This window comes from Spirochaetota bacterium (assembly GCA_025061835.1).
In the GTDB taxonomy this organism is placed as follows: Bacteria; Spirochaetota; Brevinematia; order DTOW01; family DTOW01; genus SKYB106.
In genome coordinates this window covers 68,178-111,386 of record JANXAC010000005.1, presented here as the reverse complement: position 1 = coordinate 111,386, position 43,209 = coordinate 68,178, and the positions used below count along the sequence as shown (strand labels likewise).

Annotated in this window: 43 protein-coding genes (1 of these 43 cut by a window edge); 17 read left to right on the top strand and 26 right to left on the bottom strand. The window is 35.8% G+C overall.

Annotated features, from left to right (window positions below):
- Positions 1-1,953: phospholipase D-like domain-containing protein (locus NZ579_03485; protein MCS7299012.1), on the top strand; the 1,953-nt coding region annotated here is incomplete at its 5' end.
- A gap of 70 nt (positions 1,954-2,023) precedes the next feature.
- On the opposite strand, the gene NZ579_03480 is transcribed toward NZ579_03485, so the two are convergent.
- The 12 genes from NZ579_03480 to rpsQ all read right to left on the bottom strand — a co-directional run bounded on the left by NZ579_03480 (position 2,024) and on the right by rpsQ (position 7,070).
- Positions 2,024-2,434 carry a hypothetical protein gene (locus NZ579_03480; protein MCS7299011.1) on the bottom strand — a complete coding sequence of 137 codons (411 nt, stop codon included), beginning with the start codon at positions 2,432-2,434 and terminating at the stop codon, positions 2,024-2,026.
- Positions 2,435-2,445: 11 nt separating this feature from the next.
- Positions 2,446-2,811, bottom strand: a complete 366-nt coding sequence (locus NZ579_03475; GenBank protein ID MCS7299010.1) for a hypothetical protein — start codon at positions 2,809-2,811, stop codon at positions 2,446-2,448.
- 95 nt (positions 2,812-2,906) lie between these two features.
- Positions 2,907-3,338: a 50S ribosomal protein L15 gene (gene rplO, locus NZ579_03470; GenBank protein ID MCS7299009.1), complete on the bottom strand. Its 432-nt coding sequence runs from the start codon at positions 3,336-3,338 to the stop codon at positions 2,907-2,909.
- Positions 3,339-3,427: 89 nt separating this feature from the next.
- The gene (rpsE, locus tag NZ579_03465; GenBank protein MCS7299008.1) at positions 3,428-3,937 is read right to left on the bottom strand and encodes a 30S ribosomal protein S5; all 510 of its coding nucleotides are present in this window, start codon (positions 3,935-3,937) and stop codon (positions 3,428-3,430) included.
- Between the two features lie 10 nt (positions 3,938-3,947).
- Positions 3,948-4,313, bottom strand: a complete 366-nt coding sequence (gene rplR / locus NZ579_03460; GenBank protein MCS7299007.1) for a 50S ribosomal protein L18 — start codon at positions 4,311-4,313, stop codon at positions 3,948-3,950.
- A gap of 12 nt (positions 4,314-4,325) precedes the next feature.
- On the bottom strand, positions 4,326-4,862 hold the full coding sequence (rplF, locus tag NZ579_03455) for a 50S ribosomal protein L6 (protein MCS7299006.1): 537 nt from the start codon (positions 4,860-4,862) through the stop codon (positions 4,326-4,328).
- A gap of 9 nt (positions 4,863-4,871) precedes the next feature.
- Entirely contained in the window at positions 4,872-5,267 is a 396-nt protein-coding gene (rpsH, locus tag NZ579_03450; GenBank protein MCS7299005.1) for a 30S ribosomal protein S8, read from the bottom strand.
- Between the two features lie 9 nt (positions 5,268-5,276).
- Entirely contained in the window at positions 5,277-5,462 is a 186-nt protein-coding gene (locus tag NZ579_03445; GenBank protein MCS7299004.1) for a type Z 30S ribosomal protein S14, read from the bottom strand.
- A gap of 8 nt (positions 5,463-5,470) precedes the next feature.
- Positions 5,471-6,010 (bottom strand): 50S ribosomal protein L5, encoded by a 540-nt coding sequence (gene rplE / locus NZ579_03440; protein ID MCS7299003.1) that lies wholly within the window; start codon positions 6,008-6,010, stop codon positions 5,471-5,473.
- Positions 6,011-6,086: 76 nt separating this feature from the next.
- Positions 6,087-6,416, bottom strand: coding sequence for a 50S ribosomal protein L24 (gene rplX / locus NZ579_03435; protein MCS7299002.1), 330 nt, complete (start codon positions 6,414-6,416; stop codon positions 6,087-6,089).
- Between the two features lie 8 nt (positions 6,417-6,424).
- Complete coding sequence (rplN, locus tag NZ579_03430; protein ID MCS7299001.1) at positions 6,425-6,790, bottom strand: 50S ribosomal protein L14; 366 nt, start codon at positions 6,788-6,790, stop codon at positions 6,425-6,427.
- 10 nt (positions 6,791-6,800) lie between these two features.
- Positions 6,801-7,070 carry a 30S ribosomal protein S17 gene (rpsQ, locus tag NZ579_03425; protein MCS7299000.1) on the bottom strand — a complete coding sequence of 90 codons (270 nt, stop codon included), beginning with the start codon at positions 7,068-7,070 and terminating at the stop codon, positions 6,801-6,803.
- A gap of 317 nt (positions 7,071-7,387) precedes the next feature.
- Between rpsQ and NZ579_03420 the strand changes: the two genes are divergently transcribed.
- Genes NZ579_03420 through NZ579_03410 form a run of 3 tightly spaced genes read left to right on the top strand, consistent with a single transcriptional unit; the run spans position 7,388 to position 10,303 of the window.
- Positions 7,388-9,112, top strand: a complete 1,725-nt coding sequence (locus NZ579_03420) for a S1 RNA-binding domain-containing protein (protein MCS7298999.1) — start codon at positions 7,388-7,390, stop codon at positions 9,110-9,112.
- A 12-nt stretch (positions 9,113-9,124) separates the two neighbouring features.
- On the top strand, positions 9,125-9,790 hold the full coding sequence (locus NZ579_03415; protein MCS7298998.1) for a tetratricopeptide repeat protein: 666 nt from the start codon (positions 9,125-9,127) through the stop codon (positions 9,788-9,790).
- A 6-nt stretch (positions 9,791-9,796) separates the two neighbouring features.
- The gene (locus tag NZ579_03410; protein MCS7298997.1) at positions 9,797-10,303 is read left to right on the top strand and encodes a TIGR00725 family protein; all 507 of its coding nucleotides are present in this window, start codon (positions 9,797-9,799) and stop codon (positions 10,301-10,303) included.
- 127 nt (positions 10,304-10,430) lie between these two features.
- Here NZ579_03410 and NZ579_03405 read toward each other — a convergent pair whose 3' ends face one another.
- The gene (locus tag NZ579_03405; GenBank protein MCS7298996.1) at positions 10,431-13,022 is read right to left on the bottom strand and encodes a PEP-utilizing enzyme; all 2,592 of its coding nucleotides are present in this window, start codon (positions 13,020-13,022) and stop codon (positions 10,431-10,433) included.
- Positions 13,023-13,130: 108 nt separating this feature from the next.
- Positions 13,131-15,986, bottom strand: coding sequence for a hypothetical protein (locus tag NZ579_03400; protein MCS7298995.1), 2,856 nt, complete (start codon positions 15,984-15,986; stop codon positions 13,131-13,133).
- Between the two features lie 244 nt (positions 15,987-16,230).
- Here NZ579_03400 and NZ579_03395 point away from each other — a divergent pair, with 244 nt between their 5' ends.
- Entirely contained in the window at positions 16,231-16,608 is a 378-nt protein-coding gene (locus NZ579_03395) for a type II secretion system protein GspG (GenBank protein MCS7298994.1), read from the top strand.
- A 522-nt stretch (positions 16,609-17,130) separates the two neighbouring features.
- Here NZ579_03395 and murD read toward each other — a convergent pair.
- Together murD and NZ579_03385 are read right to left on the bottom strand one after the other, a co-directional pair.
- Positions 17,131-18,489 carry a UDP-N-acetylmuramoyl-L-alanine--D-glutamate ligase gene (gene murD, locus NZ579_03390; protein ID MCS7298993.1) on the bottom strand — a complete coding sequence of 453 codons (1,359 nt, stop codon included), beginning with the start codon at positions 18,487-18,489 and terminating at the stop codon, positions 17,131-17,133.
- Positions 18,490-18,492: 3 nt separating this feature from the next.
- The gene (locus NZ579_03385; protein MCS7298992.1) at positions 18,493-19,449 is read right to left on the bottom strand and encodes an ABC transporter permease; all 957 of its coding nucleotides are present in this window, start codon (positions 19,447-19,449) and stop codon (positions 18,493-18,495) included.
- A 142-nt stretch (positions 19,450-19,591) separates the two neighbouring features.
- Between NZ579_03385 and rpmE the strand changes: the two genes are divergently transcribed.
- The 7 genes from rpmE to mrdA all read left to right on the top strand — a co-directional run bounded on the left by rpmE (position 19,592) and on the right by mrdA (position 26,962).
- Positions 19,592-19,792, top strand: a complete 201-nt coding sequence (rpmE, locus tag NZ579_03380; GenBank protein ID MCS7298991.1) for a 50S ribosomal protein L31 — start codon at positions 19,592-19,594, stop codon at positions 19,790-19,792.
- A 2-nt stretch (positions 19,793-19,794) separates the two neighbouring features.
- Complete coding sequence (gene murA, locus NZ579_03375) at positions 19,795-21,069, top strand: UDP-N-acetylglucosamine 1-carboxyvinyltransferase (GenBank protein ID MCS7298990.1); 1,275 nt, start codon at positions 19,795-19,797, stop codon at positions 21,067-21,069.
- Positions 21,066-22,334, top strand: coding sequence for a hypothetical protein (locus NZ579_03370; protein MCS7298989.1), 1,269 nt, complete (start codon positions 21,066-21,068; stop codon positions 22,332-22,334). Before murA ends, NZ579_03370 begins: the two co-directional genes overlap by 4 nt.
- Before the next feature lie 222 nt (positions 22,335-22,556).
- Positions 22,557-23,186: a winged helix-turn-helix transcriptional regulator gene (locus NZ579_03365; GenBank protein MCS7298988.1), complete on the top strand. Its 630-nt coding sequence runs from the start codon at positions 22,557-22,559 to the stop codon at positions 23,184-23,186.
- Positions 23,187-23,235: 49 nt separating this feature from the next.
- Positions 23,236-24,165 (top strand): hypothetical protein, encoded by a 930-nt coding sequence (locus tag NZ579_03360; GenBank protein ID MCS7298987.1) that lies wholly within the window; start codon positions 23,236-23,238, stop codon positions 24,163-24,165.
- Entirely contained in the window at positions 24,162-25,145 is a 984-nt protein-coding gene (gene purM / locus NZ579_03355) for a phosphoribosylformylglycinamidine cyclo-ligase (protein ID MCS7298986.1), read from the top strand. Before NZ579_03360 ends, purM begins: the two co-directional genes overlap by 4 nt.
- The gene (mrdA, locus tag NZ579_03350; GenBank protein MCS7298985.1) at positions 25,142-26,962 is read left to right on the top strand and encodes a penicillin-binding protein 2; all 1,821 of its coding nucleotides are present in this window, start codon (positions 25,142-25,144) and stop codon (positions 26,960-26,962) included. Before purM ends, mrdA begins: the two co-directional genes overlap by 4 nt.
- A 235-nt stretch (positions 26,963-27,197) precedes the next feature.
- Here mrdA and NZ579_03345 read toward each other — a convergent pair whose 3' ends face one another.
- From NZ579_03345 to NZ579_03310, 8 genes are all read right to left on the bottom strand, one after another.
- On the bottom strand, positions 27,198-27,638 hold the full coding sequence (locus NZ579_03345) for a glycogen-binding domain-containing protein (GenBank protein ID MCS7298984.1): 441 nt from the start codon (positions 27,636-27,638) through the stop codon (positions 27,198-27,200).
- Between the two features lie 26 nt (positions 27,639-27,664).
- Positions 27,665-29,503 carry a hypothetical protein gene (locus tag NZ579_03340; protein ID MCS7298983.1) on the bottom strand — a complete coding sequence of 613 codons (1,839 nt, stop codon included), beginning with the start codon at positions 29,501-29,503 and terminating at the stop codon, positions 27,665-27,667.
- A gap of 11 nt (positions 29,504-29,514) precedes the next feature.
- On the bottom strand, positions 29,515-31,320 hold the full coding sequence (locus NZ579_03335) for a hypothetical protein (GenBank protein MCS7298982.1): 1,806 nt from the start codon (positions 31,318-31,320) through the stop codon (positions 29,515-29,517).
- Between the two features lie 19 nt (positions 31,321-31,339).
- Complete coding sequence (locus NZ579_03330) at positions 31,340-33,061, bottom strand: hypothetical protein (GenBank protein MCS7298981.1); 1,722 nt, start codon at positions 33,059-33,061, stop codon at positions 31,340-31,342.
- 17 nt (positions 33,062-33,078) lie between these two features.
- Complete coding sequence (locus tag NZ579_03325; GenBank protein ID MCS7298980.1) at positions 33,079-33,981, bottom strand: hypothetical protein; 903 nt, start codon at positions 33,979-33,981, stop codon at positions 33,079-33,081.
- 12 nt (positions 33,982-33,993) lie between these two features.
- A complete protein-coding gene (locus NZ579_03320; protein MCS7298979.1) occupies positions 33,994-35,472 on the bottom strand; it encodes a hypothetical protein in 1,479 nt (492 codons plus the stop codon).
- A gap of 83 nt (positions 35,473-35,555) precedes the next feature.
- Positions 35,556-37,124 (bottom strand): L-aspartate oxidase, encoded by a 1,569-nt coding sequence (nadB, locus tag NZ579_03315; protein MCS7298978.1) that lies wholly within the window; start codon positions 37,122-37,124, stop codon positions 35,556-35,558.
- Between the two features lie 13 nt (positions 37,125-37,137).
- Positions 37,138-38,904 carry a hypothetical protein gene (locus NZ579_03310; protein ID MCS7298977.1) on the bottom strand — a complete coding sequence of 589 codons (1,767 nt, stop codon included), beginning with the start codon at positions 38,902-38,904 and terminating at the stop codon, positions 37,138-37,140.
- Positions 38,905-38,958: 54 nt separating this feature from the next.
- Between NZ579_03310 and NZ579_03305 the strand changes: the two genes are divergently transcribed.
- Positions 38,959-39,459 carry a hypothetical protein gene (locus tag NZ579_03305; protein ID MCS7298976.1) on the top strand — a complete coding sequence of 167 codons (501 nt, stop codon included), beginning with the start codon at positions 38,959-38,961 and terminating at the stop codon, positions 39,457-39,459.
- Here NZ579_03305 and yidD read toward each other — a convergent pair.
- Positions 39,456-39,665: a membrane protein insertion efficiency factor YidD gene (yidD, locus tag NZ579_03300; GenBank protein ID MCS7298975.1), complete on the bottom strand. Its 210-nt coding sequence runs from the start codon at positions 39,663-39,665 to the stop codon at positions 39,456-39,458. The genes NZ579_03305 and yidD overlap by 4 nt on opposite strands.
- Positions 39,666-39,837: 172 nt before the next feature.
- Positions 39,838-41,004 carry an MFS transporter gene (locus tag NZ579_03295; protein ID MCS7298974.1) on the bottom strand — a complete coding sequence of 389 codons (1,167 nt, stop codon included), beginning with the start codon at positions 41,002-41,004 and terminating at the stop codon, positions 39,838-39,840.
- Between the two features lie 262 nt (positions 41,005-41,266).
- Between NZ579_03295 and mtnP the strand changes: the two genes are divergently transcribed.
- The 4 genes in view from mtnP to NZ579_03275 are tightly spaced (at most 12 nt apart) and all read left to right on the top strand, a layout consistent with a single transcriptional unit that may run on beyond the window.
- Positions 41,267-42,139 carry an S-methyl-5'-thioadenosine phosphorylase gene (gene mtnP, locus NZ579_03290; GenBank protein ID MCS7298973.1) on the top strand — a complete coding sequence of 291 codons (873 nt, stop codon included), beginning with the start codon at positions 41,267-41,269 and terminating at the stop codon, positions 42,137-42,139.
- A gap of 12 nt (positions 42,140-42,151) precedes the next feature.
- Entirely contained in the window at positions 42,152-42,784 is a 633-nt protein-coding gene (locus tag NZ579_03285) for an adenylate kinase (protein MCS7298972.1), read from the top strand.
- A 6-nt stretch (positions 42,785-42,790) separates the two neighbouring features.
- The gene (infA, locus tag NZ579_03280; GenBank protein ID MCS7298971.1) at positions 42,791-43,009 is read left to right on the top strand and encodes a translation initiation factor IF-1; all 219 of its coding nucleotides are present in this window, start codon (positions 42,791-42,793) and stop codon (positions 43,007-43,009) included.
- Between the two features lie 2 nt (positions 43,010-43,011).
- Positions 43,012-43,209 carry the 5' end (the start) of a tRNA (adenine-N1)-methyltransferase gene (locus tag NZ579_03275; GenBank protein MCS7298970.1) on the top strand. 573 nt of this gene lie beyond the right edge of the window, so only the first 198 of its 771 coding nucleotides appear in the window; it begins with the start codon at positions 43,012-43,014; the stop codon falls past the right edge of the window.

The window sequence follows — 43,209 nt, the reverse complement described above, 5'->3', positions numbered from 1 at the left end:
GCCTACTCTTTTGATGACCCAGACATAACATCCGCTTTGATCAACGCAAACAACAGAGGAGTTAAAATAAGAATTATAGTTGATAGCGACTACTGGAATACTAAACTTGACTTACTTGATAGCCTAGAAAATATCAATGTATTCAATGACCTTAGGTCAAAAGGTTTCAAGCAAAATCCAAGACAACACCATAGTAAGTTTTTAGTAATTGACTACGACACTCTATCATCTCCTGTCAACAATACTGTAATCACAGGTTCTTTCAATTTCACACAATCAGCAAGCCTATTCCAGTATAACAACATAGTTGTTGTGAAAAACAACATAGACATAGCAAATATCTACATTCAAGAGTTCAACGAAGAATGGGGAAGCAGCGGTTTCAACTTCAACCCTTCAGAAAGCAGGATGGGAAAACAGAAGAAAGACCCACCACCATACCTACACTCCACAGAAAATCTAGAAGTCTATTTCTCATACTCCGATAGAAACAAGATAAAGGATAGAATGATACAACTCATAAGCGAAGCATCAAATGTCTTCTTCTGTATCTATTCATTCTCTACCAACTCGGAGTTATTCAACATAATATACGAACTTAGCGACACAAGAGATGTATATGGTGTGTTTGATTGGGGACACGCCTTCGGTCAATATTCAGCATTCAGATACTTCCAAAGCAAAAAACCTGATAACTTCGTTCTAGACCAAGAGTATAAAATCCTACATAACAAATACATGATACTAAATTACTACGAAGATGACCCTAGCAAAGCGATTGTTATAACAGGTTCCTACAACTTCTCAAAAAACGCAGAAGAAAACAATGAAGAGAATATAATTGTTATTAAAAATAACCCTACCATAGCAAGAAGGTATATCAAGGATTTTCTCTATCACTTTAGTAGGAGTGGTAAAAGTGTTGATACATTGTCTTCAACTACTTTCTTCAAGACAAACATAGTCTCTCAAGCCTTTGAAACAAACAGACTAGAAGGTAGAAACCTTCAAAGAGTTGTTTCTCTGATTGCTTCCAATCAGGATATATACACTTCTATAACAATAATCTCAAATCTAACAAATGCTATTTACTTTACAGTGCCAGATACTCCCGGTGTTTTCAATATAACCTCAGTTTTCAATGATACAACAAGAGAACTAACACCAGTAAGCATCACAATCTATTCGTCAAACCAACCTTTACTAGTGATAAACGACAACAGAAGATACATAAGGTTGGATGAGATTGTTGATGTTAAACTTTATACTCCCCTAGAACAAGAACTAACTTACATAACTCTATCAACTGGAAACGAAACCAGATACATAACACTTTACAAGGAAGGTGATGTTTTCAGAGCAAGGTTTTACCTTGATAACCTGTTGAGAGACCTTTCAAATAACTCTTTACTAGTCTTTTCTTACAGTAATTTTTACATAACGAACTTTGTAATACTACCTCCGTTTTCATACAGAATACATAAACCTGAAAAGTTTTTTAAAAATTCTTTTCACACTGTAAGGTTTGAAGTAAAATCTGGTTATGGTAGAAAAGTAAGATTATCTGTTGTTGGGAATATTCCAACTACTGTATCACCTGATGGCACTGTCTCCTTCTACACAGGTAATGAGGACAAAATAGAACTTCTATTTACGATAGAAGACGAAGTTGGTAACTCGTTTTCAGAAGTTCTAGAAATCACTACACAGAGAAGAGATGAAATTGTAGTATATCCAACCTTCGCAAACAAAGGTGATAAGATATTCATAGAAGGAGACTATGACAATGTTGAAATACTTGACAAAGACTACAACAGAATACCCTTCACTCTAGGTCAAGAAGAAAACGGAAGAAAGTATTTGATACCACAAACCTACAAAAACTCATCCATACTATTCATAGTATTCAGAAAAGGTGACAAGAATATTGTCAGGAAGGTTGTTGTAAAGTAAAAATGTAGATTGTAATTTACAAACTTAATTTTTGAAAGATATTCAACTACTTCTACAAGCACTATAAACACTAAATCAGTAGAAGAGTTATCACTAATCCTAGTGCTAGGAAAACTAAAACCAGTACAATCGTAAGAGTAATAGAAGTAACTCTCTGGGCTCTTCTTATATCATCAAGTTGTTCTGACAAATTTTCAAGTGTATTTATCAAAGAATTTTGGTTTAACATCATACTCTTTTCTACATCTCCGATCTTTGTTTCCAACCTAATGAGTTCATTCTTTAAGTAATTAACATCCATTTTAGTCTGTTCTAGGTTTTGCTCAATCTTATTAACTGTATTCATTGCGTTTTTAGTGTTATCCTTGATTTCAGAATTACTGTCCTCCAATTCATCTAAAATTTCCTCGTAGGTATCTTTTATACTCAAGAGGGTTGAGTTTATCTCTATTATTGATGATATTAGACTCTTCGTTGTCAAAGCCTTATCTTTTAGTTCGTACCAACAAACTTTTGATTTCTATAATAATCATCCTTGCTTGACTGTAATATCATTTCTTTAGCCTTCTCAAGACCTAGGTCTTTAAGGTTATTAATAATATCACTCTTGATAGCATTCTCAACTTTTCTAGAAAACAGAGTATATACGCCCCTATTGAGTATCTTATCCATTACTGCAACTGGAAGACTGTTGTTGTGTCTCAACAAATCTCTAGTTCCACCGTCAATAATTAGACTGTAGGTTATAAACTCAAGGTCATCAACCGAGTGCTTCTCAACTACCTTATCAAATAGTTCTGAAGAAACTACAACACTATCAAAATTCTCTGTATCTTGCCCAAGATACCTATGATACACATCTGTATTTTTGATGATATTTTAACACACTCGCAAAAATCAGAGGTTCAAAAACAACAAATCCCAACAAGAATTTAGAAATGTTCTAGAAAACTCTAAACTAGGTTTATTACACAACCGTTTTTCTCCAACTTTTCCTTTGCTGAAGCAGACACTTTATTGACCTTAACGATGAGTTTCTTTACTTTCAGTTCTCCATTCCCTAGAATTTTGACAGGTTTCTTACCCTTTACAAGTCCTTTCATTTTCAATGTCTCAACATTCACTTCATCTCCATCGGAGAAAACATTCAGTCTTTCAACATTTACAATATCATACTCTACTTTAAACTTTGAGTTAAATCCTCTTTTTGGTATTCTTCTGTATAGTGGCGTTTGACCTCCTTCAAAGTATGGTGCAACTTTACCCCTACCCCTGACAGTCTGTCCTTTACCACCTCTGCCAGAGGTCTTACCTATACCTGAACCTATACCAATACCCTTTCTTACCGGCTTCTTAACATATTTCGGTCTTTTAAGTCTAATCATAATGCCTACCTCCAATACTGTTTAAAACAGTGCTAGAACTTAAATCCTACCTTAAAAGGTGTCATCCGACAGACTGATTTGGATAACACCTACGCCCCTTTCACACTTTCAAAAATATCTCTAACAGAGATACCTCTTCTAGCGGCAACTTCTTCGTATGTCTCAAGTGAGTTTAGAGCCATAACCGCTATCTTTGAAACCAACACTGGATTAGTTGAGCCGATTATCTTTGTAACAACATCGTGGTATCCTGCTAGTTCAAGAATACTTCTTAAGTTTGTCTCTGCAATAACACCAGTTCCAGGAGCAGCAGGTTTCATAACCAATTTACAGGATTTGTATGAAATTTCAACCTCGTGCGGTATGGTTCTATTCTTTCCTTGAAACTTGACTTTAAACATATTTTTCTTGGCTTTGTTTATTGCTTTTCTAACAGCATCTATAAGTTCGTTAGCAGTTGAATAACCGATACCGACCATAGAGTCTCCATCACCAACTGCAACGAGTGCGTTAAAGTGTAATCTCTTACCACCTTCTACAACTTTAGCAACCCTTCTTACCATCAACACCTTTTCTCTAAAATTCTTATCTTCTGCCATAAATACCCTCCTAGAACTGAATTCCTCCTTCTCTCATAGCGTCCGCAAATGCTTTAACAACGCCGTGATACTTGTAAAAGTTCCTATCAAATACAATTTTATTGATACCAATACCCAAGAGCTTCTTTGCCATAAGACCACCGAGAACTTTTGCGTCTTCAATCGTATCACCAAGTTTCTTATCTAGTTCCTTTGATATGGAAGAAACACTCACAAGTGTCCTACCATTAACATCATCTATGGCTTGAGCGTAGATATACTTATTTGACCTAAATATGGAGACCCTAGGAATATTAGGAAGACCAAATATATTCTTTCTAACTCTCTTCTTTCTCCTATCTCTTCTTTCATTCTTCAAAGCAACTTTGTTTATCATCCTACACCTCCATTACTTAGTCTTCTTACCTTCTTTGAGAACTATAACTTCATTTTCATACCTTATACCCTTACCTTTGTAAGGTTCAGGTTTTCTAATTGCTCTAATATTAGCCGAAACTTGACCTACGAGTGCTTTGTCGTATCCACTGACAGTGATCTTTACTTGTTCCTCAACATTAAACTTTATACCCTGCGGCGGCACAAACTCAACAGGATGAGAATACCCTACATTCAAGACTAGTTTATTGCCTTCAAGCCTAGCCCTGTATCCAACACCAACGAGTTGTAAAACCTTTGAATAACCTTTTGAAACACCTACAACCATGTTATTTATAAGCGCCCTGGTAGTCCCCCACATAGCTCTAGCAAACTTAGTATCCGCTTTTGGAGAGACAATAATCTTATTTCCGTCTATTCTCACATCAACAACAGGATTTATATCCAACTTAAGTTCTCCAAGTTTTCCTTTGACTATTAGAGTATTGTTATTAATTGAAACACTGACGTCACTAGGTATCTCAACTGGTTTTTTACCAACCCTTGACATAAACTCCTCCTACCAAACCGAACAAACTAACATTCCACCAACTTTTAGTTTCTTTGCTTCAGTAGTAGTCATCACACCTTTAGGCGTAGAAATGATCACTATTCCCAGATTGTTCTTAAACGGACTAATATCTCTGTATCCAATATAAATTCTTCTTGACAAATGACTCAAAACCTTTATCTCTCTTATCACAGGCTTACCCTCATAATACTTTAAATTCACCTTGAGGAAGTACTTGTTATCCTCGCTTTCTTCATAGGATTCTATGTAGCCATTCTGAACTAATATATCAAGAATTCTTGCTAAGAATTTAGATTTTTTGACGAGAACATAACTATGTTTTTGATTACTAGCATTTCTTATCCTATTCAAAGCATCACCGATAGTATCTGCTATAAGACCCATAATACCTCCTTACCAAGACGCTTTTCTAATACCGGGCAAGAGTCCTCTATGAGCAAGCTCTCTAAAACACATTCTACAAACACCATAGTCTCTTATATAACCTCTTACTCTACCACATATTTTACACCTGTTGTACTTTCTCACTTTAAACTTTGGTTCCTTTTGTTGCTTAACAACTAGAGATTTCTTTGCCATAACACCTCCTAATCTTTCTCCTTAAACGGAAATCCTAGATACTTCAAGAGTTTGTATGCTTCTACATCGGTTCTTGCCGTTGTTACTATCGTAACATCAAGACCGTGTATCTGTTTTATCATATCATACTTTATTGAAGGAAAGACGACCTGCTCCTTTATAGAGAATGAAAAATTACCCCTACCATCAAATCCTTTAGTGCTAACTCCATTGAAGTCCTTTGTTCTTGGCAATGCAATGTGTATAAGAACATCAAGGAAGTTATACATTAGTATCTTTCTCAAAGTAACTTTAGCACCGATTGCTTGACCTTTTCTTATTTTGAAGTTTGATATTGACTTTTTAGCATAGGTTTTAACCGCTCTCTGTCCTGTCATCAGAGTAATTTCATCTACAACGACATCAAGTGAATCTGGGTCAGTAATCGCTTCACCCCATCCAACATTTACAACTATCTTCTCAAGTTTAGGAACTGCCATTACTGATTTGTATCCAAACTCGTCCATAAGTTTCTTGACAACTTCAGTTTCGTACAGTTTTTTTGACATCGGAGTAAATGTTCTTATGTCCACTCCCTGACCTGTCTCAATAACTGACTTTTTCTTCGCCATACTCTACCTCCACCTAGATTTTATCTATATAGTCACCAGTTTTTTTGAAAACTCTAACTTTTTTGCCATTGACAATCTTAACACCTATCCTATCACCTTTACCAATCTTTTTATTGTATATCATTATGTTTGAAAGGTGTATCTTACCTTCAGTTGTAATTATCCCACCTTTCGGATTATCTTTGGTTTTTCTTAAGGTCTTCTTCACCATATTAACCCCTTTGACATAAGCTCTATCTCCATCTATTTCTAATATCTCACCGATTTTACCTTTGTCTCTACCAGCTATCACGATAACAACATCTCCTTTCTTTAGTCTTGTTTTAACTTTTTCCTTTGCCATACTACCCCCTACACAACTTCTGGAGCAAGTGAGAGAATTTTAGTAAAATTCTTATACCTTAACTCTCTCGCAACAGGACCGAAGACTCTCGTTCCCCTAGGCATACCAAAATTGTCTATTATCACTGCAGCGTTATCATCAAACCTAACATAAGAACCTTCAGGTCTTCTTATCTCTTTTTTGACCCTTACAACAACTGCTTTCACAACTTCACCTTTCTTGACTATTCCATTAGGTAACGCTTTCTTAACACTAGCGATGATAACATCTCCGACGGTGGCATACTTCTTCCTACCCGGAAGAACCTTAATACACATAATTTCCTTAGCACCAGTATTATCTGCGACATTAAGATAAGTTGTAAGTTGAACCATAGGCTACCTCCTAAACATTAGCCTCTTCTGTTCTTTGAGACTTTTCAACTATCTCAACAAGTCTCCATCTCTTAAGTTTGCTTAATGGTCTTGTAAATTTTATCTTCACTAAGTCCCCAACCCTACTCTCATTATTTTCATCGTGAACATAGTATTTTGTTTTTTTCTTAACAAACTTTTTATACTTTGGATGCATACGATAGTATTCATAAACCACGACCCTTGTCTTGTCCATCTTATCACTAACAACCTTACCTACCCTGTATATCACTCTACCCATACAAACCTCTGAAATGTAAGAAGAATTTTAACAGAAGCAGAAATCAGTTTCAAATTCAGATGAGCAAGACTTGTCAAAATTTAAAACTGATAAAACGAACCTGCTGTTAGCACTTCCAGTCTAGTAATCTCATAACTAGTAATCTCATAAACTGTATTATCTGTAATTCCACTACCTACTACTTCATAATAGATTCATAATAGAGTCGTAAAAATCCTTAATAGGATCTCAGACTTCATTCCAAAAAAGTTAAATTTATCTTGAAATATGCTGATATTTATTTTTACAATCTCTTATCGTTTCAAGGTGAAAGAGATATGGCAGAGTCATTTGAGTTTTTCAAGGATGCAAAGATAGTGGAAGGAGAGGTTGTCCTAGTCGGAGAAAGGGATGTATTCATTGATTGCGGTTTCAAGTCCGAAGTCGCAGTTCCTATAAACGAATTTGAACATCCTCCTAAGGTAGGTGAAAGAGTAAAAATTGCAATCACTAACACTTCAAATGGAACTATTGGTTCAAGGTTCGTTGCTGCTAGGAAAGAGCGTATAGAGGATCTAAAATCAAAGTATTCTTCTGGTGAGTTTGTAATTGGTAAAGTTGTCAAAGTCCTTTACGAGAATCAGTCAATAAAAGATAGCAAAATAAAGACTCTTAAGGGCTTCCTAGTAGACCTTGGAACAAACCTTAAAGGATTTCTACCAGCATCCCATGTAGAGCTTACAAGGATCAGTGTTGACCCTCAAACTTATGTAGGTAAGGAATTTGAGTTTAAGATAATAAACAAAAGAGAAGGACAGTTCATAGTATCAAGGAAAGTACTACTCCAGGAACAACTCAAAAAGAAGATGGAAGAATTTTTCTCAACCATCAATGTAGGTGATGAGGTTGAAGGTGTTGTTAAGAAGATTGCAGAAAAGTATATAGTTCTTGACATTGACGGTGTACCAGGATTGATGTCAATAAATGACTTGTCTTGGAAAAAAATATCTGACATACAGAGCATAGTTAATATAGGAGACAAGATGACAGTCAAGGTTTTAGAGGTACAGAGAGACAAAGGCAGGATCAGAGTCGGAAGGAAACAGATAGAGAGAGATCCTTTTGAAGACTTCCTCGCCGAACATAAGGAAGGAGATATAGTTCAAGGAAGAATTGTATTACTAAGAGATAGATATGGTATCGTTGAAATTTCTGATGGTGTCAGGGGTTTAATAAGAGATACCGAAGTTTCTTGGAGTAGAAGAGTGAAGTCGCTAAAAGAAGAGTTTAAAGTTGGTGATAATATCAAAGCCAAAATACTATCTTTCGACAAAGATAGAAGGCTTGTAAAACTAGGTGTCAAGCAACTCGTTCCTGACCCTTGGGAAAACATTGAAGAGAAATACAAGAAAGGCCAAGTAGTAAGAGGTAGAGTTAATACAATAACTGACAACTCCGTATTCATAGGAATAACCGATGTGATTGAAGGTATTTTAAGAAAAGAAGAGGTATCTTGGAAACAAGAGGACATAAATCTAAGAAAGATATATTCTAAAGGACAAATGGTAGAAGCTTTAATAACGAAGATAGACAAAAATAATAGACTACTTCATCTCAGTGTAAAGAGATTAGAGGGCAATCCCTGGGAACGATTCGCTCAAACAAACTACAAAGGGTCAGTTGTCAGCGGCACTGTAAAGGAAGTTAGAGATGATAGACTAATTGTTGAACTAGGTGGTGAAGTTGTTGGCTATATACTTGCTTCTCAAGTCTCTCTTGAGAGAGGGGTTGATCACAAAGAAAAGTTCAAGGTAGGAGATACCGTAAATGCTATGGTGATGAGAGTAGTTCCGTCAGAGAAAATAGTAGAACTCAGTATAAAAGCACTGGAGAAAAAACAGATAGAAGAAGCAAAGAAAGAGTTTGTTATATCGGAGCCGGCAGAGGTAAAGAAAGGAACTCTAGCAGACCTTCTGAAAATGAAAGGTCTATCAATATCTTCAACAAAGGTTCAAAATTCAAGTAAGACAAAATCCTTAAAAACCCAAAAAAAGTCAAGATAAGGAGAGTAGTAAATGAATGATATAATTAAACTCCTATACTCAGTTTATGACTTCTTGAAACAAAATTGGTTAACACTAACTATAGTCGCCGGTGTATTAGTAGTCGTCATTGTTGGCATTCTAATTTACATCTCCATAATAACATCAGAGGAAGAAGAACTAAAGGTGAAATTTGATGTCGCCTACTTCAATTATATAAATTCTCAAAGAGACAACCAAACATTAGAACAGAACTTTCAGAATTTTTTAACCACATTACAGGAAATATCAGACACTGGTAAAAACTACAAGATTGTCGCAATAGCAAACATAATTCTTGGAGATATTTACTATAACTCTGAAAGTAGAGCGTATGATAGAGCACTATCATACTACTCAAAGGCAACAAATTCAAGTTCAGAGTTTTTGAGGATAGTAGCAATCTACAATGTAGCACAGACACTTGAAGAGATGAGTATGTTTGACGATGCGTTAAAGCACTATGAAAGTATCTACAAAAACTATCCAAAATCCTTTCTAGCACCTATCTCCATAATAAAATCAGCAGAGATAAACTACAATCTCGGAAACCTAGAAAAGGCAAGAGAATTATACTCAAACTTTACAAACAACTATTCCGATTCAGAATCAATGATGATAGCAAACTTAATAGAGTTAGTCATTCAACAAACGAACTAAAAGTTTATGAACAGAAAGAAGCAAGTTTTGGTTATAGGGGATAGTGGTGATTTTAGCGATAGAAACAGAGTTGCTTACGAGATAGGAAAGTTTATCGCTAGAAACGGCTGGGTTCTGATAACTGGGGGGCGTGATGGAGTTATGGATTGGGCTAGCAGAGGTGCATTTGAGGAAGGAGGTATTGTAATTGCTATAACTCCTTATGATACGCTTGAAAATGCAACAAGTTTCGCTACGGTAGTTATACCTACAGGAATAGGTTTCGCAAGAAATTATATAAATGTTCTATCTGCAGATATTGTTGTTGTCGTAGGTGGTGGTGCTGGAACACTATCTGAAATAGCTTACGCATGGCAATTCAATAAGACCATAATTGCGTGTAGTTTCGTTGAAGGCTGGAGTAAAGAAGTAGCAGGAAAAAGTATTGACTACAGACAAAGAGAACCTGTGATAGACGCAAAGTCACTTGAAGATGTATATAAATACTTACTCCTTTACCTATCTCAAAGGTAAATACCATAGGTAGTAACTTATCCTAAACTTCAGAAACTTACAGTATTTGAAAATAACCCTATTCCAAGATCTCTTAAGTCCTTTATCCTTCAAAGCAAGATAATGAATATAAAAACAGGAACTATTTCTATTGTTTCAGTGCGTTTATTTTGGCTATTGCTAGTTTAGCTAATGGTATACTGTAAGGAGATACTGATACGTAATCTAATCCTACATTCTTGAGAAACTCAATATTTACTGGGTCTGCCCCATGCTCTCCACAGAGACCTATCTTTATATCAGGTCTAACCATTCTAGCTCTATGGACAGATATAGTTATCAGCTCTGCTACTTCCTCTCCAAGAACCTTGAACGGGTTATCATCAAGTATATCCATCTCAGTATAGTCAGGCAGGAACGAAGATATATCATCTCTTGAGAGTCCATAGGTTGTTTGCGTTAAATCGTTCGTTCCATAGCTTACAAATTCTGCGAACATAGCAATCTTATCTGAATGTAATGCAGCAGAAGGTATCTCTATCATTGATCCATACTTTACCTTAATGTTCAAACCACTATCTTTAATAATATCCTCAACAATCTCCTTTATACCCCTTACTCTTCTACCTTCCATATACTTACCATATATCGTAAAACTCAGCTCCCTATAGTTCATAACAACAGGTATCATTATCTCAGGTATAGGGTCAAATCCATTCTTTTTAACTTCTATCGCTGCCTCAGCTATAGCAGATGCCTGCATTTCATATATCTCTGGATAAGTTATAGCAACTCTAACACCCCTGTGCCCTAGCATCGGATTTACTTCTCTCTTAAGATTACATATCTCAGCTAACTTTTCCTTTGATATTTTGTATTTCTTAGACTTCAAAAAATCATAAAATTCATCCAGTTCCTTGTCATTATGCGGCAGGAATTCGTGTAATGGTGCATCAAGTAGTCTTATAGTTACTGGCTCTCCACTCATCGCTACAAACAGATCCATAAAGTCTTTCTTCTGAAACTCCTTTAGTTGGTCTAGTATTTCCTTTCTTTTCTCATAGCTATCCGAAATTATAAGTTCTTGGAATATAGGTAATCTCTCTTTAGCGAAGAACATGTGTTCTGTCCTACAAAGACCAATACCTTTTGCACCTAATTTTCTTGAAAGCATCGCTTCTCTCGGTTGGTCTGCATTTGCCCTAACAACAAAGTCTGGAGTTATGTATTTATCAACTATCTTAAGGAAGTCAAGCAACCCGTTTTTGTCAAAGTCTGGTTCTATAGTTTTTACCTCACCAAAGTATATCTTTGGTGCGTCGTAGAATGGAACTTCTAATGTTATATAATCTCCTTCATTAACTCTTATACCATCAACCTCAAAGTAGTTTGGACCTAAATTTATTTTAGGATTTACAAGACTTACCTTCCCTAGCGATCTCGCAACCACAGGTGCATGAGATGCGTATCCACCTTCGGTAGTAAGAACACCTTGACCAACTTCTATAGCCTTAACATCCTCAGCGTATGTCGCTGGCATAACAAGTATCAGTCTAGTATCTAATCCCATCTTCAGTGCTCTATTGTATTCATCCATAAGTCTCTCCGTTGAGAAGAATACTCTACCCGTCGCAACACCAGGAGAACCCGCTATACCACCAGATACATACTTGACTTTATTGTTCTTTATCCATTCAATATCTATTGTTTTATGTAGTAATTCTACCAGATGCCCTGGATTTATCCTATCAATTATGAACTTCTCGTCAATTATACCTTTTTTGAGTAAATCCATATAAAGTTTTATGTCTGCCTGTGAAGACCTATTTTGAACAGTATCCTGCTCTATAACCCATAACTTTCCAGTCTCTTTCACAACCATTACATACCTTATCTCCTTATATCTCTCTTCTAGTGCTCTAGCAAAACTTTGAAGTTCTTCAAGATAATCTTTTTCAACCTCTGTAATATCAATTCCCTTATCATCCTCTCTTATGAAGTATTCACGGAGGAACGCTTTACCCTGTATCCTTGGCTCACCATTCACAATGTTTCTAGTATAGAAGTACCCCGTAAATGATGTCTCAGAGTAGTTGCCTAGAACCATATCCTGTAGTAGAACACCCATATCAACATCAGTGTTGATTTTAGCGATAGCAGACATCTGCTGCAACACATAAGCAATCCTCTCCTCTAGATCGCTAGGAATATTCTTCTCAATTCCTTTCTTGTCATCCTCATACCTTTGTTTCAGTTCATCTAAAGATAGCGACTTAAGGTCATCGGGCTCCGGTAGTGATGTAAATACGTCAGGCCTATACTCCGCACCAAACCTAGCCATTTCCTCAAGAAAAGAACAGTATGCTATATAGGCAAATTTCTCATCTATCTTCTCTTTGAGTAGATCAAAGGTATCATCATTTATTCCTATGAACCTTACTCCCGGAAACTTAACAAGTTTAAGGTCTGGACTAACAACAAGTTTCAGAAACAGAGGAGCGCTAGGATCTCCTAACTTCCGCCCAGTTATTTTAGAAATATCCTTAACATTTTCAAGTATGAAGTTGATTGATTTTGTGTCAAGCGACTTAACTCTATCGCTATCTATCAATAACCCCGGAGGTATAGGAAGTTTTAAATCTACAAGTTCAAGTATTCTCTCACCTCTAACCCCTATTTTTGATATATCCGTAGGTCTTGTTCTAAAACCTTCTTGACTAAAGAAATATATTCCATTCATAATCCAACCTCACTCTTAAGTAGTTTTAAAAAAAACTGATATAGATTTCAATAAAATTAAGTAAAATCATCCCAAAACTCAAACTAAATTCTAAGAGTAATCAGTTTCTTACATACCTAACTGAAGATTAACATAAATATTCATACTAACTTTTCCATCAAGCAGATTATAAACTGTTTCAACACCAACTTTGTTGTCAATAATACCTATAAAGTTTGGACTAAAGAACAATCCACCGAAAACTTCACTAGCGATACTTCTGTTCATAACATAATCAAGACTATCAAACAACACCCCACCCCTAGCACCAAATTCACTCCAAACAGATGTGAAAAAAATAGGCCACACACCTTCATTTATCTCAAAAAACTTGAGATAAAACCTAACCTCTGATGAAAGAAAATTATTCGCACTGTCAACATATCTTGCATAGGTAGAAAGGTCTATAGTAGAAATACTACCTTCCTCTACCGGAAAAATCTCTTCAAAGAAATAGCCATCATAATAAAAAACACCATCAAGGCTAGATATTAAAGCATTCCTCAAGTTAATACCAAATCTCACCACATTATTAGCCCATAACCTAAAGGCATAAAATAGAGAGTTATTCAAAACCAGTATATCTTCTTGTGAATCAAAGTCTTTACTGGCTATCTTGGAGTTCATGTTGAACACAAATCCTTCCTCAAACGGCGCAACTGAACCAACACTCGCATAAGCACCATCAATCGTAAAACCAACAGTGAAATATGGCGATACAAACCCCTGCTGTGAGTCAACAAACCTATATTCAGGAAATAAAACCTCAAAATCCATCCTGCCATTGTAGGATGGTAAAGAAAATGATATAAACGGATATAAGGTAATGTAGTTATCACCAAAACTACCAGTTATCCTAAACCTAAAATAGTCAAATGTAAAAATATCATAGTTGTAGTTCCTTGAATTAAGCCTTTGAGTTAGGTTAAAGTTAGTATCTATGTTATCTCTAAACACCCTAAAATCAAGTATAATGTAAGGTATTCCTGACTCTTTGAACGAGAGGTCATAGTCAATCGTCCTTGCGTTAAAATTCCAAGTAAATTCCACATAGAAACTTCTAAACTCCAAAGGCTCATCATAAAAATTGAAATACACCCCTAGCTTCCTAACAGAAAAATCAGGATTAAATGCTAGCGAAGGAAAGAATGTCATCAAAGCAGATAGTAAAGTTATTTTGTTTAGATAACTATACCCTTCAGGAGATACATTCGTAGTAAATGTCTTCACATCCTTCACTTCTATATTGTATTTTATCAACTCTCTTGGTTCAGGATTGAAGTTCTCAACTATCGTTTTCGTTTCAAATACATCAAAACCCACCTCTGACAACGAGATCCCTAAAATTTTATCATTATACCTCACAGGATATGTGAAACTAAATAGAGATGATACAACTCTTGTAATTGACTTATCATTCAGGTTGTAATAAAAAACATCTACCTTCTGACCATGAGAAGCCGAGAACAATACACCTTGACCTTCAATACTCAAACCATAAATCAGGTCAAAATTCGTTATAACCGCTATTGTATCAAGATTACTGTTAAGAAGTCTTATTTTATCCCTACCATCTTCCCTCTCAGCTAAAGCAATCAGACTACCATTCGCCTCTATAATCCTGTAGAAAACTTTATCACTTACAATCAAGTTTCTTGACTTGTAAGAAGAATTAATTTCCACTACCCTACTCTCCGTATCATAATCAACCAGAGCGATTATCCTATCTCTACTTACAATACTAACATCATAAACCCCTTCAATCGCTGTATTAACTTCTTCTACTAGACTAATTGTGTCATTATTGTCTAAAATTCTACCAACCTTTAGAATTGTCTTTGTGTAATACTTTGAAGAGACGACTTCAATAAAAGCAATAGTATCATCCTTGACATCAAATTTCTTTATACTTCTCCCATAAATCAAAAATCCTCTTCTACCAGTCTTCAAGTTCAAATACTTTAGCGAGTTTAACTCACCCTTACACCTTCTCTGAGAGTATATCAAGAAGTCTTTATATACCTTAATATCATCCTTGTATCCACCTTCAGTTGTCAATCTTGAAAAATTGTTTGTAAAGCCTCTCAAGGAGAGGTTTGTCTTTAGATAACTCTCAAATTCACTCCACTCTTTACCTAGGTCTGATTGAAAAGTATTGTAGAATGAAAGATGGTAAAAAAGAGGTAAATAGTATGAATTTTCTTTATAAAACTTCTGTGTTTTGTCATAACCATACTTCCTAGCAAGGTAATCAAAAAACATTCCACCATATAGATACCAGCCATCATATGGAAACTCATTTACTAGATTCGCTTTACTAAAATACCTAAACTTCCCGTAGTACACCTCACTTAAAATTTTATCTCTAAATACCGGATCATTAACTCTACCATACCCCCAAGTGCTTTCGTTGAAGGTAGTTACAGACTCTATGAAGACACCAGGTAGATAGATGTTTGGAACTATATAGTAGCCAAATATAAACCTTAACACCTTCCAGAATATTCCGTTAGCTTCTTCAATAGCGAGTGCGTGTGTAAGTTCGTGAGCAAAAATACCTTTAATATCATCATCAAAAGCAAATTCATCTAGAATACCTATCCTTGATGTGTATATAACTATAAACGGCCAAGGTATAGGAGAATAAAAACCATTCGGAAGATCACTTTGATTCACAACTACAACAGGAAATTTATACGAAAACTCAACATTAATCTTTCTACTCAAGACTTCATAAACCTCATCCGCTATCGTATAGAGCCTCATAGCAGTTTTTTGAGATGTCTCAGAATAGTATATCTCAAAATATTTTGTCTCAACCTTTTTCCAACTCCTTGTAGGGTCAAATGCTGAAAAGTTAATCTGTGAAAATCCATTAACAGAAACAACAACAATAAGAGCAACCAAGTATAAAAGCCTACTCATAACAATCCCACACAATTGGTTATAATAAAATAAAATTATCCTCAAAAACCAACTAAAGTGATAATAATTCAAAATAACTCATCTACACACTTCTAACTACATCTATAAAGTTCTTTAGCTATACCTAGTAAGAATGAATTTAACTTTCAAAACTTGTTTATTCTTTTGAATACACCTAAAGAGCCAAACGAAGATGAAATTAATTTCCAAAACAACCACTGTATATTAAATAATAATTTTTGGTATGCTTATCACTTTAGGAAGCGAAAGAGCGTTTTCTCTGATAGAGATTTTGATCGTTCTTGCGATAATTGGAATACTGCTAACGATTGCGATACCAAACCTTTTTAGAGCCGAAGAAGCAACACGAAAGCGAGCAACAGAAATTGAGATGAAAGGTATAATAGCATCAATGTATAGTTATAGACTATCAACCTATTCTCTACCAAGAAGTCTGAAAACTCTCGTTGATGAAGGATACATAAAGTCAAACGCAATGTATGACGAATGGAACACAGAGTATTCTTTTCAAGTTTCTGGCAACAAGGTAGTTATAAAGAGTGCAGGGCCTGATAAGAAGTTTGGAACGAGAGATGACATAGTAGTCGAAGAAGTGTTTTAGAACTTACATAAGTCTGAATTTTCTCATCACTTCAGCGAGTTTCGGATTGTCCGCTGAATCTTGAAGAGTATTAATAACATCAACAATTTTGCCCCAACTTTCAACTCCCTAAACTGTCTCTCTCCTAACCCTCTCAATCATTGTCCTCCTATCCCACAACGCAAAACCCATAACCACTAAAAACCCATAACCACTATAACCATACCACCAAATACACTAGACAAAATTACCAAAGTGTTCCTTATCCACATAAAATTCCTTGTTTATGCAGTTCGCAAGTCCTTGAACTTTCCTGTTACTCCGTTCCACGTACACCCTGAGCGTAGTCCTAATACTAATAAAGCCTCCCTTATCTTCCCGTAAATTCATCACCAGAAGAAGTAAATAAAACACAATGCCAAAAACAACTTGCTCAACCTACTCACATCTTACTGTCCCTAAAAACTACAGTCAAAATTTATATTAGTTTCAAAAATTCGGAAGAGATTATTAATTTTTGAACACTATCAACTCTAACAGAACCTAGGTGATACTATTCACTATACCCTTAAACTTATCACCCCTATCCTCGTAGTTTTTAAACATATCAAAACTTGCATAAGCAGGAGAAAACAAAACAACATCACCTCTTTTTGCTACTTCCCTTGCTTTATAAACAGCCTCTTCAAGAGTTTGAGACTTGTAGATGTTTTGGTATCCAGACTTCTTTAACTTTTCTTCAATTACATCCTTCGTGCTACCTATTGCAATAACAAACTTAACTTTCTCCTTTATCACATCAACAGCATCCCCAAAGTCCATTCCCTTGTCAAGACCACCAACTATGAGTATTATAGGATTATCCAAACTTCTAACGGCACTGACCATGGAGTTTATCGTAGTTGATTTTGAGTCATTTATGTACCTCACGTCATCAATCTCTCTCACAAACTCCATCCTGTGAGGAAGAGGAGAAAAGGAGTATATAACTTCCTCCATAACCTCAACTGGTACTCCTAACTCAACTCCTATAGCAACTGAAACCATTATATTCTCAACATTATGCCTACCAATAAGTTTAATACGACTAGTATCAATTAACCTCTTACCGTCTATACAAATATAGCTTCCTTCTAGATAAACTTCTCTCTCACTCCTACCCTCCCTACCTACATAAGCAGAAAATAGAACCTTCATAGTCTTAAGTGTATTATACTGACCATATTTTGTAAGAGACTTGTTTACTATGCTAACATCACTAGAAGTTGAATTTTTGAAGAGTGAAAATTTTGAGTTTATGTAATCCTCAAAAGAAGCATATCTATCCAGATGGTCTTTTGCTATATTCGTTATTGCACCAACCTGCGGTCTAAAATGCTTTGTTGTGTCAATCTGAAAACTACTTATCTCCAGAACGAGAGTTTGAATATTCTCGTCATATAGTGAGAAAATTGGTATTCCTACATTACCACCTATGAAAGTGTTCTTATGATAAGCACTCAAAACTCTGTATGTTATGTTAGTTGTTGTAGTCTTACCGTCTGTGCCTGTGATTGCTACATATCTGATGTTTGGTTTAAGTCTGTAAAAAAGTTCTATGTCTCCTATCACTTCAATACCCATCTTGTTAGCCTTCTGTATTATTGGATTTGTTAGTGGAACACCAGGACTTGAGATGATAATTTCAATATCATCAAGTTTAACATCCTCACTACCAAGTAAGTTATGAACTTCTCCTTTTGCGCTTACCCTCAACTCTTGTATCAATCTTTCCTTCTCTTCATCTCTTACTTTGTCAGAAATATAGACATTACAGCCATTTTCGGATAGGAATTTAGCAGTATTGAAACCCGTCCTATGAGTAAAACCAAGAATAAGAAAATTCTTCATTCCCAAAACCATACTCTACTCCATATACACTCTCGGATCCATAGCATCTCTCAATGCCTCACCAAGAAGATTGAGAGACGTAACGGTTATGAATATAGCGATACCCGGAAAAACGGCAAGCCACCATGCATAGTCAATGTATTGATTACCTTGAAGCAATATGTTTCCCCAACTCGGTGTAGGTGGCTGAACACCAAGCCCAAGAAAACTCAAAGAAGACTCAACCAAAACAGCACCAGCAATTCCAAAAACCAAAGACACAAGCGCAGGATTTATGGCGTTTGGTAGAATGTGTCTAAAAAGAATATAAACATCGCTAACACCTGTTATTTTTGATATTCTGACAAAATCCATATTCACAACTCTTAAAGTCTCCCCCCTGACAAGCCTAGCAACTCCTGTCCATCCTGTGATACCTATCACAAACATTATGTTATATATGTTCGGTGGTAGGAAAGCAAGGATAGTGAGTATAAGGAATAACGTTGGAAAGGTCATGAAAACTTCTATCACTCTCATTATTATCATATCAACTATACCCCTATAATATCCCGCAAGTAGTCCAAGAGTAGTCCCAATAATAAAGGCAGTCCCAACCGCAACAACCCCAACAGATATTGAAACTGTAGTTCCATAAACTATCCTAGACAATACATCTCTTCCAAGGTCATCCGTTCCAAGAGGATGCTCTAAAGATGGCGGTTGAAGTTTTTTACTCAAGTTTATAGTGTAAGGATTATGAGGAATAGGAGGCATAATCTTTATAGTAGCCTTTGAAAAGTCAATTTCATCAGTCCTACCAATGAAAATAGGAAAAAACACCTTCCCATCAATTACACAGAATATTGGCTTATCATTTGCCATCAGAGGAGAAAAAACCGCTATGAGAATTAAAACTACAACAATACTCAATCCTACAACACCCAGCCTATTTGAGAAAAAGCGATTTTTGACAAACTGAAAATACGTCATTCTACTTACTCAAACACTAGATAAAATTTTTAACTTCCAGACCTTTACTATCAAGAAAACTCGGAAGACGTTCAGAAATTATATATCTTGAAAGAGAGTTTTAAGAGATAATATAATAAATCCTAGTTTTTGGAGATAAAAAATGAAGAAAAACATTCATCCTGCTCTAAAAGTCTCAAAAGTCAAGTGTGGATGTGGTAATACCATTGAAATATTATCTGTTTTTGAAGAAGAACACATTGAAGTATGTTCAAATTGTCATCCCTTTTACACTGGTAAGAAAAAAATAGTAGATACGGGCGGTAGGGTAGACAGGTTCAAGAAGAAGTATAAAGTTAGATAAATATGTATAAATTAGTAGTTGAGGGAGGACACAGACTGTTCGGTGAGGTTGATATAAGCGGTTCCAAGAACGCCGTTCTACCTATAATGTCGGCTTCAATATTGGTAGAAGATGATATTGTTATTCACAATGTTCCCGACCTTGTTGATGTAAGGGTAATGAAGGATCTTCTGGAGAAGCTTGGTAAAGAAGTTAGTTTCTCAAACGGAAGGATGGTTATAAAAACTAAAACCGAGGAGCCCTACGAAGCACCGTATGAGATTGTTAAGAAAATAAGAGCATCTATAGCGGTTTTAGGACCACTTCTTGCCAAAAGGAAAAGAGCCAGAGTTTCATTTCCAGGAGGTTGTGCAATAGGTCCTAGACCTGTAGATTTACATATTAAGGGGATGAGAATACTAGGTGCTGGCGTTAAAGTTGAGCATGGTTATATTGTAGCGGAGACTGAAGGACTTACAGGTGGCTTTGTAAATATGATGGGGATTAACGGGACAAGCGTTGTTGCAACTGAGAATGTCATTATGGCAGCGACTCTAGCAAGAGGCACGACTGTTATTGATAATGCAGCAATGGAACCTGAAGTAGTTGATCTATGTAACTTTCTCATAAAGTGTGGCGCAAAAATCAAAGGACACGGAACGAATACGATAGTAGTTGAAGGTGTTGATAAGTTAAAAGGTTGTGAGTATGAAGTAATTCCCGATAGGATTGAGGCTGGAACATACATACTAGCAACTATGATGACAAATGGAGAAGTGGTTTTGAATAATACCAATCACAATCACTTAACAGAACCTATAAATACTTTCAAACAGATGGGAGCAAAGATTGAGGTTCTATCAGAAAGTAGTATATTAGTAAAAGGTTCTGAAAGTTACGAACCTGTGAATGTTATTACTTTACCCTACCCAATGTTTCCAACAGACCTACAAGCACCACTTATGGCGGTTTTGACAAAAGCAAAAGGTATTAGTGTGATAACGGAGAGAGTTTTTCAAAATAGATTTGCTCACGCTGCGGAGATGAATAGAATGGGAGCAGACATCACTATAGAAAATGCTTCTGCAATAATAAGAGGTGTTCCTAAACTTTACTCTGCAACCGTTATGGCTTCAGACTTAAGAGGAGGAGCAGGACTGATAGTAGCACTTCTAGGGGCTGAAGGAACAGGAGAATTGCTTAGACTATACCATGTTGATAGAGGATACGAAAAAATAGAAGATAAACTTACCAAACTAGGTGCTAAAGTTTGGAGGGAAAAAACAGATCTTATATGATTTGGAGAACATTGAACTTCTTAAATACTCTCAAGTTGCTGCTTCAGAAAGGAAAGATCTATCTAGTTTTCCTTTCAATCTCAATATTTATTTTCTCTTCTTTCGTTGTAATCGTCTTAGGGGTTAGAAACGCTATAAACAAAACTGTTGAAGAAAGTATAGGTTCAAAATTACCACCAGATACTATAAAAGTAACACCAAAGATAATACCTAAAACCATATTCGCAGGCAATGTAAAGGGAGCACAGATACTCCAAAAAGATTACATAAGAATATCAAGGATCAAAGGAGTCAAGAAGGTATACAGGATAATGGAAGTACCATTCCCAAGTAGTGTTATACTTAGAATTTTTGGTATAGTTGGTAGGTCGGATATGGTAACCTACGGCGTAGATGCTGAACTAGTAAAAAGAGACATATTCAAAGGGTTATCCTTCAAATACACGGAAGGTGAGAAGCGAATACCATTCGTCGTTCCTAAGGGAGTAATAGAAGGCTATAACCTTGCTTTTGCAAGAGGTCAAGGAACTCCTACAGTAAGTGAGAATATGTTGAAGGGACTTACTTTCACATTCTATGCAGGTAGGTCAAGCTTCAAAACATTACAGAAATACATTGAAAATGAGGGTATTATTGTAGGTATAAGCGATAATATACCACCATTAAGTATATGTATGCCGATCAGTGCTGCAACATACCTCACGAAACAGATAGTTCCTAACCATATACCATCATACTCTATGCTGTATGTAGAAGTTAAGTCTCATGAGTTTGTCAACGATGTAATATCTCAAATAAGGAGAATGGGTTTTGTCGTTGAAACCTCAACAGACAAAACTGTCTTTGTTGAAAGTATAAAGTCTTTCATATCATACATAATACTTGGTCTCATAATACTTGTTGGTATATTTGCTGTTGTTTCAGTATTTATATCAATTATGCTGTTCGTTGCAACAAAGGTAGATTTTCTATCTCTCCTAAGGTTATTAGGTGCAAATAAGTTATATATATCCATCGCAATATTAACACTTATAACAACGATAGTTTTCGTGTTTTCAGTTGTGTCAAGCCTTATCTCACAAAGTGTTTTCATAAACTACGCTTCAATGTTGATAGACCAATACGATATACTCAAGTCCTTCATAAGAAAGGAGTTCTTCTACATAACTACTAATGATATAATGATACCTGTTCTTATAAGTGTAGTTCTGTCCGTGATTTCATCAGTCTTCATTTCATTCAGGTTCCTAGTCAAAAGTGTATGATGAAAAACCACTAACTCCTATCATCCCATAAATCATATAACTGATTTTCTAAAAAAGTTTTTGATAAAGTGATTTATAGTTTTTCTGTTTGTCATATTTTCCTCCTTCTGCCCACAAAGCAAAAGCAGGTTATTTCACATCAATTTTTACCAAGTTCTCCTACAAACTTTAGATCACGCTAGATGTAAAATCAATATAAGGTTGTTTAAAATTAAATAATGTATGTGGGACGACCTATCACCAAAACAATCAAGAACTCTTGAGTTCATAATTGAATACATAAAGAAGCATTCCTATCCACCCACATACCATGAAATTGCTAAAAATCAAAGGATTAGCATAAAAAGTGTATCTCAAAGACTAAATCAACTCAAACGAAAAGGCTACATTGAGATAAGGAAGAATATTCCTAGAGGTATAGTCTTAACAGATAAGACTGGAGTGAGTTTATGTAAAACTGTATCTTTGAAAATATACAGAAAAGTTGATAAATTTAAGAAAAACTTTAAACTAGGAGATCTTGAAAGAACAATATCTCTATCTACCAATATTTTTCCAAGAGATGACATATCTGAAGAAAAAACATTCTTACTCAAGATACATAATGGAACAAATGTAGAGAACTATCTAGGTTTTGATATGTCAAATAATGACATTATAGTAATTCAAAAAGAAACCAGTATCAACGAAAATGATAAAGTAGTCTCTATTTACGACAACAAGATAGTGATTGGTAGAGTAACAAAGATAGAAGATTTCTTTGTCATACAAGCAAAACGAGGTGTGATACCAATTGGTGGCAGTAATGCTGTTATTGTCGGTAAGATACTGAGTATCATAAAATTTGTCTAGATATTTCCTCAATTGATAGGTCTTAGAAAAATCGTTCAGAATCTTCTGTATGTTAGTAGAGATTATTAGACAAAACGGGGAATATACTGCGATTTTGGAACGCGACCACTGGATAACAAGAATCATACTACACATATCAGAGAATGAAGAGTTTAAGTCTTTCGTGATGGAAGACTGTATATCATCCAACAAAAACTTCTTTGATATAAACGGTGTTGAGTATAAGAAGATTAATAACATTCTAGTTCTAGACGGTAAGGAGATAAGAGTATTGTCAAACGACAACATACTATCTGGTAAAGTGTATTTATCTTCAGAAAGTTATCAATCTTTGTCTTCAAGGCGAAACATAGCACCTTCATCTTTGGCATATGATTATTGTATTGACATCAGGAGAGATAATGTAAGGATAAATTACAGAAATAAGAGATACAGTTTGAAGATACTAGCGTTTTTGATACTGAGAAAGATAGGAATCCTACCTTCAGAAACTCAAGTAGAGTCTCTTTATTCTACTCTTCAGGATGTAATACACAGCGAATTCAAGTATCTAGCACTGGAGATTGTGAAGTTCAGCAGGTATGTATTCCCTCACAAAGTTGAGTTATCTTTTGAGTTAAAATTAGATGACAGCAGGAACTACTACTTACTAACACACACAAGAAGAGGTTGGAGGATAAAAAGCATAAACACGTATAAAGGCGCAGTCAATATTATTCACAAACTTACTCTAAACTCTTACTACTGGCTATTGGAACAAACTGAACGCTATTCTTGGATAAGGAGTATAAAAGTCTTTCTATCTAAAGTATTCAACATAAAGCCAATCAAAGTAGTCTTAATACTCTTTCTAGCCCTACTATCAATCTACCTAATCCTTAACTACAGTATCTTTATGACAATCTTTATATTGATGATCATGATAGTATTAGTTAGAAGAATACTACTCTACATAAACTTTAAGGGAAGTTTGATATGAGTAACTACAGAAATGCAGGTGTTGACATAGACAAAGCAAATTCTTTGATTGATCAACTTAAGAGCGAGATATCAAGAACTTACAACAAGAATGTTATATCTGGTGTAGGTGGTTTTGGAGCACTACTCAACATAGACTTAAGCGAATACCAGAGTCCTGTAATATCAATATCAACAGACGGGATCGGAACCAAAATACTACTTGCCAAAGAATACGATAAAATTGACAATTTAGGTATAGACCTTGTTGCGATGAATGTTGATGATGTTATATGCACTGGTGCAAAACCTATTGGTTTTGTGGATTACTTTGCCTGCGGGAGACTAGATGAAAATATCTATACGAGAATCATAAGAAGTATAATAAAGGGATGTGAGATTGCAAATGTGCCTCTTGTCGGTGGTGAGACTGCAGAGATGCCTGGAATGTATATGGACAGTGACTTTGATCTGAATGGAACTGCGATAGGTGTTGCGGAAAAAAGTATGATACTACCAAGAAATGTAAAAGAAGGAGATAAACTAATAGCACTTGAGTCTAGCGGATTTCACAGTAATGGATATTCGCTGATACGAAAGATACTCAAAGAGAACAATATCGATCCTACTAAAAACTACGGATTTGAAAAACCACTCATAGACCTACTTCTTGAACCTACTAGGATATACTGTAATATATTGTATCCTCTTATAAGTAGGGGGTTGATAAAATCTCTATCGCATATAACTGGTGGAGGCATCTTTGATAATACCTTAAGAGTAACTCAAGGCAGGAGAATTAAAATACACGAAGATAAAGTCTCTACTCCAGAGTTTATGAAGTTTATGATAAAAGAAGGTAAGATTAGTGTAGAAGAAGCATTTAGAGTTTTTAATATGGGAATAGGAATGATAATAATTACCGATAAAGATGATGAGGTTATTGATGAACTTTCAAAGACTATTGAATACAAAGTCTATGTTGTTGGAGAAGTTCTATGATAGACTTTAGGATGGTAGAAAACAACATAGGTGTAAGTAGATTTAGACTTATATTCCTCTCAAGTTTCATTACTCTTATACTTGCTATAGTAATAATAAGAATCATTGACATGCAGATACTCAGCAGAGACAAGTTTGTTAAATTAGCATTTATAAACATGGCACAGCAGATACCAATATCCTCCCAAAGAGGAACAATATATGACAGGAACATGAATGTTTTAGCATCAAGTGAAGAAACAATAGGTGTATTCGTAATCCAAAAATATTTACCTCAAAGTGAAGATGGAAGGATAGTAGTATTCTCAAAACTTTCAGGTATAATAGACAAGAATATTAAATTCATACTAGCCAACATAGAACGCAGAAAGTGGGATTTGTATGGTCCTATATTCATAAGCGAGATAACCAAAGAACAAGCAATAAAAATTCTTGAAAAGCAGGAAGAACTACCTGGTGTGGTAGTTGATACACTCTACCAAAGAAACTACAACTACCCTTACGAGTCTGCACATATACTAGGATATCTTGGACCTATAGATCAGCAAGAGATAAAGACTCTATCAATAGAAGACAGAGAGATATATCACTCTGGTAGTTATATTGGAAAAGATGGTGTTGAAAAGGTGTATGACAAAATACTAAGAGGCCGAGATGGCAAGCTATTAAGATACATAGATGCAAAGAACAATATAGTTGGAATGGAAATAACTGAACTGCCGGTTGAAGGGAATTCCATTATGCTTTCAATTGATATTGAAATACAAAAACTTGGCTATGAACTACTTAAGAACTACCGAGGAAGTCTTGTTATGATGAAGCCAAGCACTGGTGAGATAATAGCACTAGTATCTACACCCTCGTATGACCCAAATAGATTATCTCTTGGTGATTTTTCCTATTTTCTATCCCTTTCAACTGATGAAAAAAATACTCCTCTTTTCAACAGGGCTATACAGGGAACATATCAACCAGGTTCGGTTTTCAAACTAGTCACCACAGCTTCAGCAATAATGAGTAAAAAATGGGATCCGAATAGAAGTGAAATGTGTCAAGGAGCATTGAGAATAGGCAAAAGAGTTTTCCAAGACTGGGCAATCCACGGTTATGTTAGGGACATAGTAAAAGCAATAGAAGTATCATGTGATGTATATTTCTACAAAATTGGATTAGCAATTGAACCTGAAGATCTTATAGAAACAGCACGTATGTTTGGAACGGGAGAGATGACATTCATTGACCTACCAAACGAAAAAAAAGGGTTCAGAACATCTATGGAATTCCACAAAAGAAGGTATAACAGAGATATAATGGGAGGCGATATGGCTAATCTATCAATAGGCCAAGGAGATTGGCTATTCACCCCCTTACAACTTGCCGTTATGACTAGTTTTATATTCAATGAAGGAATAGCTTTCAAACCTTTCATCGTCAAGGAAGAACTATCTCCTAATGGCAAAGAAGTTGTGAAAGAGACAAAACCAGAGATAATCAGAAAAGAAACTAGAATACCAAAAGATGTGTTTGATACCATAAAGAAAGGCATGAAGCAAGTGTTTGAAGAAGGAACTGCTAGGGGACTGAAATACATAACTAAGTATCCAATAGCAGGAAAGACTGGAACTGCTGAAAATCCTCACGGCAAGCCACATTCAGTTTTTGTATGTTATGGTCCAACTGATGCGGTTAATCCTGAAGATGTTGTTGTAGTAGCAGTTGTAGTAGAGAATGTTGGTTCAGGTTCGGCTTATGCAGGTCCGATCGCTGCAAAATTAGTTGACACATATTTTGACAAATATGGTTATACTAAACAGTAACAATGGATAAAAACTAATCTGAAACACTTTATACAAAGTTCCTAGTCTAGAAAAGACGTCAAAATTTCTTCAATCCTCATTAACAATGGAATCTTTTACCTACTTCTATCTAGAAATTCAAACTATAATCAGTTTTGAAGCAACACCTCTTTTTGAATACCAAAATAATTCTATCGGAAAATTTTAGGTTGTGATCAAGAAGGGAGAGATACTCCCCCTCTTAAGGAATAACATGCTACTCACTCAGTATAGCGACAGAGTTGTAGCCGCCAAAACCATCATTTTCTTTCAATGGGTTTGCCTGGTCCTCTGACCAAACAACTCCACCATCTATAACATACTTATACTGCCATCTACCCGGTCTTATTTTCCATTCAACAGTCCAATATCCAGTTTTCTCATCCTTTTTCATCTCAATTGGAACATTGTCAGTGCCAGGAGTTCCTTGAGAAGGTGGGGCAGTCCAACTGTTAAACTGACCCGCAAGATGAACGGTAGTTGCAGCAGGTCTATCAAAAGTGAACTTCACTATAAGTTTTCCAGTCTCAGGATCCTTGCCAACAACTTCATAAGGTATATACCTATCCTTCAATACATCCCAAAGTAAGCAAGAGCTTAGCAAAGATAATGAGATTAACATCGCAATAGAGATTGAAATTAACCTTACAACCTTCATACACTGCCTCCACTAATTTTATACTACTAAAAACTAATCTTTAAGTCAACATAAATTCTAGGTAAGTTTTGTAGAATATAATCTGCGTAGAAACCCTCAAACTTGCCATCAGGTCCTTTATAGAGATAATTCTTGATAGCGTCAGAGACCAGTCCAAAATCTAGATCATAAGTGCTACCAAATAAAGGATAACCATAACCCAATCTTATGCTCATGTTGTCTGTTCTGTAATACAAATATCCCGCAGGTGATATATATGTTACAGATATGTCTTTGGTATCATCAATAATATTAAGTAGTAATCTACTACTTCTCAGATTATCACTCCAAGAAAAGTATCTCCCACCTACATTAATACCAAATCCTTCAAAACCTATGATCCCAAATGATATATCAATATCTCCTCTTACTTCTATTATATTAGCATTATATTGTCTTTTTACACTAGTAAATTCCTCAGGTTTAAACGAGATAGTTTGATATGATCCAACTACAGAAAGCCCCAAAAACTCAAACAAATCTACAAAGCCTAATCCTGCTTTCGCATTTATACCTCCAAGAAGTGAAACTCTACCCTGTCCAGCTAGGTCAACACCCTGATACTCTATAAACCTATATACATCGTTTAAAGACTTTTCTTGTACATAAGAACCTTCTAGCAATAACCTAGTGATACCTCCTATGATTAACTCATACTCACTAAGAACCTTACCATTTACAGCAAGTCTAGTAGAATTGTAGAAAGCATTCACATTCGTGTTTGTGTAAACATTTAGAGTAATGTATTCTCCAGAAACTTGAGATTTTATACCTTCTACAAAATCTGAAAACAATCCACCGGAGAACCTTATACCATTTGCATTTATGTTTTCTCTGTAAACATTTATTGTATTATTACTTACTTGTATAGTTCCTTGACCTATGATACCCCCTTTAACATAAAGTGACGCAAAATCACTAGAAACTATAAGATACGCATTAAAGGTTTCTGAAGTTCTAAAACCTTTATTTGGAATAATACCTATCCTATAGGTATTAATCAAGTCATAGTAATCAACCAGGTTGTAGTTATTACCGAAAGAGTAAAATATTCCATCTAGACCTAAGGAGAATGAAGCAATATCCTCAATCTCAAAAACATCTACCTTAACATTAGCACCACCAGATAAGTTCAAAGCACCTTCACTACCATCTATGAAGTATGAACCTAAGAAAATTTGCCACAAGTATCCTTTAGCTCTCTGTTCAGCATAAAAACCTCCAAGGTCTCTACCAACTAGAGAAAGATTAGTTGTATCATCCCCCATACCAGGCATGGAAGCAATGGTCCCATCCATAAACTCAACAGGTCTTAGTAGATACGGTATCCCTCCAGGTCTAGCTGTAGAAGAAGAGTCAACATAGAACCCTTCGTTGTCAACCTTACTATTTATAACATTACTAACGCCAAAGATGCTAGAAGAAATAACCCACGAGTTAAAGTATCCTATAGAGTTTTCAGGATCATCAAATTTTACCACCCTACTTCTATAAAACGGTATTATTCTGACTTTACTAGCTTTGTGGATGTAGTTTATCATCAAACTATCAAAGGCAGTATGCTTAAATTTAGTAGTCGGTTGAACTATTACATTTGCTATTCCGAATATGTCTGACGTTAGTTCTAGTTTCGTCTCAAAATTTACAATGAATTCAACATTGTCAAGTCCTAAATAGGGAGATGTTGGTGTATTGTTATACACATAGTTTGATTGCATATACTTGAAATCACCTATCGTAATCAAATCTCCCTTAAACTTAACAGCACCAAAGGTTATTGAAACGAAAACCATCAATACAAAAAGACTAATAAAAGCCACTCTCATAAAGCACCTCCTTAATACTTAATATACATATCAAACCTTATAGTAGGCTCAACCGCAAGTTTGTATTCACCAGTGTTAATCCTTTTCCCATCGGAGTATATCGTTGATGCCAGATTATCAGGCATAACCAAACCACTACTAAAATCCTTAGCACCATTATATATAACCACGACTGCTTCCAAATTTCTACCTAAATCTAAATCATTCACACTCGTCATACCATACCACCCATAAGAGATTGTAATATACGAATCAACTTTAGGTATCTGATACCATATGCCTATGTATGGTGTTAGGAAAACATTCTCTCCTACATTACCTACATTCACATCTCCAACTTGGACAAAACTCCTACCACCAACTTTAAGCCACAGATTATCACCTATCTCCTTTCTAGTTTTGCTGTCAAATAGTGAAGAAAGCCTATATCCAGTATATAACCTCAAATCACTGTAAAGTATGTTCGTTGAGATAGAGATTACTGAGTCCCATATAGAACTATTGTTAATGTAACCTAATAAATCAATAGATACGTCTCCTCCGAGATATCCAACGTTACCTATACCAACAACAGTAGTAACTGATTTTGAGGGCTTTTCAATCTTGTTATCCCTCAAACTCAACTTTAGCAATGTCTTAATTTCATCTTCATCAGTAATAAGGGGAATATTGTAGTACGTATAAGACTTAAAATCAATACCTAACACTGTTATATTTGAAGTTTTTTCAGGCAAAACTGCCAAACTACTTACCTCTACTTTCATACCCTCAATGCCCTTAAACATCAAACCACCAACAGCATATATACTACCTATTTCCGTTCTATTCGTTCCAATATATATCAAGTCTCTGAGAACTCCTCCTTCAAGACCTAGATATGCAAGATCCACTATATCAAAAGAAATATATCCTCCTATAAAAGCGTAGGAAGTAGGAAACAAAGCTATGTATGGCAAAGAAACAGTATAGTTATTACTACTAATAACTGGAAATAGGTAAAACCACCTATAGTCGCTTGTCTTCATTAAGTAACCTAGGTTATTCGTAGTCATCTCTCTATATAGAGCTCCAATATATATATCTCCAATACCTACATTACCAGCACCACCTATTTTAAGACCTCCGAAATTACCAGTAGTAAAAAGATTGAAAAACGATGAATTTTGAAAATCCCCAATACTACCATATATATTCTTTGCAAAATATCCCTCTACATCAATGATACCATCAAAATAGCTTACATACATTCCATAGTAATCTTTTCCACTATACACTAGGTTGGTAGTATCTTCTCTGGCAGTTGAGAATATCTCAACTGAACCGTCAATAAACTCTATGGGGTATAGGAAGTATGGGACAAACCAGTGTGCTCTTGAGAATGTTGAAGAGAAAAGTTGGAGAGATGGAAGATAACTAAAGAACATCTCGGAATGTGAATTTCTAAACTTAATCGCTCTATTCTTGAAGAATCCCTTGACAGTGAATATTTCATCAGAATATCCGACTACTCCACTATTTATATCAAGTATTGTAGAACCATCCAAGAAGGAATTCATATAGAAATCAACAGAACCAAACAGATTCTCTTCTTTAACTCCAAGCCCGAAGATGAAGGATAACCTACTATCTCTCAAATACCATCTGTTATCGCCATACTGCTGTCCGAACCTATAAGGACCATAATGCTCTCTTAAGTACTTATCATCAACATTCTGAACCAGGGAAGTTGAAAAGTAAGCATCAATAAAAGGTTTAACACCAGCAAACGAAATACTAGCAAACACAACCAAAATTACAATAAATAAGATTCTTTTCATACTAACACCTCCTCAAATTTTAGAAATACATCTCTGCTTCAACATTAACCCTATTCTCTGTTTCTGCACCTCTTACAAAGTCAACATCACCAACGAGTCCCGTATCCATATGTCCTCCATTACCGTAAGACAATAGAACTCTTGTGTTAGGTGCAGGATATACCTGTAGTTGTCCGAAGAAAGATGTCCAGGATAATGCTCCGCTTCTTGAAACTCTCTCTTGATAACCTCTCATTACACCAAGTCTTGAATAAAACTTAACCCAAGACAGTAGATTTACCGTAGATTCAAGTCCAAATCCTAAGAAAAACTTATTGGGATCCTGTAAGTTAAACAACTTTAGCATAGGCCTTATTTTCGCAAATTCATTCTCAAAGTCAAGAGACAAAACTAAATGTCTAAACCAGTTTGTAGAACCTACCTGTAATAAGTAATCTCTACCGAAGTATTGCTGCAGTTCTCCTATAAACTTAACACCTCCCTTAAAAGATGCGTAGAGTTCTGTTATCCACTCAAGGTAGTGTGAAGCGTTCTTACTAACCATTTTCTCTTGGAACAAGAATTGCCATATGTTATAGTCATCGTGTTGCTTACCTTCTGAATCAGTCCATATAGGCCAATCATAGTTATGTGAATACTTCATAAACGATTTTATATTTACAAACTTAACAGGAAATGCATAGGATAGTTGAACGAATTGCTCAAAATAGTCATTCTGTCTACCGCTTGCAGGGTCGGCATTTCCACCAAGATACTGCCTGAAGTTAGGTTGAAGTCCAACACTTGAGAAGGTAAATTCTATACCACCAATCAATCTTGGGTTGTCGTATCCCATCTTAATTACATACTTATAAACTATTGCATTACTATCACCAAGGACAAACCTATTTAACATCCAATCACTTTCGTTCCAACCTGACGGTGCTGGTAGATTTATACTCTCAGGAGCAAAAGACCTTCCAACCTCACCAGATAGGTTGAAGGAAAATCCAGAAAAACCTGGAATGCTTCCACCATAACTCAAATCCAAACCTAGAACATTATACTGTCCTTTCTTCCAAGAATCCTCAATATAAACACTCCAATCATTAGTATTTCTTGGAAGTTGATAGATAAGAAAACCACCAGTAGATCCTATACCGAAAGTATTGCCTATTGGATCTTTGATATCATACCTAGAGATTCTGAAAACTACCGCAGTTTCATTTTTGTTCTCTTGAACAGATTTTTCATTTATTTCGTTCGCGTAGTCTATCAAGGTCGTTTTAAACTCAAAACCACTTCCAAAGATATTTGGAAATCTTGCAAAAACGCCACCATTTTGAGCAGTTCCTACTCCAGCAGAAAACTGAAGGAGAGGCTGATACATATTCACTCTCCAACCTTGGTTATAGAAAAACGCAGCCTCCCCCCACTTCTGCCAGAACTGAATCTGAGCAGCGACATCACTTCTACCCAAATACAAAGACTCTGGTAAATACCCTCCGCTTGAGTAAGTGCTATTAAATGATGACTTGTATATCGTCCAGAAGTTTATTCCTGGTGCAGCGGCACCTTGAAGGTTTATCTCAAAGTTTCCATAAGGAGAGCCTTGTTCTAGTGACCATATCCTAATATCATTCGTAACGACATCAGACCTTATTGAAGATCCTACTTTAGCATAGGTCCCAAACTCAACACCAGCAAATACAGAATAGACTACAACAAGGTTGATCAAAACGATCAAATAAATCCTATTCATAAAACACCCCCACTAAATTAGAAAATATCTACAAATCCTATAACATCAGCCTGATAATACCATCCAAGATTACCTCTGTTCTGGACTCCAAAGTTCAATTCAAATCCCGGTCCTTTTAGTCCAAGTCCCATCGTAATTCTATTATTCTCCAGACCGATCCTTGTGAATATGGTATCAGCATAAGATACTTCAGTTCCAACAGAAAAACTAAAAGGAGAAGAGGAATTAAGACCTAAACTATAAGATCCAAAAGCCTTCATATATGGTTTGATAAGATAAATAGAAGTACCTACCTTTAAAGCGGAATATACTTCAGTTCCTTGAGTCCCCGTTAAAAAAGAAAACTTAGTAGGTATCAGATTATATCCAACAACTCCAAGTTTCAGAAGTTCATCAAACATAGACAGATTAATACCAGCATCAAAGTTAAAGTTCCATTTATCAGTGTTGGCAGACTCATCTAGTTCATAACCTCTCAAAGATAAACCAAGTCCCTTACCAGATAAACCTATGCTAAAACTATCCAAGAAAGCAATAATGTCGGATAGTTCAAAACTCTTGGCTAAACTCATTCCAGCAATGAGATATCTCAGTCCAGAAGTAGCACTGATATCAGCACCATAAGATGAAAATGTTAGTCCAACTTGAACTATATCAACAACATTACCAGCAACATTAACATTTATCAGATTCACTCCAGGAACACCAAAAGGTTCAGAATAATTAGCACTAATAGCAATTCCACCTATATAACCTAATCCTGCTGGATTGTAAATAACCGCATAAGGATCAGTTACCTCGCTTACATTCGCTAAACCAAGAGCAATATATCTTCCTCCAACAAAAGGAGTCTCAAACAGAGCAAAAGAAAAATTGAAACATAACAAAACTATCAAAACACTAAAAATTATCTTCTTCATAAAACACCTCCTCTAGTGAATAACTGTTATCAGTCTAGCACCTATTGTATCAAGAGCAGATATGTTTTTACCTGCAACTACAACGAAGTAATTCCCCATAGGTACTATATTACCCCTGTCATCCTTACCATCCCAGATGAAAGTGTAGGGGAAATCGTAAATAGTTGCAGGAAAGTCATCAGCAGCATCAGCTTGCATGTTTTTTGATAGATTTATATTTTCAGCTATAGTCCTTACGAGATTACCTCTTTCGTCGTATATCTTTATGTAGCCTTGAGCAAAGAAATCGGTCTCTTTCTCTATACCAATTGTAATTCTTACCTTGTCGCCTTTGGCTGGAGCAAATACTTTTGGAGCATCATTCTCTTTGCCAGACAAACCTCCTCTAACTACCTTCATATAGAACCTTGGAGATTTGTCGGCTTCAATCTTGACCCCCGGATAGAAGTTAATGTATGCTTCATTACGAACATTAACACCAATCCTAGGCTTTCCATCACCATCAGTAACTCTTATCATTACAAAATTATCTTCAACGGACTTAAATGAAGGGTTTACAGGCGTAGAGTTGTCTGGCATATACTCATAATTGTAGTTACCACTATCAGGACCCGTTGTAGCAACTGCTATCTTCAACCACATATTCGTTGGATTAACATTCGTAAAGAAGAAACTCCAAGCTATCTTGCCAATAACAACCCTCTTAAACATATCAGGTTCAAACTCACCGTTAAAGAAAAAGTTAAAGATATTAGTATTCATGTTAGGAGTTCCTGATAATCCACCATCGTTGTAGCTGCTCATCCACGCATCTTCGTCACTTCCAACTATGGACAAAAGCTGAACTCCACCTTTGCTTTTATCAGGATTTATATCAAACTCAACTTTATCATTCGGATTCCAAAAACCTATATACATATCGGGGTCAAAACCCGAGAAGAAAACACCTCTATTCCAGTGAACAACGCTCTCAACAAAACTGGTTCTACCCTTATTTGGTTCTCTGTCAAAGTATATCATCAAGTTGTTGCGTCTTCCTGCGGTTTGTCCCTTCACAGCAAAATAAATAGCATTAGTATCCCAAGTAAACCACAACTCTGAAAGTTCTGCCTTAGTCAAAGTGTCTGTTTCTCTACCTGGATAGGCTGAGTCATTAGTTGGTTCACATTTATTTTGATAAGGAGAACCAAAATAAGTTAGCATCCTACCACCATTATTTGTTAAATCATTCTGATCAACTATAGCATTGAGCGGTTTATTCAAAACATTAGTAGGAGAAATTAAAAGTTCATCGGGCTCCCAACCCATCGCAAAAGGGTCCCAACTACTTAAAACTCTAACAACTATATTCTTATTAGACGCAGTAACTCCAAAAGCATCGGAGACAAACAAAACTACAGAGATGACACATAAGTATAAACATATCCTAGCAATCTGCATACCTGCCTCCTCTATCAACTTCCAAGAGATTATAAAAAATAAAAAATCCATTTTCAATAGTTTTTTAACTGAAGTTTGGTCAAGAGTTTGGTATTTTTTGTTGAACTTCCTTACTGATTGTTTTAGATTTTCTACTAATCAATCCTGTAGTGTGAGCCTATACTTTCTCTGTTTGACCAGGCAGACAACGCTACCAAGAATCCTGTTTGAACACCGTTTCTCAACTCAATAATATCCCTATTGACTTTTACATCTCTATAGAAGTCTTCTATGTCGTTTAGTAGGTTTTTTATATCACTCAACGCTCTTTTCAGTCTTCTTCTTGTTCTTATAGGTCCTACGTAGTTCCACATTATGTTTCTTATCAAATCCCAGTCTTGCTTTATAAGTATGGGGTCAGATTGTTCAGTTCCTGTATCTACCCAAGTGTTAATTTCAGGAAACTCGTTAAACAAATCTCTGTGTATGTTTTCTACCAAAAACTTTGCACATCTATATCCGAAGACTACTCCTTCAAGAAGTGAGGTGCTTGCTAACCTATTCGCACCGTGAAGTCCAGTACAAGCAACTTCACCTATTGAAAAAAGACGTTTTATGTTGGTCTTTCCATAGGTATCAGTTTTTACACCACCACACTGAAAGTGAAATGCAGGAACTACTGGTATAAGGTCTCTTGACATATCTATTCCTATCTGCTCAAGCGTTGAGAATATGTTCGGAAATCTATCCTTTATTTTGTCTCTACTCCCTATCTTTCTTGCATCAAGAAAAACACATTCTTCTTCTCTCTCATTCATCTCTGATATTATAGCCCTAGTAACGATATCTCTAGGTGCAAGTTCCCCCCTACTATCGTATTTGTATAAGAATCGTTCTCCTGAAGAGTTTATTATCACACCCCCCTCCCCTCTCACAGATTCTGATATTAGGAAGTTTCTCTTTAATGGATGGTAGAGAGTTGTCGGATGAAACTGTGTGTATTCCATATTTATAACTTCAGCACCAATCCTGTAAGCCATTGCATACCCATCACCCGTTGCAACATCAGGATTTGTATTGTGTAGATAAACCCTACCCATACCCCCAGTCGCTAATACTGTAGCCTTGGATAGAATATTTTTAACCTTCCCCGTAGTTATATCAAGAACATACGCACCTAAACAAGTTTTGTCTTTATACATCCTAAATCTATCTTTTGAGTGAAATTGCCATGTTATTAAGTCTATCGCCGTGTGCCTTTCAAGGATTTTCACATTACTAAACTGTTCAAGTTTTTCTACAATTTTTGATATGATTGACTTACCTGTTTGATCTCCAGAGAATATTATTCTCTTAACCGAGTGAGCACCTTCTTCAGTGAATTCAAGATCACCATTGTCTTGCCTGTCAAAATTGACCCCTAACTCATCAATCAGAACCCTTCTCACTATATCTGGACCTTCGTAAGCAACTACCCTCACTGCTTCAGGATTATTGACACCAGCGCCAGCAGAAATTATGTCTTTGTATATGAGTTCTGATGAGTCATTCTCACCTATATAGACTATACCACCCTGTGCGTAGTGTGTATTCCCATCATCATATTTAGATTCTTTGAGTATTACAGTAACATCAAAACCATTTTTTGCTAATTCATAAGCACAGATACCACCTGCTACTCCAAGACCAATAACAAGAAAATCTGTGTTAAGTATTTCAGACATACCCTACTCTAACCTATCTCTGTTTGTTACCTCTAGCCTCACTTGCTCCCGAAAACCTAGGATTATTTACAGCTGATATTAGTCCAGTAGCATCTAGGTTGTAGTCCCTATACAATCCACCAGCAAGAGTATCTGAAACAAAAGTATTTTCAATTATTCTATGAAGACTTATGTCATTCAACCCATCTTCGTATATACCAAAACCTCTAGCACCTGAAACACTAGATATTACGCAGTTAGATATCACTAGGTTAATCACAGCATCGGTTTTATATAGATATATTATGCTATTCGTTATTTCAGACTTGTTTTGAGTCACATCAAGGTTCATGAGGAAAGAGTTAGTTGAGTCGTATATTGCTATACCCCCTCCGTGTAATCTTGAGTTGTTATTAATTATTTTACTGTCTACAATAGTTGTATCTCCATCTCTTATAGTGAATATTCCACCACCTATATTATCCGATTTATTTCCAGATATATCACTTCCTTCAATTCTTGTGCTCCTAGCAAGTTCAATATAAACCCCGCCACCATCTTTTTGCGAACTATTACCAGTTATGCTAGCCTTAACAACATTCTTGAGACCAGTTATGTAAATGCCTCCTGCCTTGTCTTGTGATCTATTTTCTGAAATAGTTCCAGATATGCTATTTTCTTCACCTCTCAAGAAAATTCCTCCAGCAATCGCACCAGATGAATTTTTACTTACCGTGCTATTTACCGTAGATTTGAAAGTATTCTCAAAGAATATCCCCCCTCCGTTTCTTGTAGCACTATTCTCAAGAATGGAAGATTGAACTACAAGTGATGCGGTCCTAAAACCATACACCCCCCCACCATCCCTTGAAGTGTTATTTTTCACAGTAGCTCTAACGAAGTTAGCATTGCCAACATTCACAAAAACACCACCACCAGAGTTTTGAGCATTGTTAAAGCCTATAGTAGTATCTAGCACTTGATTAGCTATGCCTTTATCTATGTAGATACCACCCCCTTCTCTTGAAGAGTTAAAAGAAACATCTGAATTCTTCACAACATTGCTCACCCCTCCTACTAGTATCCCTCCTCCCCATATACCAACACTGTTACTCTGAACTGATACTTCCGAAACTTCGTTAAAATTACCTACTAAATATATGCCTCCCCCATTCTCTCCAGAGTTTCTAATAATTTTGGAATCTAATATTCTGTTTCTATTTCCTATGATACACATACCTGCACCGTTACCAACAAGGTTATTTGAAGATATTACATTCCTAATAGTTGAACCATCGGATTTATTTAGATAAATTCCACCACCGTTCTTATCGTTTTTCTCACGGTTTGTTGCCCCAGAAACTACAAAGTTCTCTATCAAAGCGTTAGAAACATTCCTCACTTCTATCACTGCTTGAACTTTTCTCTGCCCATCAAGAGTTGAATATCCTACCACAGAACTAAAACTTTGATCATATCCCCCAATAAGTTTTATATCATGATGCTTTATTGCAACTCCACTAAAGCCTGTGTTAAGTCCATTACCAGGAGTATATACACCTTCGGCAACCTTTATCACCCTGACACCAAAGATAACTGCTTTATCAATTGCAACTTCTATAGTTCTAAACGGTAATGCTTTGGTACCGGGATTCTCATCACTACCATTAGTTGCTACATAAACTGAAGTCTCACCTTCATAAGGATCCTTGGCAGAAGGTTTCTGTGTTTGTGTGAAACCAAACCCACATAGTGTTAAAACAAACACGATCGGTATCATCAGTCTCATCAGATATATCATATAACCTCCCAAAACTTGACCCCCATATTTAACTTGCTAGATAATTTTATATGTATGAAATGCTATTGTAAAGATTTTGTATACATATTAACTTTAACACTACCTTTAATCTTAACAGCCTGCCCTCAACCAAAACCAAAAGAAGAAGTTAAGATTACTCCTATCAAAGACAAGCAATTATTACTTGAAAACAGCTCTTCAATCTTCGGTTTAGGTCCTATACCAGAGTGGGTGCTTGACATTGAAAGTTCAAGAGAAATACAGAAGACAAAAAATGGAGTATTTTTTGTTGTCTTCCTAGAAGGTAGTGAAGTAAGAAGTATTCAACCAGAAAAAGAGTTTGAAGAATACCTTTCAAACTATTTACCTGATGGCAAAAAGATATCTTCCATACTCAACCTCAAAGTTAGTGGTAAGTATTGGCATAAAACTAAGGAACAGAAGTATCAAACATTCCACAGATACGAGATTACAAGAGAAAGCATAGAAAACGCTATAAAGCGAAAGAATGAGTTTTCAGAGAAGACAAGGTCCTTTCTAGATCAACTTAATTAAGGAACTGGGTCATATCCCCCAGGGTTGAAAGGATGACACTTCAATATTCTCCTGATACCTAGAAATCCCCCCTTCAAGATACCATACTTTAAGACTGCTTCTTTTGTATATTCAGAACAGGTCGGATAAAACCTACAAGTATGCCCCTTGATAGGACCTATGTATCTCTGATAAAATTCTATCATTTTCACAACAAACTTCTTCATAAAACTTATCTTATTCTACAAAAATTTTAAAACAATTTCACAGGTATTACAAAATCAAAACTCCATCGTTAACAATCAATCCCTCTAGGCCAGATTGAGAACTTTATAGAAAAATCCTTCCAATCTTAAGTTTAGCAACCTTACAACAAACAAAAAGTTTTGTTGTATCAAACTAACTCCTCCTTTCAGTGAAAACAGTTATGAGTATAGTTGCTAATGCTATCGTTTCTAATCCAACTATGAATGGAACTATTAAAGCACCCATAGTTTCGTAGATGTATCCAATTACAGAATTGCCAATCCCGAAACCAACTCCTACAACTGTATTGAATAAACCATAGAATGTGCCCCTCTCTCGTATATCAACATTATCACCTATGTATGCTCTCACAACAGTTTCGTAGAATGACATTGTAATACCCCATACAAGAACACCAAGAATTATCAAAATCAAGATATTTGAAAAACTCAACAAAGCTATTAACATAATCAAAATAGGTAAAATAACTATTATTCTGTATCCAAACCTATCATAGACTATCCCTATTGGTATAGCAATCAGAGCATCAACCAGCATCGCAATGGAATAAAATAAAGGTATAAACTCCTCTGAAAGGACCTTAACTTTAACTGCGTGGAACCCTATGAGTGGAAAACCTACAAACCCTAGACTTGTTAGTAATACAAACAGCAGATAGAAGTATATCTTCCGACTTTTTCTACCGTTATGAAATACTTTTTCTTCTACCTGTTTTTGAATGTGTATTCTTGATGAGAACAGTTTAGCAATTATGAGTGAAGCGATTAGTAGTAGGAATGGTATCGTCAAAATAGCAAAACCAGTTTTGTATCCAAGCCCTAAAGTGAGGATAACATAGAAAATGAATGACCCAACTATTGCTCCCGCCTGATCTACAGTTTCGTGAATTCCAAATGCCTTACCACTTCCTATACCTCCCGAATATATTGAGATTATAGTATCTCTTGCTGGAGTTCTTAACGCCTTACCTATTCTCTCCATAACAATCAGAGTTCCTGCCAGTATCCAGTAGTCAGAGAATGCAAGTAGCGGTATTGAAGCAACAAGTCCATAACCTACAAAGATAAAACTCCAATATTTTCTAGTTCTATCCACCAAAACACCAGCCACAACCCTAAGAACATATCCTAAAAACTCACCTACTCCAAAAATCATCCCTATTGCAAATGCATTAGCCCCCAGACGTCCTAGATAAGGACCCATTACCCCCCTAGCACTTTCATATACTAAATCAGCAAAGAGACTTACAAAACCCATCAACAAGATGAACCTTATAACATCACTTTTCCTACCTTCCATAACTTTGGAATTTTTTATCAGAAATGTACATCCTTTCAAAAATTAATAAAAACAAGTATGTAGTTAATCTTTTCAGTTAGCAATTATAAACTCCAAGAGTAGTAAGAATTTTTGAGAAGATTTTATAATTCACCAGAAATTTACCAAAACACCCTACTAAACCAAACACTAAACTAAACAAATAAAAAGTTTGAGATTTAAGTGATTTGGAAGATTGAAAACAGCAATATTAGATATTTATCTTTTACTTGGAGGTTGTTTTATGGATTATAGAGTTGAAATAGGGGTAATAGGTGGAAGTGGTCTATACGCGTTTTCCTCCGCAAAGGTCATTGATGAAATAGATATTGAAACTCCTTTTGGAAAACCATCTGATAAGATTACAATAGTAGATGTTGAAGGTAGAAAGGTTGCTTTCTTACCGAGACACGGTAGAGGGCACATATATCCACCAACAAAGATACCTATGAAAGCCAATATATGGGCTTTGAAATATCTAGGAGTTAGAAAACTTATAGCAATCAGTGCCGTTGGTAGTTTAAGGGAAGAGTTAAAACCAATGGATTTTGTTATACCCAGTCAATTGATTGACTTTACAAGGTGGCGAGAACTGACATTCTTCTCAACGGGACTTGTTGGACATGTTTCTATGGCTGACCCCTTCTGTAATGAACTGTCAAACCAGATAAAAGAAATAGCAAAAAAACATCTACCCGATATAACAATACACACTGATAAAACCTACATAACGATTGAAGGTCCTCAGTTCTCAAGTAGAGCAGAGAGTCATCTTTTCAGACAGTGGGGAGCTGACATTATAGGTATGACTGCTTCTGGAGAAGCAAAACTCTCAAGAGAAGCTGAAATATGTTACTCTCTCATTTCTATGGTCACAGACTACGATTGCTGGTATGAAGGACATGAGGATGTTAACGCAGAAATGGTAATGGAATATATGAGAAAAAATACAGATAACATATTGAAATTACTACCAGTTATCATACAAAACATAGATGTGGCGATGAAATGTCAGTGTGAAGAGGCTGCCAAATTTGCAATAGTTACATCCAAAGATAAAATACCTCAAGAAATAAAAAAATCGCTTGCAATCTTTTATGAAAAGTATTGGAGTTAGGGGTTTGCTTTGATGAGGATACTAATCCTAGGAGCGCCAGGAGCAGGAAAAGGAACCCAAAGTGAGATAATAAGAGAGAGATTAGGTATCCCTCACATATCAACAGGAGACATCTTAAGAGCAGAAGTTCTATCTGGAAGCAGCCTCGGAGAAAAAATCAAAGGATATATTGACAGTGGGAATTTAGTTCCTGATGAGATCATAGCAGAGGTTTTACTCTCAGAGATTTCAAAACCAAAGTATCAAAAAGGATATATACTAGATGGCTTTCCAAGAAATATAAATCAAGTCAGGATAATTGAGGAGAAAAACATTCAAATTGACAAGGTCATATTTATTGACACTTCTGAAGATCTTATTATGAAGAGGATAACAGGAAGAAGAAGTTGCACAAACTGCAGTGCTATATATAACATTTATTACAGTCCTCCAAAGATTGAGGGAGTTTGTGATAAGTGTGGGAGTAATCTTATACAAAGGAATGATGATAAAGAAGAAGTCGTTAGAAGAAGACTTGAGATATTTAAAAACGAAACTATGCCAGTAGTAGAATATTATCAAAACAAAAGAATTTTACTTAAAGTTGATGGAAATAGAAATCTTGACGATATAAAAAATGAAATTTTTTCTTTGCTCGGGGTGTAATCATATATGGCTAAAGATGATGTTCTAAAAGTTGAAGGAGTTGTTGTCAAACAACTACCAAACTCAATTTTCAAGGTAAAGTTAGATAATGGCAAGGAAGTTATGGCACATCCTTCCGGTAAGATACGACTAAACTCTATAAGGATCATTGAAGGAGATAGAGTTGTTGTTGAATTCTCTCCCTACGACCTTACCAAAGGAAGGATAGTCTATAGGTATAGGTAGATATGATTAAGGATGGAGAAATAATATATCTCTACCACTCCGAAAAAGCAAAGTATCCAATCACATACCATAAAGGTCAATTCTTCCAGTGTCATCTTGGGAAGATAATACTACCTGACAACCTAGAATGGGGAGATGAAATTGAAACTAACAAAGGCTTCAAATTTTATGTTCTCAAGCCTTCACTTGAAGACCTCGTT

Excerpts from the sequence above, each read along its gene's own strand:
- rplO (MCS7299009.1), bottom strand. The coding sequence starts at position 3,338 with ATGATTAGACTTAAAAGACCGAAATATGTTAAGAAGCCGGTAAGAAAG.
- rpsE (MCS7299008.1), bottom strand. The coding sequence starts at position 3,937 with ATGGCAGAAGATAAGAATTTTAGAGAAAAGGTGTTGATGGTAAGAAGG.
- rplR (MCS7299007.1), bottom strand. The coding sequence starts at position 4,313 with ATGATAAACAAAGTTGCTTTGAAGAATGAAAGAAGAGATAGGAGAAAG.
- rplF (MCS7299006.1), bottom strand. The coding sequence starts at position 4,862 with ATGTCAAGGGTTGGTAAAAAACCAGTTGAGATACCTAGTGACGTCAGT.
- rpsH (MCS7299005.1), bottom strand. The coding sequence starts at position 5,267 with ATGGGTCTTATAGCAGATACTATCGGTGATGCTTTGAATAGGATAAGA.
- NZ579_03445 (MCS7299004.1), bottom strand. The coding sequence starts at position 5,462 with ATGGCAAAGAAATCTCTAGTTGTTAAGCAACAAAAGGAACCAAAGTTT.
- rplE (MCS7299003.1), bottom strand. The coding sequence starts at position 6,010 with ATGTCAAAAAAACTGTACGAAACTGAAGTTGTCAAGAAACTTATGGAC.
- rplX (MCS7299002.1), bottom strand. The coding sequence starts at position 6,416 with ATGGCAAAGGAAAAAGTTAAAACAAGACTAAAGAAAGGAGATGTTGTT.
- rplN (MCS7299001.1), bottom strand. The coding sequence starts at position 6,790 with ATGGTTCAACTTACAACTTATCTTAATGTCGCAGATAATACTGGTGCT.
- rpsQ (MCS7299000.1), bottom strand. The coding sequence starts at position 7,070 with ATGGGTAGAGTGATATACAGGGTAGGTAAGGTTGTTAGTGATAAGATG.
- NZ579_03420 (MCS7298999.1), top strand. The coding sequence starts at position 7,388 with ATGGCAGAGTCATTTGAGTTTTTCAAGGATGCAAAGATAGTGGAAGGA.
- NZ579_03415 (MCS7298998.1), top strand. The coding sequence starts at position 9,125 with ATGAATGATATAATTAAACTCCTATACTCAGTTTATGACTTCTTGAAA.
- NZ579_03410 (MCS7298997.1), top strand. The coding sequence starts at position 9,797 with ATGAACAGAAAGAAGCAAGTTTTGGTTATAGGGGATAGTGGTGATTTT.
- NZ579_03405 (MCS7298996.1), bottom strand. The coding sequence starts at position 13,022 with ATGAATGGAATATATTTCTTTAGTCAAGAAGGTTTTAGAACAAGACCT.
- NZ579_03400 (MCS7298995.1), bottom strand. The coding sequence starts at position 15,986 with ATGAGTAGGCTTTTATACTTGGTTGCTCTTATTGTTGTTGTTTCTGTT.
- NZ579_03395 (MCS7298994.1), top strand. The coding sequence starts at position 16,231 with ATGCTTATCACTTTAGGAAGCGAAAGAGCGTTTTCTCTGATAGAGATT.
- murD (MCS7298993.1), bottom strand. The coding sequence starts at position 18,489 with ATGGTTTTGGGAATGAAGAATTTTCTTATTCTTGGTTTTACTCATAGG.
- NZ579_03385 (MCS7298992.1), bottom strand. The coding sequence starts at position 19,449 with ATGACGTATTTTCAGTTTGTCAAAAATCGCTTTTTCTCAAATAGGCTG.
- rpmE (MCS7298991.1), top strand. The coding sequence starts at position 19,592 with ATGAAGAAAAACATTCATCCTGCTCTAAAAGTCTCAAAAGTCAAGTGT.
- murA (MCS7298990.1), top strand. The coding sequence starts at position 19,795 with ATGTATAAATTAGTAGTTGAGGGAGGACACAGACTGTTCGGTGAGGTT.
- NZ579_03370 (MCS7298989.1), top strand. The coding sequence starts at position 21,066 with ATGATTTGGAGAACATTGAACTTCTTAAATACTCTCAAGTTGCTGCTT.
- NZ579_03365 (MCS7298988.1), top strand. The coding sequence starts at position 22,557 with ATGTGGGACGACCTATCACCAAAACAATCAAGAACTCTTGAGTTCATA.
- NZ579_03360 (MCS7298987.1), top strand. The coding sequence starts at position 23,236 with ATGTTAGTAGAGATTATTAGACAAAACGGGGAATATACTGCGATTTTG.
- purM (MCS7298986.1), top strand. The coding sequence starts at position 24,162 with ATGAGTAACTACAGAAATGCAGGTGTTGACATAGACAAAGCAAATTCT.
- mrdA (MCS7298985.1), top strand. The coding sequence starts at position 25,142 with ATGATAGACTTTAGGATGGTAGAAAACAACATAGGTGTAAGTAGATTT.
- NZ579_03345 (MCS7298984.1), bottom strand. The coding sequence starts at position 27,638 with ATGAAGGTTGTAAGGTTAATTTCAATCTCTATTGCGATGTTAATCTCA.
- NZ579_03340 (MCS7298983.1), bottom strand. The coding sequence starts at position 29,503 with ATGAGAGTGGCTTTTATTAGTCTTTTTGTATTGATGGTTTTCGTTTCA.
- NZ579_03335 (MCS7298982.1), bottom strand. The coding sequence starts at position 31,320 with ATGAAAAGAATCTTATTTATTGTAATTTTGGTTGTGTTTGCTAGTATT.
- NZ579_03330 (MCS7298981.1), bottom strand. The coding sequence starts at position 33,061 with ATGAATAGGATTTATTTGATCGTTTTGATCAACCTTGTTGTAGTCTAT.
- NZ579_03325 (MCS7298980.1), bottom strand. The coding sequence starts at position 33,981 with ATGAAGAAGATAATTTTTAGTGTTTTGATAGTTTTGTTATGTTTCAAT.
- NZ579_03320 (MCS7298979.1), bottom strand. The coding sequence starts at position 35,472 with ATGGATTTTTTATTTTTTATAATCTCTTGGAAGTTGATAGAGGAGGCA.
- nadB (MCS7298978.1), bottom strand. The coding sequence starts at position 37,124 with ATGTCTGAAATACTTAACACAGATTTTCTTGTTATTGGTCTTGGAGTA.
- NZ579_03310 (MCS7298977.1), bottom strand. The coding sequence starts at position 38,904 with ATGATATATCTGATGAGACTGATGATACCGATCGTGTTTGTTTTAACA.
- NZ579_03305 (MCS7298976.1), top strand. The coding sequence starts at position 38,959 with ATGAAATGCTATTGTAAAGATTTTGTATACATATTAACTTTAACACTA.
- yidD (MCS7298975.1), bottom strand. The coding sequence starts at position 39,665 with ATGAAGAAGTTTGTTGTGAAAATGATAGAATTTTATCAGAGATACATA.
- NZ579_03295 (MCS7298974.1), bottom strand. The coding sequence starts at position 41,004 with ATGGAAGGTAGGAAAAGTGATGTTATAAGGTTCATCTTGTTGATGGGT.
- mtnP (MCS7298973.1), top strand. The coding sequence starts at position 41,267 with ATGGATTATAGAGTTGAAATAGGGGTAATAGGTGGAAGTGGTCTATAC.
- NZ579_03285 (MCS7298972.1), top strand. The coding sequence starts at position 42,152 with ATGAGGATACTAATCCTAGGAGCGCCAGGAGCAGGAAAAGGAACCCAA.
- infA (MCS7298971.1), top strand. The coding sequence starts at position 42,791 with ATGGCTAAAGATGATGTTCTAAAAGTTGAAGGAGTTGTTGTCAAACAA.